Annotated in this window: 34 protein-coding genes and 7 pseudogenes; 23 read left to right on the top strand and 18 right to left on the bottom strand. The window is 43.2% G+C overall.

Features of this window, described 5'->3' with window-relative positions; translation table 11 throughout:
* Positions 1–3,691, top strand: a 3,691-nt coding sequence (locus tag SU60_RS03460) for an Ig-like domain-containing protein (protein WP_041154331.1), incomplete at its 5' end; no start/stop codon positions are given.
* Positions 3,692–3,770: 79 nt separating this feature from the next.
* Here the strand turns inward: SU60_RS03460 and SU60_RS03455 are convergent.
* Positions 3,771–4,964: a class I SAM-dependent methyltransferase gene (locus tag SU60_RS03455; protein ID WP_041154330.1), complete on the bottom strand. Its 1,194-nt coding sequence runs from the start codon at positions 4,962–4,964 to the stop codon at positions 3,771–3,773.
* A gap of 169 nt (positions 4,965–5,133) precedes the next feature.
* Complete coding sequence (locus SU60_RS03450; protein ID WP_041154329.1) at positions 5,134–6,537, bottom strand: methyl-accepting chemotaxis protein; 1,404 nt, start codon at positions 6,535–6,537, stop codon at positions 5,134–5,136.
* Between the two features lie 89 nt (positions 6,538–6,626).
* Between SU60_RS03450 and yccX the strand changes: the two genes are divergently transcribed.
* Complete coding sequence (gene yccX, locus SU60_RS03445) at positions 6,627–6,899, top strand: acylphosphatase (protein ID WP_041154328.1); 273 nt, start codon at positions 6,627–6,629, stop codon at positions 6,897–6,899.
* Positions 6,900–6,901: 2 nt separating this feature from the next.
* Here yccX and SU60_RS03440 read toward each other — a convergent pair whose 3' ends face one another.
* The 6 genes and pseudogenes from SU60_RS03440 to SU60_RS03415 form a co-directional block, all read right to left on the bottom strand.
* The gene (locus tag SU60_RS03440) at positions 6,902–7,231 is read right to left on the bottom strand and encodes a TusE/DsrC/DsvC family sulfur relay protein (protein WP_014231912.1); all 330 of its coding nucleotides are present in this window, start codon (positions 7,229–7,231) and stop codon (positions 6,902–6,904) included.
* A gap of 347 nt (positions 7,232–7,578) precedes the next feature.
* Positions 7,579–8,240 (bottom strand): annotated as a pseudogene (locus SU60_RS03435) (Bax inhibitor-1/YccA family protein).
* Between the two features lie 245 nt (positions 8,241–8,485).
* A pseudogene (locus tag SU60_RS03430) lies at positions 8,486–9,234 on the bottom strand (amino acid ABC transporter ATP-binding protein).
* Positions 9,235–9,257: 23 nt separating this feature from the next.
* A complete protein-coding gene (locus SU60_RS03425; RefSeq protein WP_041154327.1) occupies positions 9,258–10,355 on the bottom strand; it encodes an amino acid ABC transporter permease in 1,098 nt (365 codons plus the stop codon).
* A 1-nt stretch (position 10,356) separates the two neighbouring features.
* Positions 10,357–11,561 (bottom strand): annotated as a pseudogene (locus SU60_RS03420) (amino acid ABC transporter permease).
* Positions 11,562–11,777: 216 nt separating this feature from the next.
* Positions 11,778–12,805: pseudogene (locus SU60_RS03415) on the bottom strand (amino acid ABC transporter substrate-binding protein).
* Positions 12,806–13,265: 460 nt separating this feature from the next.
* On the opposite strand from SU60_RS03415, the gene SU60_RS03410 reads away from it, so the two are divergent.
* On the top strand, positions 13,266–14,186 hold the full coding sequence (locus SU60_RS03410; protein WP_041154326.1) for a precorrin-2 dehydrogenase/sirohydrochlorin ferrochelatase family protein: 921 nt from the start codon (positions 13,266–13,268) through the stop codon (positions 14,184–14,186).
* Positions 14,187–14,284: 98 nt separating this feature from the next.
* On the opposite strand, the gene SU60_RS03405 is transcribed toward SU60_RS03410, so the two are convergent.
* Both SU60_RS03405 and SU60_RS03400 read right to left on the bottom strand, forming a co-directional pair.
* Positions 14,285–14,767 carry a YajQ family cyclic di-GMP-binding protein gene (locus SU60_RS03405; protein WP_041154325.1) on the bottom strand — a complete coding sequence of 161 codons (483 nt, stop codon included), beginning with the start codon at positions 14,765–14,767 and terminating at the stop codon, positions 14,285–14,287.
* Positions 14,768–14,795: 28 nt separating this feature from the next.
* The gene (locus SU60_RS03400; RefSeq protein ID WP_041154324.1) at positions 14,796–15,845 is read right to left on the bottom strand and encodes a 3-deoxy-7-phosphoheptulonate synthase; all 1,050 of its coding nucleotides are present in this window, start codon (positions 15,843–15,845) and stop codon (positions 14,796–14,798) included.
* A gap of 321 nt (positions 15,846–16,166) precedes the next feature.
* Between SU60_RS03400 and SU60_RS03395 the strand changes: the two genes are divergently transcribed.
* A complete protein-coding gene (locus SU60_RS03395; protein ID WP_041154323.1) occupies positions 16,167–16,664 on the top strand; it encodes a DUF4442 domain-containing protein in 498 nt (165 codons plus the stop codon).
* Positions 16,665–16,682: 18 nt separating this feature from the next.
* Here the strand turns inward: SU60_RS03395 and SU60_RS03390 are convergent, their stop codons facing one another.
* Complete coding sequence (locus tag SU60_RS03390) at positions 16,683–18,035, bottom strand: hypothetical protein (RefSeq protein WP_041154322.1); 1,353 nt, start codon at positions 18,033–18,035, stop codon at positions 16,683–16,685.
* A gap of 130 nt (positions 18,036–18,165) precedes the next feature.
* Here SU60_RS03390 and SU60_RS03385 point away from each other — a divergent pair, with 130 nt between their 5' ends.
* Entirely contained in the window at positions 18,166–18,999 is an 834-nt protein-coding gene (locus SU60_RS03385; RefSeq protein ID WP_041154321.1) for a CvfB family protein, read from the top strand.
* A 342-nt stretch (positions 19,000–19,341) separates the two neighbouring features.
* Here the strand turns inward: SU60_RS03385 and rsmF are convergent, their stop codons facing one another.
* The 4 genes and pseudogenes from rsmF to SU60_RS03365 form a co-directional block, all read right to left on the bottom strand.
* Positions 19,342–20,778, bottom strand: a complete 1,437-nt coding sequence (gene rsmF, locus SU60_RS03380) for a 16S rRNA (cytosine(1407)-C(5))-methyltransferase RsmF (protein ID WP_041154320.1) — start codon at positions 20,776–20,778, stop codon at positions 19,342–19,344.
* A gap of 174 nt (positions 20,779–20,952) precedes the next feature.
* A complete protein-coding gene (locus SU60_RS03375) occupies positions 20,953–23,604 on the bottom strand; it encodes an MlaD family protein (RefSeq protein ID WP_041154319.1) in 2,652 nt (883 codons plus the stop codon).
* Entirely contained in the window at positions 23,597–24,865 is a 1,269-nt protein-coding gene (locus tag SU60_RS03370; protein ID WP_052481472.1) for a paraquat-inducible protein A, read from the bottom strand. Before SU60_RS03370 ends, SU60_RS03375 begins: the two co-directional genes overlap by 8 nt.
* A gap of 24 nt (positions 24,866–24,889) precedes the next feature.
* Positions 24,890–26,685, bottom strand: a pseudogene (locus SU60_RS03365) (ABC transporter ATP-binding protein).
* 93 nt (positions 26,686–26,778) lie between these two features.
* On the opposite strand from SU60_RS03365, the gene SU60_RS03360 reads away from it, so the two are divergent.
* From SU60_RS03360 to rmf, 14 genes and pseudogenes are all read left to right on the top strand, one after another.
* A complete protein-coding gene (locus SU60_RS03360; protein WP_041154318.1) occupies positions 26,779–27,252 on the top strand; it encodes a GAF domain-containing protein in 474 nt (157 codons plus the stop codon).
* Between the two features lie 98 nt (positions 27,253–27,350).
* Positions 27,351–27,977 (top strand): RNA chaperone ProQ, encoded by a 627-nt coding sequence (gene proQ / locus SU60_RS03355; RefSeq protein ID WP_041154317.1) that lies wholly within the window; start codon positions 27,351–27,353, stop codon positions 27,975–27,977.
* Between the two features lie 17 nt (positions 27,978–27,994).
* Complete coding sequence (gene prc / locus SU60_RS03350; RefSeq protein ID WP_041154316.1) at positions 27,995–30,004, top strand: carboxy terminal-processing peptidase; 2,010 nt, start codon at positions 27,995–27,997, stop codon at positions 30,002–30,004.
* A gap of 194 nt (positions 30,005–30,198) precedes the next feature.
* Complete coding sequence (locus SU60_RS03345; RefSeq protein ID WP_041154315.1) at positions 30,199–30,885, top strand: hypothetical protein; 687 nt, start codon at positions 30,199–30,201, stop codon at positions 30,883–30,885.
* Between the two features lie 339 nt (positions 30,886–31,224).
* Positions 31,225–33,831 (top strand): aminopeptidase N, encoded by a 2,607-nt coding sequence (gene pepN / locus SU60_RS03340; protein WP_041154314.1) that lies wholly within the window; start codon positions 31,225–31,227, stop codon positions 33,829–33,831.
* Positions 33,832–33,898: 67 nt separating this feature from the next.
* Positions 33,899–34,120, top strand: coding sequence for a DUF2835 domain-containing protein (locus SU60_RS21190; RefSeq protein WP_084735576.1), 222 nt, complete (start codon positions 33,899–33,901; stop codon positions 34,118–34,120).
* Between the two features lie 200 nt (positions 34,121–34,320).
* Positions 34,321–39,161, top strand: a pseudogene (locus SU60_RS03335) (NAD-glutamate dehydrogenase).
* 373 nt (positions 39,162–39,534) lie between these two features.
* A complete protein-coding gene (gene pyrD, locus SU60_RS03330; protein WP_041154313.1) occupies positions 39,535–40,545 on the top strand; it encodes a quinone-dependent dihydroorotate dehydrogenase in 1,011 nt (336 codons plus the stop codon).
* A 170-nt stretch (positions 40,546–40,715) separates the two neighbouring features.
* The gene (locus tag SU60_RS03325) at positions 40,716–41,258 is read left to right on the top strand and encodes a cell division protein ZapC (protein ID WP_041154312.1); all 543 of its coding nucleotides are present in this window, start codon (positions 40,716–40,718) and stop codon (positions 41,256–41,258) included.
* A 612-nt stretch (positions 41,259–41,870) separates the two neighbouring features.
* Positions 41,871–43,994: a bifunctional 23S rRNA (guanine(2069)-N(7))-methyltransferase RlmK/23S rRNA (guanine(2445)-N(2))-methyltransferase RlmL gene (rlmKL, locus tag SU60_RS03320; protein WP_041154311.1), complete on the top strand. Its 2,124-nt coding sequence runs from the start codon at positions 41,871–41,873 to the stop codon at positions 43,992–43,994.
* A gap of 26 nt (positions 43,995–44,020) precedes the next feature.
* Complete coding sequence (locus tag SU60_RS03315; protein ID WP_041154310.1) at positions 44,021–44,263, top strand: glutaredoxin family protein; 243 nt, start codon at positions 44,021–44,023, stop codon at positions 44,261–44,263.
* Entirely contained in the window at positions 44,241–46,160 is a 1,920-nt protein-coding gene (locus SU60_RS03310) for an ABC transporter ATP-binding protein (RefSeq protein WP_041154309.1), read from the top strand. Before SU60_RS03315 ends, SU60_RS03310 begins: the two co-directional genes overlap by 23 nt.
* A 7-nt stretch (positions 46,161–46,167) precedes the next feature.
* The gene (locus SU60_RS03305) at positions 46,168–47,910 is read left to right on the top strand and encodes a DUF3466 family protein (protein ID WP_041154308.1); all 1,743 of its coding nucleotides are present in this window, start codon (positions 46,168–46,170) and stop codon (positions 47,908–47,910) included.
* 166 nt (positions 47,911–48,076) lie between these two features.
* The gene (gene rmf, locus SU60_RS03300; RefSeq protein ID WP_014231881.1) at positions 48,077–48,250 is read left to right on the top strand and encodes a ribosome modulation factor; all 174 of its coding nucleotides are present in this window, start codon (positions 48,077–48,079) and stop codon (positions 48,248–48,250) included.
* Between the two features lie 139 nt (positions 48,251–48,389).
* Here the strand turns inward: rmf and fabA are convergent, their stop codons facing one another.
* Both fabA and SU60_RS03290 read right to left on the bottom strand, forming a co-directional pair.
* A complete protein-coding gene (gene fabA / locus SU60_RS03295) occupies positions 48,390–48,908 on the bottom strand; it encodes a bifunctional 3-hydroxydecanoyl-ACP dehydratase/trans-2-decenoyl-ACP isomerase (protein WP_041154307.1) in 519 nt (172 codons plus the stop codon).
* A 64-nt stretch (positions 48,909–48,972) separates the two neighbouring features.
* Positions 48,973–50,619 (bottom strand): AAA family ATPase, encoded by a 1,647-nt coding sequence (locus SU60_RS03290; protein ID WP_041154306.1) that lies wholly within the window; start codon positions 50,617–50,619, stop codon positions 48,973–48,975.
* Between the two features lie 236 nt (positions 50,620–50,855).
* Between SU60_RS03290 and matP the strand changes: the two genes are divergently transcribed.
* From matP to SU60_RS03270, 4 genes are all read left to right on the top strand, one after another.
* Positions 50,856–51,305: a macrodomain Ter protein MatP gene (gene matP / locus SU60_RS03285; protein ID WP_041154305.1), complete on the top strand. Its 450-nt coding sequence runs from the start codon at positions 50,856–50,858 to the stop codon at positions 51,303–51,305.
* 9 nt (positions 51,306–51,314) lie between these two features.
* Complete coding sequence (locus tag SU60_RS03280) at positions 51,315–51,650, top strand: DUF3634 family protein (RefSeq protein ID WP_052481470.1); 336 nt, start codon at positions 51,315–51,317, stop codon at positions 51,648–51,650.
* 120 nt (positions 51,651–51,770) lie between these two features.
* Complete coding sequence (locus SU60_RS03275; RefSeq protein ID WP_041154304.1) at positions 51,771–52,094, top strand: hypothetical protein; 324 nt, start codon at positions 51,771–51,773, stop codon at positions 52,092–52,094.
* Positions 52,095–52,177: 83 nt separating this feature from the next.
* Positions 52,178–52,495, top strand: a complete 318-nt coding sequence (locus SU60_RS03270; protein ID WP_041154303.1) for an antibiotic biosynthesis monooxygenase family protein — start codon at positions 52,178–52,180, stop codon at positions 52,493–52,495.
* Positions 52,496–52,779: 284 nt separating this feature from the next.
* Here SU60_RS03270 and SU60_RS03265 read toward each other — a convergent pair.
* A pseudogene (locus tag SU60_RS03265) lies at positions 52,780–53,225 on the bottom strand (ISNCY family transposase); the annotation flags it as partial.

Genomic DNA, 53,225 nt, shown 5'->3' with positions numbered 1-53,225 from the left:
TATCATCGACGATGATGCTCCCCCATCAATTTCTAATATCACGGACGCAACGGTTTCGGAAGAGGGACTTCCTTTTGCGAATCCTGATGATAATCCACAGACGCCTCAGTCCGCTGATACAACAAACTCAACAACCTTTGCAGGTTCATTTACTATTGCGGATCCGGATACGACAAATGTTTCTGTTGTTTTGAGTGGGCCAAACTCACTTACCTCGGGTGGTGAGGTAGTATCTTGGGTATGGAATAGTAGCACTCAAACATTGACAGCTTCGACTGCAAGCCTGGCTGTTGTTGCAACTGTTGTACTCTCCGAGCCTGCCGCCTCCGGACAAGGTTCTTGGGACTATACCTTTACACTGTTTGAGCCTCTTGATCATCCAGTTAACGATGTTGAAGATATTATCGACTTCGATCTGGATATTTCAGTCAGCGATGGTCAAACAACCACAACTGAAAAACTTAATATTGTCGTTGAAGATGATAGCCCAACAGTTGCAAACAATACACAAGCGGTTGAAGTGACAGGCTTAAATACTCCTGACGTGTTAATCGGACAAGTCAACTTTTCCGGAAATAGCTCTGATTCCCTGAGCAAAACTTTTGGTGACATTGTGGTTACAGCTGAAGGGTTCCTGTCAGATGAATCGACAATGTTGGGTTCCGCTCAAGTTAACCAAACAGCGGAAGGTATCGGAGTGAACAGCGCGGGTAATAATGGCTTTGCTTTACCTAACGAAGTCGATTATCGCTTTGCAAATGAGCAAGGTGTGTCCGAAAAGCTCATTATTGACTTGGGAGATAAAGTCGCGTTTGGCGCTGAAATTGAATTTGCCAAAATGTTCGGTGGTGAGCTGGAAGAAGGGTTAGCGTCTTTCTACCGTGACGGTGTATTGATTGCACAGCAAGCTTTCACTTCAGACGCTCAAAGCGGTGATTTTGCGGCAAACTTTTCCGTTCAGGAAGGTGGATTTGATAAAATCGTTTTAGAAGCTACTGGCAATGGTAATACGCCTGATATCGAAGATAATAGTGATTTTACCGTTAAATCAATTACCTTCATTGGCTCTGATGGTGGTATACCAATTGCGTCTGCAGAAGGAATAATTACCTCTAACTACGGTGCGGATGGACCAGGAACAACGATGTTGACGGGGGCTGAGTCAGGTTTGAAGACAGCAGATGGTTCCGATATTACTGTTTATGTAGATCCACAGAACCCTAACCGTTTGGTCGGCTCTACCGATGATGGCACTGCTTTCGAAGTACAATTTACGCCAAGTACAGGAAGGTGGGAGTTCATTCAGTATGAACCGCTAAGTGATCCTATCGGCGATGGAGATATTGACTTTGAGTATACTGTGACAGACGCTGATGGGGACAGTGTTTCTGGGTCTTTTGCTGTTACGCCAGCCATTCCGCCGAGTATCTCTGGCGTCACATTGAGTGTGTCTGAAGAAGGCTTAACAGGTGCGAATGTCGATAGTAGCGCATTAGCGGGTTTTACCGATACAACCAATTCTGACAGTGATAGTAATACTCTGACTTTGAGTGCAACGACTGAGACCGTGACATTAGGTTTACCGACGACACTTCTCTCAAGTAATCAAGATAACTTAGACTGGGTATTGTCTAACAACGACAAAACGCTTACAGGTTCTGCAAACGGCCAGCCAATCATAACGGTATCAGTGGATGATCTAGGACATATAACCACCGAATTACTGGGTAAGGTGGATCATCCTGACAGTGGTGGTGAGGATGTGATTGAGCTTGATGTACCCGTTATCGCGTCGAATGAATTAGGTGTGACGGCAACAGCAACGGCAACCGTTTCAATTGAAGATGACTCACCTGTCGCAGAGTCCGTCATTGAAAATGTGAACGCCACGCAAACGGTTGGAACAAACGTACAACTTATACTGGACGTATCAGGATCAATGGATCGAGATTCTGTTACGGGTTCTTATCAAAACGTTGCAACCTCGCGATTAGATGTGCTTAAAAGTGCAGCGATTGCTTTGCTGCTGGAATACCAATTATTAGGCGAAACCAAAGCGCAAATAACACTCTTTAATAGCGATGCCAATATACTTACAGCAAACGGTGCGTTGGCAGATAATACATTACCTAATGATTCAACGTCGATATGGATGGATATCGACCAAGCTATTGCACTGATTAATGGCCTTAATGCTAGTGGCAACACTGATTACGATGATGCTGTACGTTTGGCGGGTGACGATGCCATTTGGGGTAGTTCTGAGATTATTGAGAATGGTAATAATGTCAGTTATTTCTTGTCTGATGGCGCACCTAATCCAAGCTCAGGACAGGTTAACTCATCAGAACAAAGTACTTGGGAATCACAGCTCGAAAAGCATGATGTAACTGCACTGGCGTACGGTATCGGTACAGGGGTACCGACTGAGTATTTGGATCCCATTGCTTACGATGCGAACCGAGAAGTCGGAAAACAAATAGATCCAGTGGTTGTGGCCGATATTAGCACCTTGCCAGCGATATTGATTCAATCAATTGTTACTCCAATATCCGGCGTGTTGGGTTCTGATATTGTTGGAGCTGGTTCATCACTATTTGGCGCAGACGGCGGTTATGTGGCGTCGGTGAACTATGGTGATTCTAGTGGCATTACCATTACATTTGATGGTACGACGATTACCGTAGATGATGCCTCAAATACTACCAGTGTAACGACATTAGTCGATGACTTGGAAAAACGTGTAACGTTTGTCATCGATGATAAAAATTCGGTAGTCATTGATATGATGACTGGTGAATATACATTCTTTGCCTCTTCTATCACAACAGCAACTCAGTTTGATTTTGACTATGTGTTAACCGACACTGATGGCGATCAGGTTGCAGAAACAGTGGTCTTTGATCTCAAACCAAATTCTGTACAGGCTGTTGACGATAGCGCCTCTACGCCTGAAAGAACGCCTATTCTTGTTGACGTATTAGCGAACGATACGAATGAAGGGAGTGGTGAGTCATTAGTACTTGCAGATGCGGTGGTCGATCCCGAGCAAGGTCAGGTTCTGATCGTAGATAACCAGATTGTATTCATCCCTTCCAATAGTCTCGATGATGGCGATAGTGCACGAATTTCTTATCGAACTGAGTCGTCAAATGGTGATTTTGATATAGGTGCGCTTACTGTTTCAGTGACCGCCAGCGCAGGCAGCCCCCTAGGGGTTGGCAGTGATGGTGATGATGTTCTTAACGGGACAGCAAGCGCCGACATATTACTCGGTGGTGAAGGGAACGATATTATTTCTGGAGATACTGGTGAAGATATCATTGTGGGGGGGTTAGGTAACGATATCTTGACTGGTGGAGGCGATGGTGACGTTTTTGTTTGGACTCAAATGGCGTCCGCAGTGGACTCAGTGACGGACTTTAATGCGTCAGAAGGGGACAAACTTGAGTTCAGAGATCTGTTTGACGATGTATCTGGTACTGATATATCGACACTTATCGAAGATTTTGAGTCTGGTGACTTCTCCGGTCAAGTTAATGATATAAGCTTGTCGGTAACCGAAGCAGTAGGGCATTCAACATTAACGATTAGTAAAAGTGGTCAACAGTTGGACATTAACTTTGATGGTGCGTCTGCTGCTGATATTGCAAGTAGCTTGATGAGTAATTTAGAGCAGCTCAGAGAGTAATGGCTTGAGGTAGGCATATAATAAAAAACGGAGCGAAAATACGCTCCGTTTTTTATTATTCTCAACGTAACGTTAGGTTTTAAAGAACCTTACACGCAAAGCCTTTTAGGTAAAAACCTTCTGGGTATGCTGTGTCTACAGGGTGGTCAGCAGCCTGTTCAAATCGTTCAACAAACTTAACCGTCCGACCTGCATCAATAGCCGCGTCTGCAATAATCTTCTGAAATAACGCTAAGTCCATTAACCCAGAACAAGAATAAGTTAATAACGTGCCCCCTGATTTTATAATCTGGAGTGCTAGCATGTTGATATCCTTATAGCCTCTGCATGCACCGTTAAGTTGCGCTTTGCTTTCGGCAAATTTTGGCGGGTCCATAATCACCACATCAAATTTAGTGCCTTGATCGCGGTACTCACGCAGCAACTTAAACACGTCTGCGTTTAGGAAAACAGCGCGCTTCTTGGAAATATCAAACTCGTTCAATTCAGCGTTAAATTTAGCCGTGTCCAGAGCAGGCTGAGAAACGTCCGCGTTAATCACGCGTTTTGCGCCGCCTTTAAGAGCATAGAGGCCAAAACCACCAGTGTAAGAGAAACAGTTTAGGACTTCTTTATCTTTGACATATTTCATGGACTGCTGACGGCTGTCGCGCTGGTCTAGGTAGAAACCGGTTTTATGGCCACCAACGATATCAACACTGATTTTCACGCCGTTCTCTTCGATGACCACAGATTTTGGTGGCTCTTCACCATGTAAAACGCCTGTCGTTTCTTTCAAACCTTCTTTTTTACGGACCGCAACGTCAGAACGTTCGTAAATATTGCATTCAGGGAAACACTCAACAAGCGCGTCTACGATTGCCTGTTTATTGTATTCTGCACCTGCACTTAACAACTGACAAACAAAGAAGTTTTGGTAGCGGTCGATTGTGATGCCAGGTAAACCGTCAGACTCAGCTGCGATTAATCGGTAACCTGTTAGGCCATCGCGTTCAATCACATCTTCACGCAGAAGCTGTGCGTCTTTAAAACGTTTAACGAAAAACGCCTTGTTGATGTCTTCTTTTTCAAAGCTCCAAATACGAGCACGAATTTGAGATTCCGGTGAGTATGCCGCTTTTGCTAACCATTTACCGTCGTGAGTGAATACATCAACGGTTTCGCCAAGTGCGGGATCACCCTCAACGTTGTTGATGCCTCGAGAGAAAATCCATGGGTGCTTACGCTTAACCGATTTCTCACGACCTTTTACCAAATAGATAGCAGCTGTCATTTCTTTAGCTCTTGTTGAATTTTGAAAGGGGCGTATTGTCCGGGATGTCGCCAGCAAAAGCAATAATGAATGGGTTTAGAAGGAATGTTGCAAAGGAAAAGGGCCACCGAAGTGACCCTTTAAAGTGATTATCTCGAACAAAAAGGAACCTCCGAAAGGTTCACTACACCTAAGCTTTCAAGCCAATAAGTAATGACTCCATGGAATCACTTTGCTTACGTAGCTGATCGATATTTTGGGACGTGGTGTTGATCATATCATTAACGCTGTTTGCCTGGATTCGAATTTCTTCCACGCTCGACGCAATGTTGTCTGCGACGACACCCTGTTCTTCCGCGGCTGTAGCAATTTGCATACTGCTGTCAGAAATGGTTTGGTTTTTATCCGCGAGAGAGCCGATTTCTTGATTAACTTCATCCATTAAAGTATGGCCTTTATTCGCATTAGAAACCGTCACTCCCATGATTTGTGTCAGTGATTGGCTGTTGCGCTGAAGGGATTCAATCATGTTCTGAATTTCTACAGTGGCTTGCTGAGTCCGGCCCGCTAGAGCGCGTACTTCATCGGCAACAACTGCAAAGCCTCTGCCTTGCTCACCTGCACGTGCGGCTTCTATTGCCGCATTGAGAGCGAGTAGGTTAGTTTGCTCGGAGATAGCATTTATCGTCGTAACGACATCATCTATTTTTGCGGCATTTGCATCAAGATCTTCCACCGCTTTAGAGGCAGATTGTATTTCACTAGATAAGTTGGATATTGAGTGAAGTGTATTTTCAACTTTGAGTTGTCCCGATTGTGCCACATTACGCGCATCATCTGTTTGTGTGCTTGAGTCGTGAGCTAAGGTGGCGACTTCACGAATCGTTGAAGCCATTTGTTCTGTCGCACTTGCTAGTGAGTTTAGGTGCTCTTGCTGCGTATTTGAAATCGTAGAGCTCTGAACAATGGACTGATTTAGGTCAGAGCTGATTTGCTGCATTAACGCGACGGATTCTTGTATCGATAGAACTTGCTTTTGCTCTCGTTCTGCCACTTTATCAATTGTAATCGCGATTTCACTGAACTCATCTCGTACCGGGAAGAAATTCATACGAGCAGTCAAGTCGCCACTCGCTAATGTGTTGAGTGCCTTGTTCATGGTGAACATCGCGCCGCCGATGAAGGTCATGATGTAGTAAACACCAAGAGCAAATACCAACACACTCACTGCAATAATGCCGATTTGAATGCTAGAAAGCGCAGACCATAAAGTTTGGTTATTGTTTGCAGTGAGGCTGTACGCGCCATCGAGTACGGGTATAGCGTTAGGGCCGTCGCCTAGCGTTATCGTTGTCGAGTCCGCGAGAATACCCATCACTTGTGCTTGAGACAAGTTACCGGCCTCGATAAGGTCTTTCATCAATACAAGCTGCTCTTGTTTGACGTTGGAGAACATCGTGTTAGCTGCATCGTTGAATACTAGCGTAAGTATTGAGAGAGTGAGCAATGGTAGGATAAAGAGTAAGTAAAACTTTTCTTGAATTTTTAAGTGAATGAGATATTTATCAATCCAACGAAATGGGATTTCTTTCATAATTATAACAACCTAATAAAAACCACTATTATTAGTGAAGTGAATAGACGTATCGAATATAACACTCAATGAATGGAAGCGGCACAAACATGAACTTAAAGTGTGAAAGATTTATCGTTAAAGGTTTAGTTCAAGGTGTGGGGTTTCGTTATCAAACCTCACACCAAGGTATGACATTGGGATTGACTGGCTATGCGAAGAATTTAAACAACGGTGATGTAGAGGTGATGGCATGCGGTACGGAAGCGCAAATTGCTGAGTTTTCCGAGTGGCTCGAACAGGGACCGCGGACAGCAACAGTAGAAAGCGTCAGTAAAGAAAGTGCCTCTTATAAGCCTTTCCGCGGGTTCAAAATATTATAGCGCTATAAGCACTTAGCGGGTTTTGGTAGTCCTGCGAGTTTGGTTGCTTGTTTCGCTGGACCTTTCTTAAATAGCTTAAATAGGTACTTGCTGTTACCCTTTTCTGGCCCATGTGCCTTTTCCATTGCTTTTACCAGCATACGTACTGCGGGAGAGGTGTTGAATTCTTCGTAAAAGTCTCTTACAAAGTGCACCACCTCTAAATGTGCCTCAGTTAATTCTATGCCTTCTTCTTCTGCCAACAACTCAATCATACCTTCTTCCCATTGTGTATGGTCTAGTAAGTACCCTTGAGCATCAGTCTCAATTTCTTTGCCGTTATAAACGAACATGTTGTTCTATCCGTTACTGTTCTTTGAAGCCTATAGGTTATCTCACTCATATAGTTCTTCTCAACAAATTAATGAACTCTACCTTTTAAGCGGAGCGAAATCGTACAGGCACTTAAGGACAAACCGACGAATAAGTCGGGCAGGATGAGCATATTCACATATCTGAATTTGTATGCGGTTTGTTGGGAATATTCCCGGGCGAGTATTTTTAAAGGTGCATAAATATAAAAGGTTAATTCATTGATGGCGACAAAGTAGCGAGTTCTACAACCTTAACGCCAGTGAAAAGAAAAGCCCGAAGCTTCTGAAGCTTCGGGCTTTTTGGAGTTTCATTTAATACGTATCGATTAGTCGTCGTTCATGATGCCTAAAATGCTTAGTAGGCTGATGAAGATGTTGTAGATTGATACGTACAGAGTAATCGTTGCAGAGATGTAGTTTGTTTCACCACCACGAATGATGCCTTGTGTTGTCATCAGAATAGCCATGGTTGAGAACACGATAAACAAGCTGCTCATTGCTAGATGCAGGATTGTTGATTGAATGAAGATGCTTGCAATCATACCAACCACCAGCACAACAAATAGAGACAACATCAGTCCACCCATCATCGATAGGTCACGTTTTGTTGTAAGCGCGTAGCTGATGCCGCCATAAACGATAGGGCAGTACCACCCAGAGCGGTCAGTACCACATCACCCATACCTGCGCCTATGTACATATTCAGGATTGGGCCGATTGTGTAACCAAGGAAACCAGTAAACAGGAAGGTAAACACCAAACCTAGACTGTTGTTACGGTTTTTCTCAGTCAAGAAAAGTAGACCATAGAAACCAACCAACATGATGATAATACCTGGTCGCGGCAAGTTGAATGCCATGGAGACACCAGCAACTAAAGCAGACCATAGCAGTGTCATTGAAAGCAGTGCGTAAGTATTACGCAATACTTTGTTTGTCTGTAGAGCACTTTCTTGTGTTGAAGTGCGGGTAAACATTGGACTATTCATAATCTTCCTCGATATGAGACTTTCTTTCTTTATATGTACATTTATGGGGTTGAAAGTTCAAAAAATCAAGCCCTAACCATGTATTGCCATGACAAAATAATAATGGAAATAAGGCGTTATGTATGCGGGAACTTGTAACACAATATTACTGTCTCGCATAGTGTAACAACTGCGTTTGCCATGTACCAAAAAGCACTGACGCGATCGCGGTCAGTGCTTATATATTCACACCTTAAAACAAAGACTTAATGATGTAAAATCTGAGCGAGGAAGTTCTTTGTGCGATCAGATTGCGGATTCTCGAAGAAATCGACAGGATTATTTTCTTCGATAATTTCCCCTGCGTCCATAAAGATCACTCGGTCCGCTACTTCTTTGGCAAAGCCCATCTCATGCGTAACACAAAGCATGGTCATACCTTCTTCAGCAAGTTCCACCATAACATCCAACACTTCACGTACCATTTCTGGATCGAGTGCTGATGTTGGTTCGTCAAACAGCATTACTTTCGGGTTCATACATAATGAGCGAGCAATAGCAACACGCTGCTGCTGACCACCAGACAATTGGCCAGGGTACTTATCAGCTTGATCTGGGATTTTAACGCGCTCTAAGTACTTCATTGCAATTGCTTCTGCTTCATCCTTGGGCATTTTTTTCACCCATATTGGCGCAAGCGTACAGTTCTCCAATACTGTCAAGTGCGGGAACAGGTTGAAGTGCTGGAAACACATACCGACTTCTCGGCGAACGGCTCGATGTTTTTTAAGTCTTCGGTCAGCTCGTTACCTGAAACGTAAATTTGCCCAGCTTGATGCTCTTCCAACCGGTTAATACAGCGAATCATAGTCGATTTTCCCGAACCAGAAGGTCCGCAGATAACGATCTTTTCGCCTTTTTTAACGTCTAGATTGATGTTTTTCAGTACGTGAAACTCACCATACCATTTGTTCATATCCTTAAGTTGGATCATGTAGTCTTGTTGTTGCGTCATAATACGTCCTTGATCTTGATGAGTTATCGTTTGTGACCGGTATGAAGTTTATTTTCTAGCCATATCGAATAGCGCGACATGCCAAAACAAAATACCCAGAACACTAACGCGACAAATACATAACTTTCCGTTGCAAAACCAAGCCATTCAGGGTCGGTGTTTGCGGCTTGTCCGATACCTAACACGTCAAACATACCAATGATGAGTACCAAACTGGTGTCTTTAAATAGACCGATAAAGGTGTTCACGATAGAGGGAATAGTGATTTTAAGCGCCTGTGGCAAAATGATAAGTCCGGTCTTTTTCCAGTAACTTAATCCAAGCGCATCAGCTGCTTCATATTGCCCTTTGGGAATCGCTTGTAGACCGCCACGAATGACTTCTGCCATATAAGCTGAAGCAAACATGACAACACCGATCAGGGCGCGAACCAATTTATCGGTATCTGAACCTTCTGACATAAACAGAGGTAGCATTACTGAGGCCATGAACAAAACGGTGATCAATGGAACACCACGCCATACCTCGATGTAGACCGTACACATACTGCGAATAATCGGCATCTCAGAACGTCGACCTAACGCTAGCGCCACACCGATAGGTAGTGACACAACGATACCAACGAGTGCGATAATCAATGTAACTAGTAAGCCACCCCATTTGTGCGTATCGACGACTTCAAGCCCAAAAACGCCACCGTAAAGTAATGCAGCGATTAGAAATGGGTAAACATTGACAAAAAACAGCCATAACCAAACGCGTTTCGGTGTTTTTTCGTACGCCAGTAGCGCGGTAATGATAGCAAGTGTGATGTAAAACAGGCGAGGGCGCCACAGTTCGGCTTCAGGATAAAAGCCATACATGAACTGCTCCCAGCGAACACTAATAAAAACCCAACATGCGCCTTCTCGGGTGCAGTCGTCGCGTGTGGTGCCGATCCAATCCGCCTTTATAAACGCCCAGTCGGCGATGTTCCAAAGCGCGGTAATCGCAAAATACGCTAGAACAATCGTTAGGACGGAATTGACTGGACCATTGAATAGGTTTTTACGCATCCAACCAACCACACCAACCGTATTCGACGGAGGCGGGAGATCAGGCTGAAACTGATGTATGCTCATATTATCTCTCCACCAATGCCACTTTACGGTTATACAAGTTCATTAACGCCGATGTGACGAGGCTTAGCGTTAAGTAAACGCCCATCGTCATTGCGATAATTTCGATCGCTTGCCCTGTCTGGTTAAGCGTGGTGCCCGCAAAGACTGAAACTAAGTCAGGGTAACCAATCGCCATCGCTAACGAAGAGTTTTTCGTCAAGTTTAAATATTGACTGGTCAAAGGCGGAATAATGATTCGTAAAGCTTGCGGAATGACAACCAGCTTCAGTGTTTTTGAGCGAGAAATGCCGAGTGACATCGCGGCTTCGGTTTGCCCATGGTTAACGGCGTTAATGCCCGAGCGAACAATTTCAGCAATAAAGGACGCGGTGTAAACACTCAGTGCAATAAGTAACGCAGCCAGCTCAGGAATAATGCTGATGCCACCTCTGAAGTTAAACCTTTCAGTTCGGGAAAATTAAGAGAAATTGGCATTCCAGCTAGGAGGTATACAACCACAGGGAGGACGATGATTAAGCCAAGTGCTATACGACCCATCGGAGTTTGTTGACCGGTCAAGCGCTGCTTGTTTTTCGCCCATATTGAAATGATGATGGTTGCAATAACGCCGATCACGAAAGCTGCTACTACGATGCCACTGCCGTCTTCCATCACAGGAGCAGGAAAAAACAGTCCTCTGACATTTAGGAATACAGCTTCACCTAGGCTGATACTTTGTCGCGGGGACGGTAATGCCTGAAGTACCGCAAAATACCAAAAGAAAATTTGAAGCAAAAGTGGGATATTTCGAAAAGTTTCAATATAGACAGCGGCAAAGCGGCTCACTAACCAGTTAGTAGAGAGACGAGCAATCCCCATGGTGAAACCAATCACTGTTGCAAAGATAATTCCTAGAAAGGAGACGAGAGCAGTGTTGAGAAGACCAACGATAAAAGTTCTACCGTAAGAGTAGGTTTCATTGTAGTCGATTAATGTTAGCCCTATACCAAAGCCAGCTTCTTGGTTTAAAAAGCCAAAACCTGTTGCTATGCCTCGTGCGTCTAGATTATTTAGAGCGTTGTTAACAATTGTGTAAAAGAAAAGTACCAGTGCTGCTATGGCAATGATCTGGAAAATAGCGGAACGAAAAGCTGGGTTATAGATCAGGCTTTTATTTCCACTTGGTTTGGACATCGTACTTGGCGATGCATCTTTCGTCGGTTTCATACAGCGATAACCTCAAACCTTAGTTATAAATACCATTTGTATGAATAAGAAAATCTCCTGCAGTCTTCATGACGCTCTTATTGCACATCCGACTTCAGCTGTATGCACACTGATAGATGATGATTAACAAGCTTCAGGCCGACTTAATGAGTGTTCCTTACTCATTCAGGCTACGATCAAAAAAGGGCGGCAAACACCGCCCTGATCAGCTCATTTTTATCGGATTGGTGGCGCGTACATGAAGCCGCCTGCATTCCAAAGTGCATTAACACCACGAGAGATGTCTAGAGGAGAGCCCTTACCAACGGTTCTCTCAAAACTTTCTCCGTAGTTACCGACTTGTTTGACGATTTGATAGCCCCAATCGTCACGAATGCCTAGACCTTTGCCTTTAGGTCCATCGACACCCAGGATACGTTTGATGTTTGGATCGGTAGATTTCAACATCTCATCCGCATTTTTAGATGTAATACCGTATTCTTCCGCGTTCACCATCGCTGAAAGCGTCCATTTGGCGATGTTGAACCATTGATCGTCACCTTGGCGAACTACGGGGCCTAGAGGCTCTTTAGAGATGATTTCGGGAAGGACTTGAGCAGAGGAAGGATCAGCTAAGTTTAAACGCAATGCGTATAGACCGGATTGGTCTGTAGTTAGCACATCACAACGACCAGAATCGAATCCTTTAGAAGTTTGTGCCGCGGTATCAAATACCACAGGTTTATAAGACATGCCGTTATTACGGAAGTAGTCTGCTAGGTTAAGCTCTGTTGTCGTACCCGACTGAACACATACAGAGGCGCCATCAAGTTCTTTGGCGCTAGTCAGGCCAAGTTCTTTTTTCACCATAAAGCCTTGACCATCGTAGTAGTTGACACCTACGAAGTTAAGTCCAAGTGCTGTATCACGGTGTAGCGTCCAAGTCGTGTTGCGAGAGAGAACATCAATTTCGCCAGATTGCAGCGCAGTGAAGCGTTCTTTCGCAGTCAATGGTACGTACTTAACTTTGGTTTTATCCCCAAGAACCGCTGCTGCTAATGCTTGGCAATACTCTACATCTATGCCTTCCCATTCACCTTTAGAGTTCGGGTTTGAGAAGCCAGGTAGACCTGTACTGACGCCACAGCTTAAAAAACCCTGTTTTGTCACTTTGTCTAGAGTAGTGTCTGCAGCTTGCGCTGAGGTAGCCATCATGCAGTAGAAGCCGCTACGATGGAAGCAAGAACTGTTAGTTTGTTTGCCATTTGTATCCTTCCTGTATGATCCATGTTAAATCAGGAGACGACCTGAACAATGTGTGTCCTAGTTATTTGTGTTGTTGTCCTACGTGGTTGATTTATGGTGAAACGCTGTTCAACAAAGCAACGACTTAAGCGTAGGAAAGAATCTGTGAATTCGCAATTATATAATTTAAATCAAGTTTTTAAGGTAGCGTCCTGCATACCTTGACTCTTAGAATGACGAAATGTTAATTGTTTGTAAATAGTGCAACTGGTGATCGATATGGTGCACCAGAATAAACCACATAAAATGTGGTGAAATGAAAGGATAAAAACCTACTAATAAAACAACAATTTAGAGTGGTCTGCTGAGTTGCGGCGAAATTCGAACAAAAATTATATCTAATGTCGAAATGGGATGATGATCATGCCCCATTTTTGGTAGCATGGAATCAATAGTTCATCAAAGTAATCATGGATCGAAATGCGATATTTTCCTCTGTTCTTAGATTTAATTAATAAACCTGTGCTCATCGTTGGTGGTGGGGAGGTTGCAAGCCGTAAAGTTGAAGCATTACTGAAGGCTGGGGCAGATGTAACCATTGTGTCTCCAACGTTAGTGGATTACTTAGCCAAAATGGCCGAAGAGCACCAAGTTGAATGGATACAGCGCTTCTATTCAAGTGACATTGTCACAAAGCGCTTCATTCAAGTATGGGCAACCACCGATAATCCTGACTTAAATCATCAAGTGTATAAAGATGCGAAAGAACTTGGGATTTTGGTCAACGTCGTCGATGACAAACCATATTGTGATTTTATTACCCCATCGATGATAAATCGTGGTCGTATTCAAATCGCAATTTCAAGTGGCGGTGCTTCACCTGTCTTGATTCGAAATATTCGAGAAAAATTAGAAGCCATTTTGCCCCAAAATATGGGACTAATGGCAGACTTTGCCAATTCCAAGCGCAATTCAATTAAGGCTGACTTACCCAGTGTCGACTTACGCCGTAAGTTCTGGGAAGCGTTTTTTGCGAACCCGTTGGTAGAGAATGCCCGGGACAATAGAGATTTAGAAACCATCTATAAAGCTACAATGGCGAGTCCACTGGATGAAAAGGGCAGTTGTACTTGGATTCATGTTGGTAAAGATCTCGAAATGTTGCCGATTAAGGCTGTACGTTACATGCAGCAAGCCGAGTTAGCCTTGCACTCAACAAAGTGTAAATCCGACGCTATGGAACTGGTAAGAAGGGACGCAGAGAGAGAATCCTTTACTAATGCGGCGCAATTATCGGATATGCTTACAAAAGCGAAACAAGAGAATTTGCGTGTTTGTGTCTTTATTCCTGATAACACCAGCGAGTTCATGCTGCTACAAGGGCAAGATCTTGTTATTTGATAGGCCCAAGTGACCTACCTTGAGTGGACACAAATATGAGTGGATACAAAAATGCCGACGAGCAATTCGTCGGCATTTTTATTGACTGACTAGGCTTCTTAATCACGGAAGTTATTGAACTGGAATGGCTGTCCTAACTCTGCTTCCCGGATCGCTGCCATTGTTGCTTGTAAGTCATCGCGTTTTTTCCCAGTCACGCGGACCTTATCCCCTTGGATAGAGGCTTGAACTTTCAACTTAGCCTCTTTAATTAGCTTAACCAGTTTTTTTGCGGTGGGTGTGTCGATGCCTTGGCGGAAAACAATATTCTGATGCCAGTTTCTACCCGTCGCTTCTGGATCTTTGGATTCCATTGCATTGGCATCAATATTACGTTTAGCTAAATGACCACGTAGGATGTCGCGCATTTGCTTAAGTTGGAATTCGCCTTCAGCAGCGACTTTTACGTTTTCTTCTATGAGTTCAAAACTCGCATTTACATTTCGAAAATCGAAACGAGTCGACAGTTCACGATTCGCATTATCAACAGCATTGCGAAGTTCCACCGAATCAATTTCTGACACAATATCAAAGGATGGCATGAAGATTCCTCAGTTAATGAAGTTGTTATTATTTCGCTTTAACTGCATCGGCTAGCAAATCTAGCATCGTTACAGTGTCGTCCCAACTAAGACATGGATCAGTAATAGACTGACCGTAGGTTAAGTTGTTAATGTCTGTCATAGGCTGGTTGCCTTCTAGGATGAAGCTTTCCGCCATAACGCCTGCAATGCGCGTACTACCAGACTTAATTTGATCACAAATATCACGAGCAACATCGATTTGCTTTCGATGTTGTTTTTGGCAGTTGGCATGACTAAAGTCCACAATCAATCGCTGTGGTAAGTCGAATTCAGCCAACGAGTCACATGCTTGTTTAACCGAAGACTCATCAAAGTTTGTACCGTTATCACCACCACGCAAAATGATATGGCCGTATGGGTTACCGCTGGTACGGTAGACCGTCATGCGTCCATTTTTATCTGGTGAATAAAAGTAGTGGGACGCTTTAGAGGCTCTGATGGCGTCTATCGCTATTTTAACATTGCCATTGGTGCCGTTTTTAAATCCGACTGGACAGGACAACGCAGAAGCCATTTCTCGGTGAATTTGAGACTCTGTAGTGCGAGCGCCAATGGCTCCCCAAGAAATCAGGTCAGAAATATACTGGCCAGTAATCATATCTAGAAACTCTGTGGCCGTGGCAAGTCCTATCTTATTGATGTCTAAAAGAAGCTTACGTGCTTTATGTAGGCCTGCTTCAAGCGCATAGGAACCATCAAGGTTAGGATCGGTGATCAATCCTTTCCAGCCCACGACTGTGCGAGGTTTTTCGAAATAGGTTCGCATGACAATAAACAATTCGTTTTTGTACTGATGTTGAATGTCACTCAGTCGTTTGGCGTAATCAATTGCAGCTTCTGTATCGTGGACAGAGCAAGGGCCAACGATGACGAGTAAGCGATCATCGTCACCCGCAAGAATATTTTCAATCTGACGACGTGATTGCGCGATGCGCTCTGCCACATCATCGGTAATAGGATATGCACTACCGAGTTCGGCGGGGGTAGGCATTGGACCCATAGGTTGGGTTCTCAATTCATCTGTTTTTATAGGCATCTTGTAGCTTTATTCTCTATTACGAAGCAGTAAAGATAACGGAATTGGGGCCAGGAATAAACTGCTTCGCTGGATTCTTCGGCCGTAAACCCTAATTTGTCGGGAAAATTGTAGCAAGTGTTGGCTTTTCCATGGCCTTCCGGGGGTTGTGATCATGGAAGAAGAAGTAAATAAACTAAACACCTGTTTAAGATCTACATTCCGTTAACATCTCTTTGACATGTCTGGCTTTCGTTGATTAACTGGTCTAATGAGATTTGTAGGGCGATGCGTTGAATACATCATCATCAAAAATCTGCCAAACGGAAGGGAGAGTAAAGAATGTTATCTGCTGTAAGACGCGCAAACTTGTATCTTAAAGTCTTTGGTTTCACAAAGGTGCCATTAATTTGGCTTTGTCGCCCCAGAATTATTGCGATTGATAGCCAGCATGTAGAGGTAAAAATTCCACTGCGTAAACGCACTAAGAATCATTTGAATAGTATGTATTTTGGCGCATTAGCAATTGGTGCGGATGTGGCGGGTGGTTTTTTAGCGATGAGTAAAGCAAAAGAAAAGGGCGAGTTAATATCACTTGCTTTTAAAGGAGTAAAGGCAGATTTTCTTAAGCGGCCAGAAGCAGATGTGCACTTTGTTTGTCAGGATGGGGATGTCATTGACCAAATGCTCGATCACACACTGGCAACGGGAGAGCGCGTGAATCGAGATGTAAAAATTATCGCGCTTTGCCCAACTTTGCATGGTGATGAACCTATGGCCGAATTTCACTTAACTCTTTCAATAAAAAAAGTCACTCAAGAGTCCAAGCAAGCGGCTTAAAGTTAAAGGAAACTGTGGCTAGGTCAGATGGATCTGTTCGATGGAAACAATTTTTGAACGATTCATCACGACTTTCCATCGATAGTATACTGGCTCGTCTTTGTGATTGTCTTCTTTGACAATCACGTTAACTAAATGGTGTTTTTCTATCGACTCTTTACTTACTTGCCCTTCATGTAAGTGGTAAACACGATTTGAGCTTTTATCCATCAATCGGAAAATGGGTCTCAAGTTGACGTATAGACTTTCTCTTGTTTGTTCGTATCCGCTTAAGAAAAGCGAGGTCGCCATCTCCGTTTTTTCGTGGTAATGAAGGATAGTTTCTTCTCGTTGAACGATGCGTTTTTTACGAATGCTTTTAATTTTATCTGGTAGCTTTGATAACGTTCTGTAATCAAGCCACTCTAATTTTCGCCCCACCACTTTTTTTGTAGTTGGATCAATGTATTTCTTGCGCCATTTCGGTTTACCTTTGCGAATCCAACGCCACATTGCATCACGTAAATCGTCTTTAAAAATTTCTCGAAGCGCATAAATAAAAGACAAAGCAATAATAAACGATGCAGAAATTTCTCCTAGATAGTCACGTGCCAAGATTACGGTCGAGGTGACAACGACCATCACCAAGCCAGTCGCTATCCCCTTAATTGCGCGCTTGATGTTGTTTCCCATTGAAATGGTTTGCTCCCGCAGCACAATAGGATGCTCAATTAAGCGTCTTAACAAACGCATTTTATTCGACAGGCGAATTACATTATCAACAACTTTTGATGAGTTGTATTTGTTCAATTTTCTGTGTGCTTGTTCCTTTTCACACAAGGTGATTAAACGGGACTTGATCGTGCTGTAGTCACCACCGCGCGGCAAATGAGCAATGAGTGATAAAAATTTTTGCTCGGTGTACCAAGACAAATAGTTGTCAATGTTCACGTAATAGCGCTTTAAATTTTCTTCGTAGGGAATGGATCGTCGAAGTCGTTTTAGAATGGCAAGCGTCAGTTTGATCACTTCATCAATTTCGTCTTCGGTGACAGAACTCGGGTCAAGTTTGTTTAAACTCGCAACCGCTTTATCTAAGGCAATGACATATTGATAGGCAAATAAGCTCAAACTTACGCGATATTGCTGATTGGATAGATGGCCTCGTTTTGCGAGTCGACTATGAACCAGCGGAAGCATGATTTCTGTACTGTAATATGAACGTTGTTGAGTTATGTAAGTGTAATAAAACTCTGACTCAGTAAGGATATCGGAGTTGAGGCCAAGTTCACCTGGGACGAAGAAATAAATATCAAGGTCGACACTCTTACTCTCTGCTAGCGAGTGACTGATTTTTAATGTAATAGAATCTTGCTTATCAACGGTGACCAAAAAAAGCTCCAAACATCTTGAGGTTATTTGGGGATATCCCAAATAGGATAACAGAGCAGAGTGGTTTTCTCTCTGATTTTCTTGTTAGTTTAGGTATAATTCAAAGTAAATTTACAAAGAGACAAAATCCATGATTAAAATTGGTCAAATTAACAGCTTAGAAGTCATTAAACAGGCTGATTTTGGCGTATTTCTGGATGGAGACGATTACGGTTCCGTTTTGTTGCCAAATAAGTATGTTCCTGAGGGGACTGAGCTTGGTGATTACATCGACGTGTTCTTGTACTTCGATTCAGAAAGCCAACTTGCTGCGACCATTGACAAGCCGATTGCCCAAGTGGGCGAGTGGGGCTTAATGAAAATTGAAGGTGTGAGTAGCACTGGTGCGTTCGTGAATTGGGGCATTAAGGAAAAAGACCTTTTAGTGCCATTTAGTGAACAGAGAACGCGTTTTTCTGCCGGTCAAACCATCTTAGTGTATGTCTACACAGATAACGCTTCTGGGCGCATTGTCGGTACAACAAAGTTCAACAAATGGTTGGATAAGACGCCTGCAAATTATGAAGTAAACGAGCAAGTCGACTTGATCATTGCGGAGCGCAGCCAGCTTGGCTATAAAGCTATTGTGAACGGCAAACACTGGGGCATGATATTTCCATCAGATGTATTTGGTAAGTTGTACATTGGTAAAAAACTGAAAGGTTTTATTAAGCAGATCCGAGAAGATGGAAAAATAGATTTAGCGCTGCAAAAAGTTGGCATTGCTAAAATGGACGATTTGTCTAGCAAAATTCTTGAGCAACTGGAAAAGAAAGGCGGCTTCCTGCCTCTCAATGACAAATCTGACCCTGATGCGATATTTGATGCCTTTCGTACGAGTAAAGGTACCTATAAAAAGACAATCGGCGGTCTATATAAGCAGGGTAAAATCATTATTGAAAAAGATGGCATACGTCTGGTTTAATATTCGTTTGGCTTAATAAGCAAGACAAAACACTTAATCTACATCGAAAGAAAAAGATAAACCGAAAGAAAAGATAATAAGTAGAAGGCAAAAAAAAAACGGCCCAAAGTCGTCCTTTTTTTGGGCCTAGGGGAAAATGGCTCCGTGGAGCCTACGCTAAACTTTATTTTTTATTTTCGGGGAAAATATCCAGTAAAAGAACGTCTCAAAATACGACTTAGTTTACTTGAGTTTAGTACAGCAAACCCAGATAGCTAGGGCTCTGAGACGTTTTCCGTGCTACAAAACAAAAAGCCATCATAAATATGATGGCTTTTCATTTAGTTATAGTATTACCACAGGTTAAAATAAGTTTTTATCTCGAACTAACTCCCTAGGTAAACCATTTTTAACGCGATTACTGACCCACTTACCTATGCCGATAACGGTATTTTGGTATTTGACAAAAACCTCACCTTTTCCGAGCTTGATGTTTTCCGGAATATGCATTGGACGAACATCGCGCCCCATATACCATTCACGTGCTTCTTCGGTTGTTAATTCTATAACGTTGGCCTCCGAACCATTAGCGAGAGCAGTAGCCACTTGGTGTTGCCATCGGTAGCCGTTTTTATGTGTTTCTGCGATCTTTATTCCCATTCGGGAGAATCGCAGTTCACCAATCATGGGTTCCAGAGCGTTCGGGAATAACCAAACATCTTTATCTCGCAGCCAAATAGTGCACTCGTCAGGAAGATCTATCCCCAAAGCTGATTTAAGTTGTGTTGCAACATCGATGGATTCTTTTTTTGACGCTTTAGAGAAGGGGAATTTACCCATGCGCTTTTTCACTGTCGGAGCATCGACAGACATCACTTTTCGTATCCGAGCAACAAAGAAGCCTTCACAGTCGTAGACTTGTGGAAATATATGTAAGAAGCCTTCAGTAGTCAGTGACTCGTTCGCCTTATCAAACAAACCGTCTAAACTTTCAAACGTTACCGCGTCACCAAATGTCTCTTTTAAATGGTGGCAAACTTGTTGGTTTTCTTCTGTGCTCAGAGTACAGGTTGAGTAGACCAGCACGCCTCCAGGTTTTAGTGCATGAAATGCGCTTTCGATAAGATCTTTTTGTGTCTCTGCAATGTCAAGTACAGATTGCTGGCTCCAGTTTTTCATGGCGTCTTCATCTTTACGAAGCGTACCTTCTCCTGAACACGGGGCATCCAAAAGTACCGCATCAAACTGCTCAGGTAGCCATCCGCCAAAGACACGTCCATCAAAGTTACTTAACGCAGCGTTTCGTACACCACATCTCTCTATGTTGGCGTGCAGAACTTTGACCCGGCTGGCGGCATATTCGTTGGCAACTAAAACACCTTCATTTTGCATCAATGCGGCAATCTGTGTTGTTTTTGAACCGGGAGCTGCTGCCGTATCGAGAACGGAGTGAAAAGAGTCTTCGTCCATAAAGAGTGCAGAGACCGGCATCATTGAGCTGGCTTCTTGAATATAGAATAACCCCGACATATGCTCGGCGGTATTTCCTAATGGAACGCTCGTTTCGTCGGCGTCGATCCAAAAGCCTTCTTTACACCATGGTACGGGAGATAACGCCCATCCTTTTGCCGATGCTTTTGCAATAAAATCTTCAACTCTGATTTTAAGCGTATTGACGCGAATACTTTTACGTAACGGTCTTTGACATGCAGAGACAAAGTCCTCCATGTTGAGATTAGATGGCAGGATAGTTTGAATTTTTTCCAGAAAGGCATCTGGGATGTAAACGTTAGGGTGCAAAGTGAAGCCTCGTCACGATATCTGTTGCGAAAATACAATTTGATGCGAGTTGCATGCGTTGTTGCGAATAGTATACGAAAGTAGGTAAGAAACGAATAGGCAAACAAAAAGAGCAGCGTGACTGCTCTTTATTAGGTAGTGAATAAACAGGTTGTTGACGTTAAGTATTTCGCGTTATGGCTTGGGAATCGGAGTGCGCCACTGTACCCATTCATCCTCGGCTTTAGGATATAAGTAAAAAGAGTGGCCGCGCTTCGCTTTTGGCGGTAACTCGGTTTGCTCTGGAGTGGAGAAAGCAATGCCACCACGTACGAGGCTATCAATTGTGCCTGCTTTGATATTTGCTCCGGTTAGGCCAATGGATACATCGACACCTGACACATTCCAAAAGACGCTATTTTGCCGGACAAGATAAGCAAACTCTGGTTTGATTTTGATGGTCGTGACGACTCGGTCAGAAAATTCCCCTAAGCTCACGTCTGTCACTTGTCCCACTTCCATTTGGCGGTAAAGAATCGGTGTACCGACTTGTACAGACCCTCTATGTTCGCTCTGAAGTGTGAACATTACCCCTGGAACGCGATGGAAACCGTTCTCTAGCTTAAAGTTGAATTTACGACGGCCTTTCGTACCCGGTACAACACTGATCGACTTAGAAACTAATGCGGCTAAGTTTTTGACCCCACCAAGTCCTATCTCTGGTTCAGTTAGCCAAAAATGCGATCCTTCGACCGCAATATCATCGACATACTCCGGTAAGATACGTGCGGTCACTTCTACTAAGCTACGTTGAAAGTTGGGTACCACGAGCGTCACTTCACCGACTTTGACGCCCTGATATTCGATAGGCATACCTTTAGTGACGACTTGAGAGCCATCAGTGAGCAGTGAAATAACGCGTCCGAATTTTCTCGCTTGGTTTTGATCGGCGTAAAGCTTCCAGCGATCACCGATTTTATTGTCGATACCTGGAACTGAATCAAACGCGATGCCACCTTGGATCAGGGACTTCAGTGGGTTTGCTTTGACGCTAATACCTGCAAGCGATGCATCTATCTCTATACCCGAGCGATTCCAAAATACCGTTTGTCCTGTGAGCAGGTGAGAAAAACGATTTTCGATGCTGACTTGAATCACTACGCCACCATCGACTAAACGAAAATCTGCCACACTGCCAACTGGAAGGTTACGATAGAGTAGAGGGCTGCCCTTTGAAATAGGGGGGAGTTCGGGCGCAAACAAGGTTAACGTTTTGGATCCACTTAGGTTGTAATGGGCCAATGCTGCTAACGATTCGTTTTGGAACAGCTGATATTCTTTTTGTATTTCGTTCGCACCTTCACTCACAAAGCTGATTGATCCGGTTAATAGTTGTTTCGCTGGTGGAACGGTGACACTCAATCCAGATTCCGTTAAGGTTGCAGAAGCGCTGCCAGTAACGTAAAAGCGGTTGTTGGATTTAATCAGGTGCTTATATTCCTGATCAATTAATACATCGAGAAAGACTTCATCTTGAGTCTGCTTTTCACTGTCTGTCAGTCCAACTTTGATAACAGAACCGACTACTACGCCTTTGTAAAGTATATTGGCACCGCTATCGAGACCAAATGAGTTGTCAGAAACGAGTCGAATGGCGATCGACTTTTGCTGTTGTTGGTTAAATACGTTTTTACGAATCGCAGTAAACTGACGAGAACGCTCACCCTCACCAGGAACAATGGTAAGGAAGTTACCCCGAACCAAGTTCGATATATTTTCGACTCCAGAGAGCGACACTTTTGCTTCCTCAAGAACAAAGCGAGTACCTGTGGTGAGCATATCGCTAAATGCGGGTTGAATAGCCGCTGATGCTAATATCACTTCTCTACCGTCAGAGAGGCTTAAGTCTGTCACTTGGCCGACTTCAATGCCTCTGTACATAATAGGCGCACCAGCGCTGCTAATGTTGTTATCATCCGGCAATGCGATTTTAACAGCAATGCCTCGACCCGCGGTTTTTAAGTCCTTGTAAAGACGAAATTGCGTGTTTTCTTCTACTGGTTCACCATCGTCAGGAGAGTCAACGGCAATGGCACCGCCCAGCAAGGCACTCATACTTTCCATACGCACATCGACACCGTCAAAGCCGATGTTGGCCCCGATGCCGCTAACATTCCAAAAACGACTGCGACTATTGATAATGTGTTGATATTGAGTTTGTATGTTCGCTCTTATGGTCACTGACTTTGCATCTTCGTCCAACTGATAGCTATATACCTCACCGATAGGGATCTTCTTATACACAATCTGAGAGCCCACAGAGACGCCACCTAAATCGCGACTTTTGAGTTGAATATTTAGGCCTTGCGTAACCCGCAAATCTGTCGGTGCGGAATCTAATGCGTGGAAGGTGGTTTCAAACTCCTCACCGTTACCGGGTTGAATCGAAATGTAGTTACCGGAAACTAGCGCATCAAGACCCGAAACACCGGAGATACTCGCGGTCGGTTTGACGAGCCAAAAACGCGTTTTATCGTTAAGTAGTTTGGTAGCTTCAGGGTATATGTCGGCATCGACATAAATGCTGCCAAGATCAGCAGTTAAGTTGATATCACGAACCATACCGACTTCGAGGCCTTGATAACGAATGGTTGTTCGTCCTGCGACTAATCCTGCTGCATCTGAAAAGTAAATTTGTACCCGTTGTCCTGCATCATGGATGGATTTCATCACAAGCCAGCCAGCTAATATCATCGTGAGAATAGGCAGAAGCCAAAGGGGAGATATACCCTTGCTCCTCTTAACTTCAGGCACGTATGAGGTTTGAGAACTGTTCTGATCACTCATTCATTGACTCTTTTTCTGATTGTTTTTGGGTTTGGTCCCAGATAAGTCTTGGATCGATACTATCAGCGGCAAGCATGGTAAAGACGACCACGACACCAAAGGCGACGGCACCGTACCCGGGTGTAAAATCGAGTATTTGCCCGCGATCGACTAAGGTCATCATGATTGAAATAACAAACAAGTCCATGACTGACCATTTACCAATCCATTTTACTGCAAAGTAAATCATCATTCGTTGTCGTTTAAACACCGAACGTTTAAATTTGATGCACAGCATGATATACGCCAATCCAAGAATTTTAATCACAGGAACGACAATGCTGGCCACAAAAATAATAATAGCAATACCATACATACCGCTTTTTATTAACGACGCCACGCCAGAAAAAATCGTATCTTCCAGTCGTCTACCATTGGTTAATAATACCGAAATAGGGATTAAGTTAGCGGGGAAAATCGCAATGGTCGCCACAATCAAATATGCCCAGGTCTTTTGTATCGATTGGGGTTTGCGATGATACAGTTTGTGAGCGCATCGGCGACAGTGACTGTTCTCTGGTTGAGATAAGTGACACTCATGGCAGTGTATGTCTTTATGTGAGAAATCAAAGCTTGTTTCGGGCCTCCATGTTTCCCAATAGCGACGCACACTAATCCGAGAAACGAGCAGAACCGTAAATATTTGCAGTAATACCAATCCAAAAAGCCCAGGGCCAACGAAAATATCCGAATAGTCCTGAAGTTTAAAGCACGAGACCGCAATGCTGACCAAAAACACATCTAACATCACCCAGTGTTTCAGATGTTGTATCAGCCAAAGCGACGTTTTTAATCCTCGGAACCAGCGTAGGTGCATTGATAAATGTGCGGTTACAACGGATACACAAACGGTTAATGGTGCAAGAGAGCTGCAAAACATAATCAGCAACGCGAGTAGGACATAGCCTTCGTCCATTAACGTAAGCATACCATCAGGAAGTGTGGCGGGAATCATCACGCCAACCAGTCGAATACTGATGAAATCAAAAAAATGGGATGGAATAAAAAGTAATAGGCATGTTATTGCAATAGCGAGATTACCTGAAAGGCTTGGGCTCCCACCGCGATAGAGTTGAGTTCCGCAACGAGGGCAATAGGCATGTTTACCGCTCGGAAGTTCGACGACATCAACGGCTAATTCACAGCCTTGACACAAGCGAACGCCACGGGTTTCTGTTTCGTGTTTCGATGACGCGGCGTGTTTGGACAAAGAGGCCGTCATGACGACCTCTCTAGATAACAGCAGTTATGCGTGAGACTGAATGCCTCCATATAATGTTTGATATAAGCCTTCTTGCTCAACTAACTCACCATGGGTTCCTGTTTGCGTCACTTTGCCATCTTCAAGCACATAGATTAAGTCCGCTTGCTTTACTGCTGATAGGCGGTGTGCGACGATTAATGTTGTTCTGCCGTGTAAGAATTCAGTTAATGCTTTATGCAGTGCTGCCTCTGTCGCGGTATCTAATGCAGAAGTGGCTTCGTCTAATATAACAAATTGAGGGTTACTCAGCACCATTCTCGCAATCGCGAGGCGTTGACGTTGCCCGCCAGATAAACGAATCCCGTTGCGGCCAATCTCTGTGTCTAAGCCATGATTCAATTGCGCAATAACATCTTGGAGTTGAGCGACTTCAAGCGCCCGCCATAATGACACATCATCAAAGTCCCCACCAAGAGTAAGATTATGCCTCAAGGTATCGTTAAATAGTATAGGTTGCTGTAATACAACGGCAATTTTGTCGCGGATTACTTCAAAACTAATATCTTCAGTGAGTTCATCATTGAAACGAATGCTTCCGGAGTTTTGGCTATAAACACCAATGAGCAATTGAATGAGGGTTGATTTGCCACCGCCACTTGCTCCAACCAATGCGACTTTCTTCCCTGCCGGGATATGCAAGGAGAGGTTATTCAAAACCTTATGTTCATTATTGTATGAAAAATCAACGTTCTCAACTTTCACGTCAACTTCTCGATGGCTGCCGAAAGGGTTAACTTTGGACACGGGCCTATGTTCTTCTTCAAGTTTTAACAAGTCATTAATACGTTTCAACGCCGCTTTAGCGCTATACCAAGAAAATTGAATGCCGAGTAATTCTTGAACAGGAGAGAGCATAAACCACAGGTAACCGAACACGGCAAAAATCTGACCAATCGTAAGGTCACTGAACAGGACCATTAACATGGCAACTGCACGAAATAATTCGAAACCAATCAAGAACAGTAGGAAAGAGACTCGGCCAGCAGCTTCCGATTGCCAAGCGTACTTGTCTGCGTCTATCCGAACTTGATCGGCGTTATTTTTTAGTTGTTGGAGGAATTCACGTTCTTTATTCGCAGCGCGCAGCTGATAGATACCATCTAGGGTTTCGACCAAACGAGTTTGGAAAATTTCAAAAGAGTGGTTTTCCTTAAGCTTAAGTGCTTGACCATGCTGCCGAGTTTACGAGAAAAATAGATAACAACAGGGTTGACCAGTAGAATGAACAGACCCAGCCGCCAATCAAGCCACAGCAGTACAATTGCCGTTCCAATCACGGTCAAAAAACTGATAACGAATTTTGCTAAAGTAGAACCAATAAATTTATCAATGGTTTCAATGTCAGTGATAAGGTGTGCGTTGATTCCGCCACTACCTTTGGTTTCATATTGGCGAATACTGATGCGACCAAGTTTGTCGATCATTTTACTTCGCATTTCAAAGGTAATGGTCTTCGAGACTAGCGTGAATTGCCGGCCTTGGAGGATGTTGAGCGCTTGACTAGCTGCTCGCATCAACACGACTAAAAACAAAGTGAAAAAGATATAACCCGTAGGAGTGTGCCATGCTTCAGGGAGAATGGTATTCATTGCAGCCAAGCCACTGGCTGGTTGATCCAATAACACTTCATCGACCATCAATGGCATCAAAAGAGGGATTGGCACACTAATCAGGGTTGCAAGAACAGCGATTAAGTTTGCAACGATCAACTTGGACTTGTGCTTTTTTACTTGTGTTATCAACCAAGAACGGCTAATAGTGTCATCTTTCTGAGCCATTGTAATTAAGAATAAGTCCTATTATTAAGTAGGCCTGCATTTTAGCGCCATACAGTGAGAATGGAAGCGTTATATAGTAAGTAGGAAAGTAATATGAACAGTAAACAATATCAAACACTCACCAAACAAGCTGCAGCCCTGATCGAGTCAGAGCCAGATTTTATTGCTAACTTAGCAAATCTAAGCGCTCTTCTCTTTATGGAGCTCGAAGACCTCAATTGGGCAGGGTTTTACCTTACCAAAGGCGATGAGTTGGTACTTGGACCGTTCCAAGGTAAGCCGGCTTGTGTCCGTATTCCGATGGGACGTGGTGTCTGCGGGACGGCTGCAAAAACCAATACGACCCAAAGAGTTTACGATGTTCATGCATTTGAAGGGCATATCGCTTGTGACGCCGCAAGTAACTCAGAAATTGTGATTCCGTTTTCGATTAATGGAGAGGTAGCGGGTGTCCTTGATATTGATAGTCCAAGTATCGGTCGATTTAACGAAATAGACGAGCAAGGCCTAGTCCATTTGATGTCTGAAGTAGAAAAGCTGCTTAATTCACACGCGAACAATGCATAAATTCACCCGCGAGTGTGGTTTTTCCTTGTCATGTCACTATAATACGAGAATATTTTTTCTTAATGCTCTGCGGAAATCCGCTCAAACCAGGACCCCTCATGACTGAAAAGTTAAAAAACAGCAAAGAAGTTATTGCATATATTGCTGAATGTTTCCCTAAATGCTTTACTTTAGAAGGTGAAGCAAAACCTCTGAAAATTGGTATTTTTCAAGATCTTGCGGAACGTCTAAATGAAGACGAAAAAGTAAGCAAAACTCAGCTTCGTGCAGCGTTAAGACAGTACACTTCATCATGGCGTTACCTTCATGGTGTTAAACCAGGTGCGGTACGTGTTGATCTTGATGGCAACGCATGTGGTGAACTAGAAGAAGAACACGTAGAGCACGCGAAAGCGACACTTGCTGAAAGCAAAGCAAAAGTACAAGCGCGTCGTAAGGAACAAGCACAAAAAGCTCGTGAAGAAGGCAAGGCGAAAGCAAAACCTGCAGCTAAAAAGCCGCAACAGCCTCGTCGTTCTAACAAGCCTAAAGAGCAAAAACAGACTAAGCCTGTGGAAACACGTGCACTAAATGCTGAAGAAATTACAGTAGGTAATGCAATAAACGTGAACATGGGTAAAGGAAACATGGCAGCGACCATTGTTGAAATCAATAAGGATGATGTACGTGTTCAGCTAGCTAACGGCCTACAAATGGTTGTAAAAGCGGAGCACTTGCGCGCCTAAAGGAGATACTCCTACGCATGAATTGCCGTTCAAAACTGACACTGATCGCTGCTGGCTTATGGCTGGCAGCATCATCAGCTCAGGCTCTAGAAGCCAAATTAACCCTCAAAGACTTGCCAGTGCTTGCTCCGGAAGTTCAGCACGAAACGGCCAGTAAACGAGTTACCTCTCGATTCACCCGATCTCATTATAAGCACTTCAGTCTTGATGATGACTTCTCAAAGGCGATCTTTGAACGCTATATAGAAATGCTTGATTACAATAGAAATATATTTACTCAAGCAGACATAGACTCTTTTAAAGATTGGTCTACTCAACTAGATGACCAGCTAAAAGCGGGCAACAATCAGATCGCTTTTGATGTGTATAATCTTGCGATGAGAAAGCGTTTTGAACGTTTCGCGTATGCGCTTACTCTTCTTGATAACGAAATCAAGTTTGATACAGATGAAGAAATTGAACTTGATCGTTCTAAAGAAGCATGGCCAAAAAATGAAGCGGAAGTGAATGAGTTATGGCGCAAGCGTGTTAAATACGACGCGTTAAATCTAAAACTAACTGGCAAAGAATGGCCAGAAATTAAAGAAGTTTTAGAAAAGCGTTATAACAACGCCATGAAGCGAATTACTCAAACCAATAACGAAGATGCATTCCAGGTCTATATGAATGCTTTTTCTCGTCAAGTCGATCCGCATACCAGTTATCTTTCACCGCGAAATGCAGAGCAATTCCAGTCTGAGATGAACCTTTCACTTGAAGGTATTGGTGCCGTTCTTCAGATGACGGATGATTACACGGTGATTCGCTCATTAGTTGTTGGAGGCCCAGCTTCAAAAAGTAAGCAATTAGGCGAGGGTGATCGCATCATTGGTGTTGGTCAAGATGGCGAAGAAATTGTTGATATCATCGGATGGCGTTTAGATGATGTTGTACAGCTAATTAAGGGACCTAAAGGAACCAAGGTTAACTTACAGATTCTGCCTGAAGGGAATAACGCTAAGAGTTACATTGTCACGATTGTTCGTGACAAAGTGCGTCTGGAAGATCGAGCCGTCAAATCCGAAATTATTGAAAAAGATGGCAAAAAAATTGGTGTACTAGAAGTACCAAGTTTTTATGTTGGTCTATCAAAAGATACGGACAAATTGCTATCTGAATTCAACGCCAAAAAAGTGGATGGCGTGATCGTTGATTTGCGTAATAATGGTGGTGGTGCTTTAACAGAAGCGACCGCATTAACAGGGCTATTTATTAAAGATGGTCCAGTTGTGCAAGTGCGAGACAGTTACGGCCGTATTAAAGTTAACGCTGACAGAGATGGCAAAATTAGCTACGACGGGCCTCTCTCTGTACTCATCAATCGATACAGTGCATCGGCTTCCGAAATATTTGCAGCTGCAATGCAAGATTATGATCGTGCTTTGATTCTTGGTGAAAACTCGTTTGGTAAAGGGACCGTTCAGCAACACCGTTCATTGAATCATATCTACGATCTGTTTGATAAAGAACTTGGTTACGTGCAGTACACCATTCAAAAGTTCTATCGCATTGATGGTGGCAGTACTCAGAATCGTGGGGTTGCACCGGATATTACTTACCCAACCGCGGTAGAAGCGTCAGAAACGGGCGAAAGCGTCGAAGAGAATGCGCTACCTTGGGATAGTATTGAAAAAGCGAATTATCAAACATACCCAGATAACGATGGGTTGATTGCCAAGCTGACCAAACTTCATAACCAACGTATTGATAATGAAATGGAATTTCGTTTCATTAAACAAGACATTGAGAAGTATCGTAAAGAGAAAGACGATAACATGCTGTCTCTAAACGAAAAGGTCCGCAAAGAAGAGTCTGATAAAGCCGACGCGCTAAGCTTGGAGCGAATTAATGAACGACAAGTCGCGCTGGGTAAAAAGGCATACAAATCTTTAGATGATGTACCTAAAGATTATGAAGCTCCGGACGCGTATCTTGATGAATCAGTATCAATTATGATTGATGTGCTAAATCTAGAAAAGCAGTCGTAACAACTGTTCATGCATATGAAAAGAGCGAGCCGTAAGGTCTCGCTCTTTTTTTATGGTTTTATCTTCGTCTATCTGCCGCATTACAAGCGCGTTATCCGCTTATTTCACTCGAGTAAATTACGTGATATTGATCTAATTTTTAGCGAGAGTGCCGACTAAAGCCTAAGCTATAAGAAAACGATAAGGATGCCGATATGAAATGGTTCTTTATTATGCTTAGCTTGCTGTGTTTTAACGTGGTCGCTGCTAGTGCGGAAAACCCAAGTGTAAAGCAAGACGAGTTAAGTCATTTCGATACACCATTCTTGATTGGTGAATGGTATTTGATTAATCCTAATTCTATGCAAGAGACAACGGAAGACTTTCGTGTTATCAAGCTGACGTTAGGCTCTGACTACCTATTCTCAATTGATATTCAAAAACGTGATTATTCGGTTGACCATTGGGAAGGGAGCTACAGCGCTAACGAAAACACCATTGTGCTTGGATTAAATAGCGATGAGCCACAAATCTACCAATATCTGAACAATCACAACACTCTTGATCTTAATGGTGTGACGTTCACTAAAGGACTCTCAAATGCACTGGCCGGTATATGGTCTAGTTCTCATGTCTCCGGGGAAGGGCTGGTGGCAAATAACATCAACCATATGGATCTCATTCTTCAACCTGATTTTGTGTTTATGTTTCGTGTTTCAAATGAAGCGGGAGAAGAATCGATAAAGCAAGGCGTCTTCTATACCGAGGATGAGTACTTGGTTCTTTTATATGAAAATGGTGAGCAAGGTACGACGTATAAGCTCAATAAAAATGAATTGACCATTAAAGACCCGAACGGTGAAATGTACGCGGTACTCAATCGAGTTATCATCCCGCAATAGTTGATTTTGTGCGTTTAGAGATGGCAGCATGTTAATGCTTAGAGATTGATGAATGCGAAACAAAAAGCAATAGGTTTCATAATGACGAGAAGTGTTCGAGAGTAAGTCGTAGAAACGACATTATGCTTTGTCTCGTCTGCATTTGCAGTGCTTTAGGCTAGACTTGGTTAAATATTGCCCGATAGATGTGATTAACTCGATAAAACCCCAGTTTTTTCTGATAATGACTTGTATTCTGATACCGCAACCCCTACTAATAGTTTATATCGTGATACCAATTCGAGACATTAAGTCGAGCGAATTGGTATTTTTGTAGTTCGACATACAAGGATTTACGACATGTCCCAAGCTCCTCAAGCCAAATATCGTAAAGATTATAAAGCACCATCTCACACTATTACCGATATCGATCTTACGTTTGATCTTTTTGACAACGACACTCGTGTTACTGCGTTGTCAAAGGTTGTTCAAAAGGGTGACACCAATACACTTGAATTAGATGGTGAAGGGTTAGAGTTGCTTTCGGTCAAAGTTAATGGAGAGGATTGGGCGCATCATGAGGTTAAAGATGCTTCATTGGTTTTGACGGATCTCCCTGCCGAGTTTGACCTTGAGATCATCACTAAAATAGATCCAGAGGGTAACAGCGCACTAGAAGGTTTATACAAGTCCGGTGGTGCATTTTGTACTCAGTGCGAAGCGGAAGGCTTTCGTCGAATTACATACTATTTAGACCGTCCTGATGTGTTGGCGAAGTACACGACTAAGGTGATTGCCGATAAAGCCAAATACCCATTTTTGCTAAGTAACGGTAACCGTATTGCTGAGGGTGAGGCAGAAAATGGTCGTCATTGGGTGCAATGGCAAGATCCACACCCAAAACCAGCGTACCTATTTGCGCTAGTCGCGGGAGATTTTGACGTTCTTCGTGATAAGTACACAACAGTATCTGGGCGTAGTGTCGATCTGGAAATTTTTGTTGATAAAGGCAATCTTGATCGTGCTAATCATGCGATGACTTCTTTAATCAACTCCATGAAATGGGACGAAGAACGATTCGGTCTTGAGTACGACTTAGATATCTACATGATCGTAGCGGTTGACTTCTTCAACATGGGAGCGATGGAAAATAAAGGGTTGAATATATTCAACTCAAAGTACGTTCTTGCTAATGATCAAACCGCTACTGACAAAGATTACCTTGGTATTGAAGCGGTAATTGGTCATGAGTATTTCCATAACTGGACGGGTAACCGCGTGACATGTCGCGATTGGTTCCAGTTGAGCTTGAAAGAGGGTTTAACCGTATTCCGTGACCAAGAGTTCTCGTCCGATCTCGGCTCACGTGCTGTTAACCGTATCGATAATGTTCGCATTATTCGTGGTCCTCAGTTTGCTGAAGACTCAAGCCCAATGTCTCACCCAATTCGTCCAGACAAAGTGATAGAAATGAATAATTTCTATACTTTAACTGTGTACGAAAAGGGCAGTGAAGTCATTCGTATGTACCATACATTATTGGGTGAGGAAGGCTTCCAGAAAGGGATGAAACTCTACTTTGAGCGCCACGATGGTACTGCGGCAACGTGTGAAGACTTTGTCTCAGCTATGGAAGATGCAAACGGCGTGGATCTGAAACAATTCCGTCTTTGGTACAGTCAGTCAGGAACACCAACAGTACGCGTCAGTAGTGAATATAATGCAGATGCAAACACTTACGCGCTGACTGTTGAACAATTTACTGAAGCGACGCATGACCAAGCTGAGAAACAGGCGCTACATATTCCATTTGATATCGAATTGTACGATGCGAAAGGTCAAGTGATTCCGTTAGTTATCAACGGAAAATCAGTTAACAACGTACTTGATATCAAACAAGATACACAGACATTCGTATTCGAAAATGTTGCAGAAAAACCAGTGCCTTCATTGCTACGTGAATTTTCTGCACCAGTGAAACTGGAGTACGATTACAATGACGACGAGCTGATATTCTTGATGAAGCATGCGACCAATGATTTTGCTCGCTGGGATGCAAGCCAAATGTTGTTGGCAAAATACATTCGTCAAAATGTCATTAACGTTCAATCAGGCAAAGAAATTCGTCTTTCTGAAGATCTTATAGATGCATTTCGTGGCGTCGTATTGGATGAAACTTTAGAGCCTGCATTTATTGCTCAAGTACTCTCACTACCTTCAATTAACGAAATTACTGGTTGGTATCAGAAAGTTGATATCGATGCAGTAGATAAAGTATTAAATAGCATTACAGTGTCACTTTCTTCAGAACTAGAAGATGAATTCAGTGCGACATACCACACGCTGAAACAATCGGATTACTCGATTGATCATGAAGCTATAGGCAAACGAGCGTTACGGAATCAGTGTCTGCAATTTTTAGCCTATACAGATGCGGGTAATCAGCTCGTTCAAGCGCAATATGAGTCTGCTAACAACATGACAGATACGATTGCGGCAATGACAGCAGCGAACAACGCAGGGCTAGAATGTCGTGAAGCACTGATGACTGATTACAGTGATAAATGGAAGCACGACGGTTTGGTGATGGATAAGTGGTTCATACTTCAAGGCAGCAATCCAGCAGAAAACGCACTCGAAGTAGTCAAAGAGACAATGGGGCATGAAGCCTTTAGCTTGAAAAACCCGAATCGTACCCGTAGCTTGATCGGTTCATTCCTAAATGCGAACCCAGTGCGCTTTCACGATAAGTCGGGAAGTGGCTATCAGTTTGCAGGTGAGATATTACGCCAGTTAAACGACTCAAATCCTCAAGTTGCATCACGCATGATTGATCCACTTCTTAAGTTCCGTAAGTATGATGAAGCACGTCAATCGTTGATTCGCAACGAGCTTGAGAAGTTAAAAGCAATGGACAATCTAGCGAAAGACCTGTTCGAGAAAGTGACGAAAGCACTAGAAGAATAGCGACTAAGCTATAGGAAATAACGTTAGATAGGAACGGAGAGTGGTCTCGATGACCACTCTTTAATTTATGAATCAGTATTACTTTACGCTCAATATTTCGTATCAGACCTTCGTATCACATTACTCAGGTGCCGCTAGCACTGTCCAAGTTGTGACTCACAATGGATTAAGAATACAGCTGCCAGCTACTCGATTTAGACCTTTTCTTAGTCAACTGGGGGTTCGCGGTCAGTTTAGACTCACAACTGACCAAAATAATAAGTTTATAAAGTTAGAAACTCTGTCATAAATCGTATTTACAGAGAGTTAAATAGGAATCTCAATCACAGAATCGAACATTTCATTGATTTTCATGCCCATTAGTTGTTAAACATTTGTAAGTATGCTTTTACAATAAACAAACGCATTACCTATGCTTAGCTTAAGATTTTAAATTTGACGCTAAGTCCCCCTACAAAATAACAACGAATTCTAACGTGGAGTGTGAATATGACCGCGCGTGAAAATGTAGTGCCGGTTCTGCTTGAAAAAGTGTACCAACTGATTCAAGACAAACTTGAGCTTTCTCACCAAACGCTTGTAACCAAACTTGCTCAACACTTATTTAGGAACATCTCTGACGATGACCTAATCCAGAGGAATGAATCCGACCTGTATGGTGCGGTGGTCAGCCTTTGGCACCATATAAATGAAAAGAAACCCGAAGAGATTTCGGTTAGAGTTTTCAATCCAAACATTAGCCGCCAAGGTTGGCAATCGACACATACCATTGTTGAAGTTGTCGTACCAGATAGTCCGTTTCTAGTTGACTCCATCAAAATGGCTTTATCCCGTCTAGATTTGACTTGTCATTTAATGCTAAACAACCCAACCCAGTTAACAAGAGACAAGCAAGGTCATGTTACTGAGGTCAATGGTCAAGACGGGATGCTTCAAAGTCTGTTCCATATTGAAGTTGATCGCTTAACCAGCAAAGACGAAATGCAAGCATTGAAAGAAGAGCTACTGAGCATTTTTTCTGACACACGTTTAGTGGTTAATGACTGGCACCCGATGGTCGAAAAATTAAAGGCTGTCACTGATGAATTAGAACAAAACAAAGATCGTGTTTCTATCCAGGTAGAGCGCATCGGTGAAACCATCGCTTTTCTTCGTTGGTTGGGTGAACACAACTTTACCTTTATGGGCTATAAAGATTATGACCTTGTTGAAGTGAATGGCGATACAGAACTTAGACCAGCGAAAGAAAAGGGACTAGGTCTTTTTGCCGAAGATAAACGCGTTCGCAGTATTAAGCTTTCTGAGATGTCGGACTCAGCACGACTGGAAGCGAAAAAGCCTTACGCCTTGATCATTACGAAAGGTAACAAAGCGTCACGTATTCATCGTCCTGCTTATACCGATTACATTGGTATTAAAAAGTTTGACGAAAATGGCAAAGTTATCGGAGAACACCGTTTTTCTGGTCTCTACACTTCCGCGGTATACAACCAAGCGGTGCAGAGTATTCCATTAATTCGCGAAAAAGTTGATCGAATTTTGCTGGCAAGTGGTTACCGCCAAGGCTCTTATTCCTATAAAGCGCTGCACAACATCCTAGAAAACTACCCAAGAGATGAGTTGCTTCAAGCCAATGAAGAAGAGTTGCTCGAGGTGGGCACTGGCGTTGTGCAAATGCAAGACCGTGATCTATTGCGTCTGTTTGTACGCAAAGACCCATTTGGCCGCTTCTTTAGCTGTATGGTGTACGTCACTAAAGAGCGCTACAACACGGAGTTACGCCGACAAACACAACGCATATTTAAACAATACTTTGGCTGTGAGGAGGAGGTTGAATTTACCACATTCTTTTCTGAGAGTCCTTTAGCTAGAACCCATTACATCGTGCGTGTTGATAATAACAATATTGATGTAGACGTGAAGAAAATCGAGCAGAATTTAATGGAAGTTTCCACCTCTTGGGAAGACCGATTAAAAGAGTCGATCATTGCAAATCTAGGTGAAAGCAAAGGTCGTCCACTGTCAAAAGAATACATGAACGCTTTCCCTCGTTCATACAAAGAAGACATGATGCCAGGTTCTGCGGTTGCTGATATAGAACGCCTCGAATCGTTAAGTGATAACAATAAACTGGGGATGCTGTTCTACCGACCTCAAGAAGAGGGCACGGATTCTAAAGCTGTTCGCCTAAAACTCTATCACCGAGATGAGCCGATTCATCTTTCTGACGTGATGCCAATGTTAGAAAACCTCGGGCTTCGCGTGATCGGAGAGTCACCTTATGAGATCGTGAAAAACAATGGACGTACATTTTGGATCCTTGATTTTTCAATGCTCCATAAAAGTGAGAAGAGCGTTGATCTTCGTGAAGCTCGCGATCGATTCCAGCAAGCGTTTGCCGCAATTTGGTCAGGCAACCTAGAAAGTGATGGCTTCAACCGACTACTGCTTGGTGCTTCACTAACGGGCCGAGAGATTTCCATCCTTCGAGCTTACGCTCGTTACATGCGACAAGTAGGTTTTCCATTTAGTCAGCAGTACATTGAAGATACGTTGAGCCATTATCCTGAGCTCGCAACAGGACTAGTGAAACTATTCGCTAAGCGATTTGATCCGAAAAACAAAGGCAGTGAGAAAGGGCAAAATGATCTTGTCAAAAAACTCACCGAGCAATTGGATCGTGTCGAAAGTTTGGATGATGATCGTATTATTCGTCGTTACATGGAAATGATCATGCGACGCTTCGTACGAACTATTATCAAACCGACGAAGACAAACAGCCTAAACCTTGGTTATCTCTGAAGATGAAACCAAGTGATATTCCAGAGATTCCACAGCCAGTTCCAGCATTTGAAATTTTTGTTTACGCTCCAGATATTGAAGGTGTTCACTTACGCGGAGGCAAAGTCGCTCGTGGTGGATTGCGTTGGTCAGATCGTCAAGAAGACTTCCGTACTGAAATTCTTGGCCTTGTTAAAGCACAACAAGTGAAGAACACGGTTATCGTTCCAGTCGGTGCAAAAGGAGGATTCGTTTGCAAGCGTCAACCATCATTAACGACTAGGGATGAAATTTTTGCCGAAGGTCAACGTTGTTACAAGCGTTTTATTCGTGCTCTGCTCGATATTTCCGATAACATCATAGAAGGTGAAGTCGTACCACCAACGAATGTGATTCGACATGATGAAGATGATCCTTACTTAGTTGTTGCGGCCGATAAAGGCACTGCCACTTTCTCAGATTTAGCCAACTCGGTATCTGATGAATACAACTTCTGGTTAGGTGATGCATTTGCTTCTGGCGGTTCAAATGGTTACGACCATAAAGCTATGGGCATCACTGCAAAAGGTGGTTGGGAATCAGTGAAGCGTCATTTCCGCGAAATGGGAATTAACTGCCAAACCACTGACTTCACCGCTATCGGTGTGGGAGATATGGCAGGGGATGTTTTTGGTAATGGTATGCTCTTATCAAAACATATTCGTTTGCAAGCAGCATTTAACCACATGCATATATTTCTCGACCCGAATCCTGACGCCGCAACAAGCTGGGAAGAACGAAACCGATTATTTAATCTTCCAAGATCGAGTTGGGAAGATTACAACAAAGCGTTGATTTCTCAAGGTGGTGGTATTTTCTCTCGTCGTTCAAAGTCGATTCAACTGTCGCCTGAAATCCAAAAAATGCTTGGTACCAAGAAAGCATCAATGGCGCCAAACGATCTGATTAAGACGATCTTAACCATGAAGGTTGATCTTTTATGGAATGGTGGCATCGGTACCTATGTCAAAGCGTCGACCGAAACACATACCGATGTTGGCGATCGAGCAAACGACATGTTACGTATCGATGGACGTGATCTAAGAGCGAAGGTGGTCGGCGAAGGCGGCAACTTAGGTATGACTCAACGCGGCCGTATCGAATACGCTTTGAACGGTGGCCGAGTGAATACTGACTTTGTTGACAATGTTGGTGGCGTTGATTGTTCAGATAATGAAGTCAATATCAAGATTTTCCTCAATGGTTTGGTTTCTAACGGCGATCTTACCGTTAAACAGCGCAACCAGATTCTAGAGTCAATGGAAGAAGAAGTCGGTGACATTGTACTGGATGATGCGTATTGCCAATCAGAATCAATTTCGGTAACAGAACAACAGGGCGTTGGTATTGTTAAAGAACAAATTCGATTCATTCATACCATGGAGAAAGCAGGGTACTTAGATCGAGTATTAGAATACATCCCAGATGATGAAACCCTAATAGAACGCGAAAAACAAGGTGTTGGTCTAACCCGACCAGAGTTATCTGTATTGGTAGCTTATGGAAAAATGGTTCTGAAACAGCAGTTGGTCACCGACGAAATCGCGAATGATGAGTTTCATGCCAAACAGCTTGTTGCCTATTTCCCAAGTGCGTTACGCCGTAACTATAAGGCGCAAATGGTCAACCACCCATTGCGCGCTGAGATTATTGCGACTGCGCTTGCTAATCAGATGGTCAATGAGATGGGATGCAACTTTGTTACTCGTCTTCAAGAAGAGACAGGTGCAACCGTCGTTGATATTACTAACGCGTATAGCGCCGCCCGAGAAATATTCGGCTTTGCCGAGATATTGGAACAAACGCGAGCTTTGGACAACATCGCAACAGCGGATTCTCAGTATGAGATCCTGTTCAATATCCGTCGAGCACTGCGTCGAATTTCACGATGGCTGTTGCGCAATCGTAGTAGTAAGTCTACGGTGGCAGAACTCATTGCTATGTATCAGCATGACGTTAATGTTGTGGCAGATACCTTGGATACGATGTTGGTAGAATCAGAAGTCGAAGAGCATAATGATCTCGCTAACAACTGGATCAAAAAAGGGATCGAGGAAAAGCTTGCGCATCAAGTATCACGTTTAACGAGCCTCCAATGCGCGTTGGATATTTCGTCCATCGCCAAAGAGACGGGAAAAACAGTCGAGCAGACGTCCAAACTATACTTTAACTTGGGTGACCGCCTATCACTACATTGGTTCTTGAAGCAAATCAATAGCCAAGCAGTGGATAACAACTGGCAGGCACTTGCGAGAGCTGCATTCCGTGAAGATTTGGACTGGCAGCAACGCCAGTTGACTGCACAAGTTTTGAATTGTGCATGTGCATCGGACGAGCTTGACGTCATGGCAGCTCTGGAAGACTGGATGGATGTGAATGAGCCTTCTTTGCATCGTTGGGAAAGTATTCTTAATGAATTCAAAGTTGGATCGATGCATGAGTTCGCCAAATTCTCTGTTGCACTGCGTGAGCTGGTACTACTCAACTTAAATTGCTCATCCAAGGATTAGGGCCGGAGTAGGTGGTTAGTTACTCCTCATTTCTATAGATAAGCAGAAATGAAATAGACAAGAACGACCAAGTAAAAGCCCCCAAATGTATACATCTGGGGGCTTTTTTAATGCAAACTTAACGTAGATAACCTAAATTTCAGTTACACTGTCACGTGTGCTTTTTGTGTTTAACACATGAGCAAACGATTACATTCAATGAGAAAATATGAACTTTCTCAAAAATAAAGCCACTTCAACTTGTTGATTTTAAAGTAAGTATAAAATATTAACTTTATATTTTAGCTAATACGTGCATTTCCATTGAATTGAGATAGAAAACAGTAAATAATATTGACCCGTTTACACGGGGCTTTTTTCTTTCGGAGGCACAATGCTTTACCGTCTAGCCAGAACTGGCTTTTTTCAACTTGATGCCGAAAAGGCACATGACCTTGCTATCAAGAACTTCAAACGTTTTACCGGCACTCCTCTCGATATTTTTTATCGTCAACAGTTACCTCATCGTCCAGTCGAATGCATGGGACTCACTTTTCGTAACCCTGTCGGCCTGGCTGCAGGATTAGATAAAAATGGTGAATGCATCGAAGCGTTTGACGCTATGGGTTTTGGGTTCGTAGAGGTCGGTACCGTGACTCCTCGTCCCCAACCTGGTAATGATAAACCTCGTTTGTTCCGATTGATCCAAGCGGAAGGCATCATCAACCGAATGGGCTTTAACAACTTAGGTGTCGATCACTTAGTTGAAAATGTTAAACAAGCCAAGTTCGATTGTGTTTTGGGCATCAATATTGGTAAGAACAAAGACACGCCGATAGAGAATGGGGCAGAGGACTACCTGATTTGTATGGAAAAAGTGTACGAATACGCAGGTTACATCGCAGTCAATATATCTTCACCAAATACTCCAGGGTTACGCTCGTTGCAATATGGCGAAGCGCTTGATGATTTGCTTTCCGAACTTAAAGCGAAACAGGCAGAACTGGCAGAAAAATACGGTAAGTACGTACCGTTGGCATTAAAAATCGCACCGGATTTGAGTGATGACGAAATTACTCAGATTTGTGGCTCTTTAGTGAAAAACAATATCGATGGCGTTATTGCAACGAATACGACACTTGATAGAGCGGTTGTAGAGGGAATGAAGCATGCCAATGAGGCCGGTGGATTGAGCGGTCGTCCAGTACAGTCTCGCTCTACAGAAGTTGTCCGTAAACTTCATGAAGAACTTGGAGACAAACTGCCAATCATTGGAGTGGGTGGTATCGACTCTTTTGTTGCTGCAAAAGAAAAACTCATGGCAGGTGCGCAATTGGTTCAAGTTTATACTGGCTTTATTTACCATGGTCCAGGTTTAGTACGCGATATTGTTAAAAACGTATAGCGACACTCAACAAAAGTATAAATCAGCGACAGTTTGACCAAGAAAAAGAGGAATTTGTTTCCTCTTTTTTTTTATCCGTTCATTTGTAAAATTTAAGTATTCAAGAGTAGGTAATTAAGCTTCTTACCTCTTTATCACTGATATACAACTAGTTAAGAGAGAACGGAATAATGCTTAAACCCAGCGACAAATGGAATTGGTATTTTGACGAGCATAAAGCTTGCTTAATGCTGGACCTGGGGGAGGACATGATTTTTCAAACCAACCTCCCTCGAAAACTATTGGTCAACTGTGCCTTCTCAATCAACGAATTCACCGTAGATGACGCCAGCGCGTTTCAAACCTTCAACGAACGCATCCGTTGTCTCGACATCAGTGAATACCGCCAAGCTGAACTCACTCTATACTGCGTAGCGGCTAAACGCTTTCATAAACCAGTACAACCAAAAAGTTGGTTCTTCGATGCTCAATCTGTTGGTCATGAGCCAGAAGAAGGGGACATGGTCTTCTTAACCAATCAATATTCAGATGGTGTATTTATTGTTCTTGAACCTGGAGAAACGTCCAGTTTATGTGCTTATGTTGGTCAAGATGAGTTTGTTTTAGACGGTAACAAGGCACTAGAGTTTGGTCAGCCTATCAAAGTTATGCACGATCGCATGTCTTGCGCCAACCATTTATTCGTTATCGCACCGATGGCAATGGTTGGCTAACCCCTTTTTAGATTCCTTATTTCGTTCCTTTGTTTGCTTTAATCGACCAGTATGGGTCGATTTTTTTTGTCCTTATCTTTATTGATTCTCCCGATCTGATGATTACCAAAGTCATTTTGTAATGAAATTGAACGCTTTATAGACAAATAACTATGAAGCAAGTCACCTTTGTTCTACTTTTTTTCTTAATATTTTCTCAAAAACTAGGCAATACCCTGCCTAATATTTCACCGTTTATTCCTCTATAAGAGGATTCTGAAAGTAAATTACAGGGTCAATTTACATCTGGTATATACCAAAATTAACGTGAATAAGTATTCACTTCTCTGATTTGAACCATATATCAATGGGGAGCCGAATCCGTGATAAAGGAGCGTATTTAATTAATGTCGGAACTTTCAGATCAAAATCATCAAGTGATTTAATGCTAGAAGTCACAGTGCTGGCGAGGCTACGAACAAAGTTAAGCCTGCTGAGGCACTCTTCTTATGCTGAACTAAATGTAAACTGGTGAGTGTTTGCGCTAACGAGTAGGAAATTGTCTTTAAAAACGAGGCATTGATCGTAAAGTCAGGTATAATTGAAGCCATTTTTTATCAGCGAAAGAACACTATGAATCAATATCTCGCGGTAACTTCAAATGGCATGGAAAACTTGCTTGCTGAAGAACTGACTAAACTAGGCATCGAAAGTGCGAAACCAGTACAGGCAGGCGTAAAATTTACAGCAACCAATGAACAAGTTTATCGCTGTTGTTTGTGGAGCCGCTTGGCGTCTCGATTTGTACGTGTATTAGCTGAATTTAACTGTAACAGCGACATGGATTTGTACCTGTCGACCATGGCCATTAATTGGGTCAATCAGTTCCACAGTTCTAAACGTTTTGTCGTCGATTTTAACGGTACCAACCGTGAAATTCGCAACAGTCAATACGGTGCAATGAAAGTCAAAGATGGCATCGTTGATTGTTTTGAAAAGAAAGGTTTGCCTCGCCCAAACATTAGTAAAGAACAACCAGATGTGCGTGTTCATGTTCGCTTGCACAAGGAAAAAGCGTTGCTTGGTGTTGATATGGTAGGGAGTGGTCTTCATCAACGGGGTTACCGTCCAGAATCGGGGCGTGCACCGCTTCGTGAAACACTCGCAGCCGCAATTATTCAACGCTGTGGTTGGGATGGACATCAGCCATTGCTGGACCCAATGTGTGGATCTGGCACGCTGTTAATTGAAGCGGCGATGATGGCGGCAAATATGGCGCCAGGTGTAAAACGTAAACAGTGGTGTTTTGAGTCTTTAGAAGACTTTGAACCAGAAGTATGGGCGGAAATTAAATCGGAAGCAAACGTACAGGCTCGCCGAGGTGTCAAAAAAGTTGACGCAAAGTTTTTCGGTTTCGATAACGACCCTAAAGTATTGAAAGTTGCGCAAGATAACGCACGTCGTGCTGGTGTTGAAGAGCTTATCGAGTTCACTCTTGGTGATGCTGCAACGATTAAGCGTCCATCAGGATTCGAACATGGTGTGATTGTATCAAACCCACCCTATGGTGAACGTTTGGGGACGGAACCGGGTTTGATAGCATTGTATACGGCTTTCGGTGGTCAGCTTAAATCTGAGTTTGGTGGCTGCAAAGCGTCTATTTTCTCGAGTTCAGATGAGCTACTGAGTTGTTTACGTATGCGTGCTGACAAACAGTTCAAACTCAACAACGGTGCGTTACCGTGTCACCAAAAAAACTACAGCATTGCTGAGCGTACTGAGGAAGAAGTCAAAGGCGCAGATAAGCCGGTTCAAATCGCTCCCGACTTCTCTAATCGTCTGAAAAAGAACATGGGTAAGATCGGTAAGTGGGCTCGTAAAGAAGAACTTGATTGCTACCGTATCTACGATGCCGATCTTCCTGAATACAATGTTGCTATTGATGTCTACGGTAAACAAATTGTCATTCAAGAGTACGCAGCACCCAAAAACATCCCTGAAGAAAAAGCAAAGCGTCGTTTGACTGATATCATTCGTGCAACCATTCAGGTAACGGGTGTCGAAGCGAACAAGGTCGTACTTAAGGTTCGTGAAAAGCAAAAAGGGCGTAATCAGTATCAAAAATTAGGTCAGGTGTCGGAAACTCTAGAAGTCCATGAATACGGTGTGAAGCTGATTGTAAATCTTCACGACTACCTTGATACTGGTCTTTTCCTTGATCATAAGATTACTCGTCGTCGACTAGGCGAAATGGCAAAAGGAAAGGATTTCTTAAACCTATTCGCCTATACAGGTAGTGCTACGGTCCACGCTGCGGTTGGTGGTGCTCAATCAACCACTACTGTCGATATGTCGAATACGTACTTAAATTGGGCAAAGGACAATATGCAGCTTAACGGCTGTGTAGGGCGTCAACATCGATTTGAACAAGCAGACTGTCTTCAATGGTTAGAAAACGCGAAAGGTGAATACGATCTTATTTTTATTGATCCACCAACCTTCTCAAACTCTAAGCGAATGGAGGCGTCTTTTGACGTACAACGAGACCACATTAAGTTGATGGCTAATCTTAAGCGTCTACTTAGAGATGGTGGCACGATTGTATTCTCAAACAACAAGCGCCACTTTAAGATGGACGAAGCTGCGTTAGCTGAATTAGGATTGAAGGCTCAAAATATTTCGTCACAAACACTGCCGTTAGACTTTGCTCGCAACAAACACATCCACAACTGTTGGATAGTGACACACGCAGACTAATAGATTGATGTTAAAAAGGATTTGATGTGCTGATATTGTATAGCACTGAGGGATGCCATCTATGTGAGATGGCATTTGCTTTGGTGGAAAACGTCGGTTTGGCAAAACAGACAGACATCGTTGATATTGCATTCGATAACGATCTCTTTTCTCGTTACGGTGTCACAATTCCTGTATTAAAATATCAAGAATCTGAGTTGAACTGGCCGTTTGACTTGGAACAACTCACAAACTGGTTGGAATATAATGGCATTACTTACCATACATAATGCTCAACTTGCATTTGGCGACCACCCACTACTCGATCACGCAGAGTTCGCTTTACAAGAAAACGAACGTGTGTGTTTAGTAGGGCGAAACGGTGCCGGTAAATCAACATTAATGAAAGTGTTAGCCGGTGACATCGTGTTAGATGACGGCAAAATACAAGTGACGCAGGATGTCGTCGTCTCTCGCTTAGAACAAGATCCACCGCGTAACCAAGAAGGGACGGTATACGAATATGTATCGGGCGGTTTGGCTGAAATTGGCGAGCAATTAAAGATCTACCACGATCTTCTCGATCTTGTTGCGAGTGACCCAAGCGAAAAACACATTAACCGTCTTGCAAAAGTTCAGGAACAGCTCGATCACTCCAATGCGTGGCGTTTTGATGATCGCGTTAAAAACGTCCTGAGTGCACTGAAGTTGAGCCCTGAAACGAAACTGAGCGACTTATCGGGCGGCTGGCAACGCAAAGCGGCTTTGGCTCGTGCGTTGGTTTGCGATCCAGACGTATTGCTCTTAGATGAGCCGACTAACCACCTTGATGTCACTACCATCGAATGGTTAGAAAACTTCCTTAAGGATTTTAAGGGTTCGATCATCTTCATTTCACACGACCGTGCTTTTATTAAATCAATGGCAACACGTATTGTGGATCTGGATCGTGGGCAACTTGCGTCTTTTCCTGGTGATTACGAAAACTATCTGACAGAAAAAGAAGAGATGCTTCGTGTCGAAGAAATGCAAAATGCTGAATTCGACAAGAAACTCGCACAAGAAGAAGTCTGGATTCGTCAGGGAATTAAAGCACGTCGTACGCGAAATGAAGGGCGTGTGCGTGCGCTTAAAAAGTTACGTGAAGAACGCCGAGATCGTCGTGATGTACAAGGTAAAGTGAATCTCAATATCGATGATGCATCTCGTTCGGGTAAAATTGTTTTTGAAGCAGAAAATATCGCCTTTTCTTATGACGGTAAGAAAATCGTTGATGATTTCAGCTTCAATATCATGCGCGGCGATCGTATCGCATTAATCGGACCAAATGGCTGTGGTAAGAGTACTGTACTTAAGTTACTGTTGGGACAGTTGGAAACACAAGCTGGTCGCTTGCATTGTGGCACGAAGCTTGAGGTCGCGTATTTTGATCAATACCGTGAGATTCTTGATCCAGAAAAAACGGTGATTGATAACCTCGCTGATGGCAAACAAGAAGTGATGGTCGGCGGGCGACAGCGCCATGCACTTAGCTACCTTCAAGATTTCTTGTTTGCACCAAAACGAGCCCGAACGCCCGTAAAAGCGCTTTCTGGTGGTGAAAAAAATCGCCTATTGCTTGCCCGTATCTTACTGAAACCAAACAACTTACTTATTCTCGATGAACCAACTAACGATTTGGATATCGAAACGTTGGAACTTTTGGAAGAAATGCTTGCCAACTATCAGGGTACGTTACTCTTGGTGAGTCACGATCGTGAGTTTGTTGATAATACGGTTACAACGAGCTGGATCTTCGAAGGGGACGGTATCATTGAAGAGTTTGTCGGTGGTTATCATGATGCAAGGCAGCAACGTGACCAAGCATTAGCGACACGTCAAACGACTGAAAAAGCAGAAACGAAAACGAAAGTGGTTGAGGAAACTCCCAAAACAGCTCAACCTAAGAACAATTCGAAGAAGTTATCATATAAGCTACAGAGAGAGTTAGAGTCTCTTCCAGCGAAATTAGAACAATTAGAGTCGGATATTGAGGCACTGCAGGAACAAGTGAATGACCCGGAATTCTTCGCTAAGCCTGTAGATCAGACTCAACCCGTATTGGAACAGCTAACTGCTTTTGAGCAGGAGTTGGAAATCGCCTTCGAGAGATGGGAAGAACTCGAAGCAATGCAACAGGATAGTTAAGAATTCAATGAGTTGTAGTAACACACTAAAATTAACGACCATCGCGATGATGGTCGGCACAGCAATGAGCGCAAATGCCGCATTGTATCAAGTTGTCGAGGTTTCACCTCAAGATCATGGGTCTAACGGTGACTACGAAACCGCTTATGGCGTGGCGATTCAACAAGGTGATGTCGAAGATGTATCGACGGGTTCGCCTTTTGCGTTAGGGTGTTTTGATGCAGCGGCTAACTGTACAGCAGAGCAGTTCAAGCTTGCATTAGAAACGCGTGCAACCCTGATTTCTTCAGGCCAAGCGGTTGATGGCAACAGCTACAGAGAAGAAGTGCCTTTTGCTATGGATGCGGGTTTTTACTACCTTGAGGAGCGTGATGACTTTGAAAACTATTGTAAACGTCACCTTGGCTACAACACTTGCGACTCTTGGGCACGACTTAACTGGGCTCCTTGGAATAAGGAACGCAACGAGAAAGATTACGCGTCCAATGCGTTAGCGTTTGTTGAGGATGAAGGTGGTGCGTATTCAAACCAATACAATAATATAATTAATAGCCTTACCGCTGATGGCTCTGTAGTGGGTAACCAAAGTATTGTCAGCGCGGATGATTCCTCAACTCTCGAAACTCGTAATACGGTTGTTGCGCCTGTGGTGCCAAACATCATTACTGGTGACGATGATGCAGAAGTGGTGGCAAGCCGAGCTTGGGCAACCAATGGCGTTTTCACGGTAGGTAGTGTTTCTAGAAAGGCGAGTAACACCAATGGCACACACCATACTTCAAAAGCCGCAATCTGGGACCAAAACGGTAATGTCTCTGAGCTCGACTGGCCGAGCGCGAAGTCTAAAGAAAACGAGCGTCTAGCCCAAGGCAGTATGCGTGACGTGGTTGTTGATGGCACGACCGTTTACGGCGTTGGCTACAATACTTATGACAACGATCGTAACCAGCTAAACGCGACCGTTTTTGTTGGTGAACTCAGTTCAGAAGGCGTAATTGATGACTCGGTCACTTGGCAAAACAAAGTGGTTAGCGGTGCACGCCAAAGAGAGAGTGGAGAGAGTATTCACTCCAATTCACGTTTAACTGATGTGAACGATCAATTTGTCGCGGTTGGTGAAGCGAAGCGAAGCAAAGTACAATCGGGTGCCTATGCGAATCGTTTGTTTGTTGTGAATGATGTTCGCTCTGACAGCATCAGTGCAAGCTATTTTACCTCTGGAATCTTTTTTGATGGTGCGGGTGGTAAAATTGGCTCGATTAACAACTACAACGAGATTGTTGGTCAGTTAGACGCTAACTCAATCCGTGAGCAAGACGGTAAGGCACGTCGTAAACGCGCTTTCATCTACCCATACAGTGGTAATGGCACAAATTCCGACCGTGCAGACACATTGTTTAGTAGTAAAGCTTGGTTCTTGGATGACTTAACCAATGGTGATGCAAATGATGCTATATCAGAAGCAAACAATGAATTCCGTATCATAGATGCAACCGATATTAACGATGCGGGTGTGATCTCTGGTACGGCTTTGAAGTGTGCGGGTGGTTACCGTTCTACAGACAACAATGCTTCTTGTGATGGCACTGAAGAAGTCGTCGCCGTTAAGTTGCTTCCGATCCCTGATGCGACGAGTGATGATATTGTGACTCGCAGCATAGAAGTAGAAAACGCAGAGCGCAGTGGAGCAGGCTTTGGTTGGTTAACTTTGACCATGCTAGGTCTACTTGGGTTCCGCAGAAAATATTAAAAATTTTCATTTCAAGCCCAGACTCACAGAAATGAGTCTGGGCTTTTTTATGTCTTGAGAAAATCCGAAACTTGATCGATTCTTATAAGTGGAGTCATAAAAACTCCATCAAAGTTTCACAAAAACAGAAGTACGTTTTTAAATGGATCTGTATGAGGAATTAACTATGAAGAGACAAAAGCGTGATCGCCTAGAACGAGCTCAATCTCAAGGCTACAAAGCTGGATTAAATGGAAGGTCTCAAGAGGCTTGCCCATATCAGCAAGTTGACGCTCGGTCGTATTGGTTAGGTGGTTGGCGTGATGCCAGAGATGAAAAAAACTCTGGTCTCTATAAATAACTCCCACATACATATGTAAGGATCTGAAAGGGCTCATAAGAGCCTTTTCTGCATTTATGAGATTGCCTTTATTTATCGGCAATAAAAAAGGCTCCAAGCGGAACCTTTCATTATTTTTTAAGATAGCTTCAAGATTGTTCTAGAAGTTTGAAGTATCTTGGAATAGACCGACTTTAAGGTCTTTCGCCACGTAGATCTCTTTGCCGTCAACGCATACTCGGCCATCGGCTAGCCCCATGACTAGCTTGCGGTTTACCACGCGCTTCATATGGATTTCATAAGTGACTTTCTTCGCGGTAGGAAGAATTTGACCGGTAAATTTCACTTCACCGACGCCTAGAGCACGTCCTTTACCTTTGCCGCCGACCCAACCAAGGTAGAAGCCTACAAGTTGCCACATCGCATCTAAGCCAAGACAGCCAGGCATAACTGGGTCACCAGGGAAGTGACAATCAAAGAACCAAAGATCCGGAGTAATATCTAATTCCGCAAGAATTAAACCCTTGCCGTAATCACCTTCGGTTTCTGACATTTTGGAAATACGATCCATCATCAGCATGTTTGGTGCAGGAAGTTGTGGATAACCCGGACCGAACAGTTCACCTTGGCTAGAAGCAAGAAGATCATCACGGTTATAAGAATCACGTTTGTTTTGCATTATCAATTACTCCAATTTTTGACAGACGCATCTTAGTGAACACGTGTAAGCTAAACAACTCCGATCAGTGCTTAACAAACCAGTTTTTGATGCGCTGCACAATTCCTTCTGAATGCTCGTGCCTTTCAAAGTTGTCAATACGTTCGGCAATTTTCTCAATAATACTGCCTTCTTCGCCTCGAAATGGCTTGTTCATTAAGATTGGGATGGCCTCATCAACCGTCGATACGGCCCAGATGTTAAACTGACCATTTTGAACACTTTCAATGACATCTTTGTGTAAGGCGAGATGCTTTAAATTAGATTTAGGCATAATAACGCCTTGATGTCCAGTAAACCCCTGATGCTTACAGACTTGATAAAAGCCTTCGATTTTCTCGTTCAATCCACCGACGGCCTGAACTCGACCAAATTGATCCACAGCGCCTGTTACCGCAATTTGTTGGTTTACAGGTGACTCAGACAGCGCACTAACAAAACAGCATAACTCAGCGAGAGATGCACTATCTCCATCGACTTCACTGTAGGATTGTTCGAATACAATCGAAGCAGAATAAGGTAACGGTTCATCAAGATTCATTGCAGAACTCAGAAAAGCTTGCATGATCATCATTCCTTTTGCGTGAAGGTTTCCGCCCAATTCCGCTTTGCGTTCGACATCAGAGACATCACCATCACCAAAATGAATAACACAGGAAATACGTGCAGGTTCACCGTAAGAGACAGGGTGGCCGGCCATTTCAATCACCGTTAATCCATTAATCTGACCAATATGCTCACCTGTGGTTTCAATGATCACCTGACCATCAAGAATGTCATAGACTGCACGTTGAGGCAGATACGATTCGCGATAATACTTGTCGTCTATCGCTTTATCTATCGCATCGTAGCTGATTACCTCGCTGTCGCTGTGTTGGCAGGCAAGATTGAGCAGTTGGCTATGCCAAAGAACGCCAAGGGGCAGATAATGCTGATCCTCAGTGTATCGCATACCTGCAAGCATTAATCTTCTTAAAGCTGGCTCATCCAAAGTAGGGAGCTTGTATTCAGCACATAACCAGTTAACAAAACCGAGATACAGCGCCAGATTTGTTTCAGAAAGGTGAATGTCTTCTTCAACTTCCGTGTACATACTAAAGCCGGAAGTAAAGTCATCATCCACATATTCGAGGTCAGCCAACTGGCTGCGATCTCCGGTCACGATAAGTTTTACATCGTACGTGTTGGCGTTGACAGCTTCAGAAGCAAGTCGGTTAGGGCTTAGGTTCATCGGAGCGAAAGCTTGCTTTTGAATCGCGGACTTAATTGCTGGCCAGTACCCAGGGTTCGCCAGAATTAAATTGGCAGGCACGATCAAATATCCGCCATTGGCCTTCGACATTAAACCAGCTTCAAATGTCACTTCACCTGTCGGGCTAGTGCAATAGCGATCAAATAAGATCTTGATATCAAGAGATTCCGTAGAGACAACGGGGATTGAAGCGCAATTTTCCAACGCGTCACAGATAAAACCACGGTATATTGAATTATCAACACTGTTAACCAGTAATACCCGAGTAAGGCTATTCATACTAGTAAAACGGGAGATTGTGGCCGACAGTCGGGGCTGCAAATCGAGAAATGTTTTTTCAGGTAGTGTTGAAGCAGACTTCAAAAGCGCTTCGTATTGATCGAACGAAGGCGTAACGTCTTGCCAATTAAGTTGGTTCATTAAATATCATCATAAATTAGTCTCTTGTCGCCATTATATACTTAAATGGCGTTGAGATGCAGGTTTCACCACTTTGATTCATTCTCGGTGAGTGTTGGCAAACAAACACGAAAATTTTTGTTGGGTGATATTTAGACAAATGGGTGATCAACATCGATACTTCAGACAGATTTGTTTGCTTGAACGTAACGTTATGGGTTACGCTGTCACCAGGTACTATTCACGGGTCGGAAAGGATGAAATATCAGCAACTTGAAAATTTAGAATGCGGTTGGAAATGGACGTATCTGATAAAAAAGTGGAAGGACGGAGAGGCAATTACTCGACATATTGACTCGAGTGAAGCTGATGCTGCTATCCAAGAGCTGCGTGGCCTCGAGCACGAACCAACCCTTGTTCTCGCTTGGATTGAAAATCATATGTCAGAAGAGCTAGACAACAAGCTTAAACAGGCGATCCGTGCCAAACGAAAACGCCACTTTAACTCAGAGCAAGTTCATACAAAGAAAAAGTCGATTGATCTGGACTATCGCGTCTGGGAGAAGCTTTCAAATCGTGCGAACGAACTAGGCTGTACGCTTTCCGATGCTATTGAATACCTTGTCTCTGAAGCATCAAGAAGCGAGAAAGCGAGTAAAAAGGTAACGTCAATTAAAGAAGATTTGAGTAAGCTACTGTCCAGTTAAGGAGTGCAAATGTTATACGTAATATTGATCGCTGCTGTTGTTATTTTTTGGCTTATCGCTGTTGATAGACCGGTACTCAAAGTCTCCTTTAGCGATGGGAAAATAAGTAAAGTGAAAGGGCATCTTCCACCAACTTTTAAACACAATTTGGAAGATATTAGCGAACATAACCCGTTCACTGGTGAGATGAAAGTCTACAACCAGCGCACAGGTATGCGCTTGGTATTCTCAAAACAAGTACCGAAGAAGACTCAACAAAGGATCAGGAACGTTTTTCCTCATCAAGTTTTAAAACCAGCAAAGGTAAAAAGCGCGCATAGCGGACTTCAAACAGTGCCCATCTGATGTTTCTTAACCATTACTTATCCGTGTTAAATGGGACGCAAAACTGCGTCCCATTTTTGTATTAGCATCATTAAAAATTAATGATAAGCCAATGAGTTAACGATAGATAAGTAAAGCTAAATGAAAAGATACGTTGTCACGTTTATGGCTTTGGTTTCTCTTGGTTTTCCGGCCTTGTCGGACGATGCAGAAACAAACCCGCTTGCTAGAAAGATAAAGAAACAACTACAAAGTAAAGTGAGCGGTAGGTTCGACGGTTATCACGGTTACTGTGACGTGATGATAGAAATGGAGCACAAGGGCAGTAAAGCCAGAATAAAACGTGTATCTGGCACCGGAGACAAAAAAGTCTGCCAATACGTAAAGTCCAATTTAAAACTAGGGAAACGTTTTCGTTACCAGTTCCCAGAGAAGTATATAAGACTCCATATTTCAACGGGTTAATGAATATCTCCAGATGCTAAATGTTCAAACCAAGGTTACAGGGTAACTAAAATGAAACCCAACAATACTATACGGAGAGTAATATGTTTATAGCGGTGTACGAATTCGAAATAAAAGAAGGAACAGAGTCTCTATTTCGAAGAGCCTGGCTTGAAGTGACCAAAAGCATTTATCAGAATTGCGGGAGCTTTGGCTCTAGGCTCCACACATCCGAGAGACCCAATATTTTAGTTGGCTACGCGCAATGGCCAAGCAAAGCACAATGGGAAAAAGACCATCAACTAACGGACGCACTTTATCAAAAAGCACGAAATGAAATGCGTGATTATCTCGTCCAATCCAAAACAGTGTATAAACTGGAAGTCTGTGATGATTACTTGCAAGAGACAACAGTGTCTTGAGTTACAGTTTGTTAGGGCCGAACTCATTACCAAGAATTCGCGACGCATCTTGACGAGAAAGATTACAGTGCAAGACATCTTGGATGACAGAAAATCGTTGTAGTTCGCGATCATTCATGGCTATTAGCATCCTTAAAACCTCCAAGCGAATATAGGACAAATTCACTTGGTAATATTAGGACATTTTCGCTTTGTGTTTACACCTTTTGTTATTCCCACTTTAAAATGTCCTATTGTCAGCAAAGTAGAAATGTCCGGTTAGATAAGTTGAGCAAGTAGGAGAGTCAACGTTTATTGGTACTGGCTTTGAAGGTCTCAGGGTTGATTAATACCGGGTTGATGATTCGTAACTGCTCCTGGATCGCCCGCTGTTGAGCCCGTCGTTTTGGGGCACTTTTGCTGCGTGTACGTTTCTGTTGTTGCTCGAATTCTTCTTGTTGCTGTTGGGCAAATTTTAAAACTTGTCCTAACCGTTTGTTGTCGACGATTTGAGTCTGTTGAACGTGCTCAAGCTTATCAAAGGTTTTGAAAGGTAGCTTGCGATGGCCGTAAAGAATGGCGATGTCGCCGTTTGGGTAGTCCAATACTTTGATGTTCTCATGCACCAGTCGGGCGTTTTCTTCCGTATTTTCAATTAAGTAAACCACTTTATCGTACTGAAAGGTCAACGCGTTGGAGAGCTTACGAATTTCCTGCCAACTGAAGATATCGTCGAGTTCTTCGGGGGGTT

The sequence above is a fragment of the Vibrio mytili genome (assembly GCF_000830505.1).
In the GTDB taxonomy this organism is placed as follows: Bacteria; Pseudomonadota; Gammaproteobacteria; order Enterobacterales; family Vibrionaceae; genus Vibrio; species Vibrio mytili.
This window is presented reverse-complemented; position numbering and strand designations above follow the sequence as displayed.

Coding starts and splice junctions, on each gene's coding strand:
- SU60_RS21190 (WP_084735576.1), top strand. CDS start 33,899: ATGAATCAGTATTACTTTACGCTCAATATTTCGTATCAGACCTTCGTA.
- SU60_RS03270 (WP_041154303.1), top strand. CDS start 52,178: ATGTTTATAGCGGTGTACGAATTCGAAATAAAAGAAGGAACAGAGTCT.
- yccX (WP_041154328.1), top strand. CDS start 6,627: ATGAACTTAAAGTGTGAAAGATTTATCGTTAAAGGTTTAGTTCAAGGT.
- SU60_RS03450 (WP_041154329.1), bottom strand. CDS start 6,537: ATGAAAGAAATCCCATTTCGTTGGATTGATAAATATCTCATTCACTTA.
- SU60_RS03405 (WP_041154325.1), bottom strand. CDS start 14,767: ATGCCATCCTTTGATATTGTGTCAGAAATTGATTCGGTGGAACTTCGC.
- SU60_RS03455 (WP_041154330.1), bottom strand. CDS start 4,964: ATGACAGCTGCTATCTATTTGGTAAAAGGTCGTGAGAAATCGGTTAAG.
- SU60_RS03305 (WP_041154308.1), top strand. CDS start 46,168: ATGAGTTGTAGTAACACACTAAAATTAACGACCATCGCGATGATGGTC.
- pyrD (WP_041154313.1), top strand. CDS start 39,535: ATGCTTTACCGTCTAGCCAGAACTGGCTTTTTTCAACTTGATGCCGAA.
- SU60_RS03345 (WP_041154315.1), top strand. CDS start 30,199: ATGAAATGGTTCTTTATTATGCTTAGCTTGCTGTGTTTTAACGTGGTC.
- SU60_RS03310 (WP_041154309.1), top strand. CDS start 44,241: ATGGCATTACTTACCATACATAATGCTCAACTTGCATTTGGCGACCAC.
- SU60_RS03440 (WP_014231912.1), bottom strand. CDS start 7,231: ATGTTCGTTTATAACGGCAAAGAAATTGAGACTGATGCTCAAGGGTAC.
- matP (WP_041154305.1), top strand. CDS start 50,856: ATGAAATATCAGCAACTTGAAAATTTAGAATGCGGTTGGAAATGGACG.
- SU60_RS03370 (WP_052481472.1), bottom strand. CDS start 24,865: ATGACGGCCTCTTTGTCCAAACACGCCGCGTCATCGAAACACGAAACA.
- fabA (WP_041154307.1), bottom strand. CDS start 48,908: ATGCAAAACAAACGTGATTCTTATAACCGTGATGATCTTCTTGCTTCT.
- proQ (WP_041154317.1), top strand. CDS start 27,351: ATGACTGAAAAGTTAAAAAACAGCAAAGAAGTTATTGCATATATTGCT.
- SU60_RS03360 (WP_041154318.1), top strand. CDS start 26,779: ATGAACAGTAAACAATATCAAACACTCACCAAACAAGCTGCAGCCCTG.
- SU60_RS03425 (WP_041154327.1), bottom strand. CDS start 10,355: ATGAGCATACATCAGTTTCAGCCTGATCTCCCGCCTCCGTCGAATACG.
- SU60_RS03290 (WP_041154306.1), bottom strand. CDS start 50,619: ATGAACCAACTTAATTGGCAAGACGTTACGCCTTCGTTCGATCAATAC.
- pepN (WP_041154314.1), top strand. CDS start 31,225: ATGTCCCAAGCTCCTCAAGCCAAATATCGTAAAGATTATAAAGCACCA.
- SU60_RS03325 (WP_041154312.1), top strand. CDS start 40,716: ATGCTTAAACCCAGCGACAAATGGAATTGGTATTTTGACGAGCATAAA.
- SU60_RS03385 (WP_041154321.1), top strand. CDS start 18,166: ATGATTAAAATTGGTCAAATTAACAGCTTAGAAGTCATTAAACAGGCT.
- SU60_RS03395 (WP_041154323.1), top strand. CDS start 16,167: ATGTTATCTGCTGTAAGACGCGCAAACTTGTATCTTAAAGTCTTTGGT.
- SU60_RS03275 (WP_041154304.1), top strand. CDS start 51,771: ATGAAAAGATACGTTGTCACGTTTATGGCTTTGGTTTCTCTTGGTTTT.
- SU60_RS03280 (WP_052481470.1), top strand. CDS start 51,315: ATGTTATACGTAATATTGATCGCTGCTGTTGTTATTTTTTGGCTTATC.
- rlmKL (WP_041154311.1), top strand. CDS start 41,871: ATGAATCAATATCTCGCGGTAACTTCAAATGGCATGGAAAACTTGCTT.
- rmf (WP_014231881.1), top strand. CDS start 48,077: ATGAAGAGACAAAAGCGTGATCGCCTAGAACGAGCTCAATCTCAAGGC.
- prc (WP_041154316.1), top strand. CDS start 27,995: ATGAATTGCCGTTCAAAACTGACACTGATCGCTGCTGGCTTATGGCTG.
- SU60_RS03400 (WP_041154324.1), bottom strand. CDS start 15,845: ATGCCTATAAAAACAGATGAATTGAGAACCCAACCTATGGGTCCAATG.
- SU60_RS03375 (WP_041154319.1), bottom strand. CDS start 23,604: ATGAGTGATCAGAACAGTTCTCAAACCTCATACGTGCCTGAAGTTAAG.
- SU60_RS03410 (WP_041154326.1), top strand. CDS start 13,266: ATGCGATATTTTCCTCTGTTCTTAGATTTAATTAATAAACCTGTGCTC.